General features: G+C 55.6%; 47 protein-coding genes (1 of these 47 running past the window's edge). 21 read left to right on the top strand and 26 right to left on the bottom strand.

Features of this window, described 5'->3' with window-relative positions; all coding sequences use genetic code 11:
- From AC1MDE_RS23720 to ydgT, 8 genes are all read right to left on the bottom strand, one after another.
- Positions 1-621: the 5' portion of an electron transport complex subunit E gene (locus tag AC1MDE_RS23720; RefSeq protein ID WP_097119808.1), read on the bottom strand. 81 nt of this gene lie to the left of the window's left edge; 621 of the gene's 702 nt are visible here — the first part of the coding sequence; it begins with the start codon at positions 619-621; its stop codon lies beyond the left edge, outside the window.
- Positions 618-1,250, bottom strand: coding sequence for an electron transport complex subunit RsxG (gene rsxG, locus AC1MDE_RS23715; RefSeq protein WP_166931562.1), 633 nt, complete (start codon positions 1,248-1,250; stop codon positions 618-620). The genes AC1MDE_RS23720 and rsxG overlap by 4 nt, the downstream gene beginning before the upstream one ends.
- A 2-nt stretch (positions 1,251-1,252) precedes the next feature.
- Positions 1,253-2,311, bottom strand: coding sequence for an electron transport complex subunit RsxD (gene rsxD / locus AC1MDE_RS23710; protein ID WP_479414568.1), 1,059 nt, complete (start codon positions 2,309-2,311; stop codon positions 1,253-1,255).
- Positions 2,312-4,885, bottom strand: a complete 2,574-nt coding sequence (gene rsxC / locus AC1MDE_RS23705; protein WP_480345141.1) for an electron transport complex subunit RsxC — start codon at positions 4,883-4,885, stop codon at positions 2,312-2,314.
- Complete coding sequence (gene rsxB, locus AC1MDE_RS23700) at positions 4,878-5,456, bottom strand: electron transport complex subunit RsxB (protein ID WP_034827415.1); 579 nt, start codon at positions 5,454-5,456, stop codon at positions 4,878-4,880. The genes rsxC and rsxB overlap by 8 nt, the downstream gene beginning before the upstream one ends.
- Positions 5,456-6,037, bottom strand: coding sequence for an electron transport complex subunit RsxA (gene rsxA / locus AC1MDE_RS23695; protein ID WP_084938429.1), 582 nt, complete (start codon positions 6,035-6,037; stop codon positions 5,456-5,458). The genes rsxB and rsxA overlap by 1 nt, the downstream gene beginning before the upstream one ends.
- A 123-nt stretch (positions 6,038-6,160) precedes the next feature.
- Positions 6,161-6,604, bottom strand: coding sequence for a DUF2569 domain-containing protein (locus AC1MDE_RS23690; RefSeq protein ID WP_480345140.1), 444 nt, complete (start codon positions 6,602-6,604; stop codon positions 6,161-6,163).
- A 101-nt stretch (positions 6,605-6,705) separates the two neighbouring features.
- Positions 6,706-6,921, bottom strand: coding sequence for a transcription modulator YdgT (gene ydgT, locus AC1MDE_RS23685; RefSeq protein WP_034827409.1), 216 nt, complete (start codon positions 6,919-6,921; stop codon positions 6,706-6,708).
- A 675-nt stretch (positions 6,922-7,596) separates the two neighbouring features.
- Here ydgT and ytfQ point away from each other — a divergent pair.
- The 4 genes from ytfQ to yjfF are packed head-to-tail and all read left to right on the top strand — an operon-like array spanning position 7,597 to position 12,122.
- A complete protein-coding gene (gene ytfQ, locus AC1MDE_RS23680; RefSeq protein ID WP_058962431.1) occupies positions 7,597-8,553 on the top strand; it encodes a galactofuranose ABC transporter, galactofuranose-binding protein YtfQ in 957 nt (318 codons plus the stop codon).
- Between the two features lie 56 nt (positions 8,554-8,609).
- Complete coding sequence (ytfR, locus tag AC1MDE_RS23675; RefSeq protein WP_058962432.1) at positions 8,610-10,130, top strand: galactofuranose ABC transporter, ATP-binding protein YtfR; 1,521 nt, start codon at positions 8,610-8,612, stop codon at positions 10,128-10,130.
- A complete protein-coding gene (gene ytfT, locus AC1MDE_RS23670; RefSeq protein WP_058962433.1) occupies positions 10,123-11,139 on the top strand; it encodes a galactofuranose ABC transporter, ATP-binding protein YtfT in 1,017 nt (338 codons plus the stop codon). Before ytfR ends, ytfT begins: the two co-directional genes overlap by 8 nt.
- Complete coding sequence (gene yjfF / locus AC1MDE_RS23665; RefSeq protein ID WP_038647220.1) at positions 11,136-12,122, top strand: galactofuranose ABC transporter, permease protein YjfF; 987 nt, start codon at positions 11,136-11,138, stop codon at positions 12,120-12,122. Before ytfT ends, yjfF begins: the two co-directional genes overlap by 4 nt.
- A 1,568-nt stretch (positions 12,123-13,690) precedes the next feature.
- Here yjfF and araA read toward each other — a convergent pair.
- Both araA and AC1MDE_RS23655 read right to left on the bottom strand, forming a co-directional pair.
- A complete protein-coding gene (gene araA / locus AC1MDE_RS23660) occupies positions 13,691-15,181 on the bottom strand; it encodes an L-arabinose isomerase (RefSeq protein ID WP_479400943.1) in 1,491 nt (496 codons plus the stop codon).
- A gap of 11 nt (positions 15,182-15,192) precedes the next feature.
- A complete protein-coding gene (locus AC1MDE_RS23655) occupies positions 15,193-16,878 on the bottom strand; it encodes a ribulokinase (protein WP_479400942.1) in 1,686 nt (561 codons plus the stop codon).
- Positions 16,879-17,244: 366 nt separating this feature from the next.
- Between AC1MDE_RS23655 and AC1MDE_RS23650 the strand changes: the two genes are divergently transcribed.
- From AC1MDE_RS23650 to AC1MDE_RS23630, 5 genes are all read left to right on the top strand, one after another.
- Positions 17,245-18,228, top strand: a complete 984-nt coding sequence (locus AC1MDE_RS23650) for an arabinose ABC transporter substrate-binding protein (RefSeq protein WP_038647214.1) — start codon at positions 17,245-17,247, stop codon at positions 18,226-18,228.
- Positions 18,229-18,372: 144 nt separating this feature from the next.
- Entirely contained in the window at positions 18,373-19,893 is a 1,521-nt protein-coding gene (gene araG, locus AC1MDE_RS23645; RefSeq protein ID WP_479400941.1) for an L-arabinose ABC transporter ATP-binding protein AraG, read from the top strand.
- A 17-nt stretch (positions 19,894-19,910) separates the two neighbouring features.
- Entirely contained in the window at positions 19,911-20,897 is a 987-nt protein-coding gene (gene araH / locus AC1MDE_RS23640; RefSeq protein WP_058960017.1) for an L-arabinose ABC transporter permease AraH, read from the top strand.
- Between the two features lie 89 nt (positions 20,898-20,986).
- The gene (gene araC, locus AC1MDE_RS23635; RefSeq protein ID WP_058960016.1) at positions 20,987-21,904 is read left to right on the top strand and encodes an arabinose operon transcriptional regulator AraC; all 918 of its coding nucleotides are present in this window, start codon (positions 20,987-20,989) and stop codon (positions 21,902-21,904) included.
- A 77-nt stretch (positions 21,905-21,981) separates the two neighbouring features.
- A complete protein-coding gene (locus AC1MDE_RS23630; RefSeq protein ID WP_337022713.1) occupies positions 21,982-23,022 on the top strand; it encodes an oxidoreductase in 1,041 nt (346 codons plus the stop codon).
- Positions 23,023-23,134: 112 nt separating this feature from the next.
- Here AC1MDE_RS23630 and add read toward each other — a convergent pair whose 3' ends face one another.
- From add to malX, 3 genes are all read right to left on the bottom strand, one after another.
- A complete protein-coding gene (gene add, locus AC1MDE_RS23625; protein WP_479402678.1) occupies positions 23,135-24,133 on the bottom strand; it encodes an adenosine deaminase in 999 nt (332 codons plus the stop codon).
- 118 nt (positions 24,134-24,251) lie between these two features.
- The gene (locus tag AC1MDE_RS23620; protein ID WP_479402677.1) at positions 24,252-25,430 is read right to left on the bottom strand and encodes a MalY/PatB family protein; all 1,179 of its coding nucleotides are present in this window, start codon (positions 25,428-25,430) and stop codon (positions 24,252-24,254) included.
- A complete protein-coding gene (malX, locus tag AC1MDE_RS23615; protein WP_058960013.1) occupies positions 25,427-27,016 on the bottom strand; it encodes a maltose/glucose-specific PTS transporter subunit IIBC in 1,590 nt (529 codons plus the stop codon). The genes AC1MDE_RS23620 and malX overlap by 4 nt, the downstream gene beginning before the upstream one ends.
- A 179-nt stretch (positions 27,017-27,195) precedes the next feature.
- Between malX and malI the strand changes: the two genes are divergently transcribed.
- A complete protein-coding gene (gene malI, locus AC1MDE_RS23610; RefSeq protein WP_034827374.1) occupies positions 27,196-28,221 on the top strand; it encodes a Mal regulon transcriptional regulator MalI in 1,026 nt (341 codons plus the stop codon).
- A 34-nt stretch (positions 28,222-28,255) separates the two neighbouring features.
- Here malI and AC1MDE_RS23605 read toward each other — a convergent pair whose 3' ends face one another.
- Together AC1MDE_RS23605 and manA are read right to left on the bottom strand one after the other, a co-directional pair.
- Positions 28,256-29,755 carry a YdgA family protein gene (locus AC1MDE_RS23605; protein WP_480345139.1) on the bottom strand — a complete coding sequence of 500 codons (1,500 nt, stop codon included), beginning with the start codon at positions 29,753-29,755 and terminating at the stop codon, positions 28,256-28,258.
- Positions 29,756-29,883: 128 nt separating this feature from the next.
- Entirely contained in the window at positions 29,884-31,059 is a 1,176-nt protein-coding gene (gene manA / locus AC1MDE_RS23600) for a mannose-6-phosphate isomerase (RefSeq protein ID WP_058960011.1), read from the bottom strand.
- A gap of 196 nt (positions 31,060-31,255) precedes the next feature.
- Between manA and fumC the strand changes: the two genes are divergently transcribed.
- The gene (fumC, locus tag AC1MDE_RS23595) at positions 31,256-32,653 is read left to right on the top strand and encodes a class II fumarate hydratase (RefSeq protein ID WP_479398446.1); all 1,398 of its coding nucleotides are present in this window, start codon (positions 31,256-31,258) and stop codon (positions 32,651-32,653) included.
- 82 nt (positions 32,654-32,735) lie between these two features.
- Here the strand turns inward: fumC and tus are convergent, their stop codons facing one another.
- A complete protein-coding gene (gene tus / locus AC1MDE_RS23590) occupies positions 32,736-33,662 on the bottom strand; it encodes a DNA replication terminus site-binding protein (RefSeq protein WP_479398447.1) in 927 nt (308 codons plus the stop codon).
- Positions 33,663-33,817: 155 nt separating this feature from the next.
- On the opposite strand from tus, the gene AC1MDE_RS23585 reads away from it, so the two are divergent.
- A complete protein-coding gene (locus tag AC1MDE_RS23585; RefSeq protein WP_160867221.1) occupies positions 33,818-35,017 on the top strand; it encodes an MFS transporter in 1,200 nt (399 codons plus the stop codon).
- A 159-nt stretch (positions 35,018-35,176) separates the two neighbouring features.
- Positions 35,177-35,662, top strand: coding sequence for an RrF2 family transcriptional regulator (locus AC1MDE_RS23580; protein WP_058960008.1), 486 nt, complete (start codon positions 35,177-35,179; stop codon positions 35,660-35,662).
- Positions 35,663-35,707: 45 nt separating this feature from the next.
- On the opposite strand, the gene AC1MDE_RS23575 is transcribed toward AC1MDE_RS23580, so the two are convergent.
- Genes AC1MDE_RS23575 through AC1MDE_RS23565 form a run of 3 tightly spaced genes read right to left on the bottom strand, consistent with a single transcriptional unit; the run spans position 35,708 to position 37,295 of the window.
- Entirely contained in the window at positions 35,708-35,947 is a 240-nt protein-coding gene (locus tag AC1MDE_RS23575) for a pentapeptide MXKDX repeat protein (RefSeq protein WP_480345138.1), read from the bottom strand.
- A 29-nt stretch (positions 35,948-35,976) separates the two neighbouring features.
- The gene (locus AC1MDE_RS23570; protein ID WP_167347105.1) at positions 35,977-36,759 is read right to left on the bottom strand and encodes a molybdopterin-dependent oxidoreductase; all 783 of its coding nucleotides are present in this window, start codon (positions 36,757-36,759) and stop codon (positions 35,977-35,979) included.
- A gap of 8 nt (positions 36,760-36,767) precedes the next feature.
- A complete protein-coding gene (locus AC1MDE_RS23565; RefSeq protein WP_480345144.1) occupies positions 36,768-37,295 on the bottom strand; it encodes a cytochrome b/b6 domain-containing protein in 528 nt (175 codons plus the stop codon).
- A gap of 224 nt (positions 37,296-37,519) precedes the next feature.
- Here AC1MDE_RS23565 and AC1MDE_RS23560 point away from each other — a divergent pair, with 224 nt between their 5' ends.
- Positions 37,520-38,239, top strand: coding sequence for a response regulator transcription factor (locus tag AC1MDE_RS23560; RefSeq protein WP_064511335.1), 720 nt, complete (start codon positions 37,520-37,522; stop codon positions 38,237-38,239).
- Entirely contained in the window at positions 38,236-39,678 is a 1,443-nt protein-coding gene (locus AC1MDE_RS23555) for a sensor histidine kinase (RefSeq protein WP_058960003.1), read from the top strand. The genes AC1MDE_RS23560 and AC1MDE_RS23555 overlap by 4 nt, the downstream gene beginning before the upstream one ends.
- A gap of 45 nt (positions 39,679-39,723) precedes the next feature.
- On the opposite strand, the gene oqxB is transcribed toward AC1MDE_RS23555, so the two are convergent.
- Entirely contained in the window at positions 39,724-42,876 is a 3,153-nt protein-coding gene (oqxB, locus tag AC1MDE_RS23550; protein WP_058960002.1) for a multidrug efflux RND transporter permease subunit OqxB, read from the bottom strand.
- 18 nt (positions 42,877-42,894) lie between these two features.
- Positions 42,895-44,049 (bottom strand): efflux RND transporter periplasmic adaptor subunit, encoded by a 1,155-nt coding sequence (locus AC1MDE_RS23545; RefSeq protein WP_058960001.1) that lies wholly within the window; start codon positions 44,047-44,049, stop codon positions 42,895-42,897.
- 295 nt (positions 44,050-44,344) lie between these two features.
- Between AC1MDE_RS23545 and AC1MDE_RS23540 the strand changes: the two genes are divergently transcribed.
- The 3 genes from AC1MDE_RS23540 (at position 44,345) to AC1MDE_RS23530 (ending at position 45,484) form a co-directional block, all read left to right on the top strand.
- Positions 44,345-44,692, top strand: a complete 348-nt coding sequence (locus AC1MDE_RS23540; protein ID WP_034827340.1) for a helix-turn-helix domain-containing protein — start codon at positions 44,345-44,347, stop codon at positions 44,690-44,692.
- An 88-nt stretch (positions 44,693-44,780) separates the two neighbouring features.
- Positions 44,781-45,215, top strand: coding sequence for a ribonuclease domain-containing protein (locus AC1MDE_RS23535; RefSeq protein WP_160867226.1), 435 nt, complete (start codon positions 44,781-44,783; stop codon positions 45,213-45,215).
- Between the two features lie 2 nt (positions 45,216-45,217).
- Entirely contained in the window at positions 45,218-45,484 is a 267-nt protein-coding gene (locus AC1MDE_RS23530) for a barstar family protein (protein WP_479402672.1), read from the top strand.
- Here the strand turns inward: AC1MDE_RS23530 and AC1MDE_RS23525 are convergent, their stop codons facing one another.
- The 4 genes from AC1MDE_RS23525 to AC1MDE_RS23510 all read right to left on the bottom strand — a co-directional run bounded on the left by AC1MDE_RS23525 (position 45,485) and on the right by AC1MDE_RS23510 (position 53,503).
- Positions 45,485-47,857 carry a virulence factor SrfC family protein gene (locus AC1MDE_RS23525; RefSeq protein WP_480345137.1) on the bottom strand — a complete coding sequence of 791 codons (2,373 nt, stop codon included), beginning with the start codon at positions 47,855-47,857 and terminating at the stop codon, positions 45,485-45,487.
- Positions 47,854-50,826, bottom strand: coding sequence for a virulence factor SrfB (locus AC1MDE_RS23520; protein ID WP_480345136.1), 2,973 nt, complete (start codon positions 50,824-50,826; stop codon positions 47,854-47,856). Before AC1MDE_RS23520 ends, AC1MDE_RS23525 begins: the two co-directional genes overlap by 4 nt.
- 2 nt (positions 50,827-50,828) lie before the next feature.
- Complete coding sequence (locus tag AC1MDE_RS23515; RefSeq protein ID WP_058959996.1) at positions 50,829-52,172, bottom strand: SrfA family protein; 1,344 nt, start codon at positions 52,170-52,172, stop codon at positions 50,829-50,831.
- Between the two features lie 152 nt (positions 52,173-52,324).
- Entirely contained in the window at positions 52,325-53,503 is a 1,179-nt protein-coding gene (locus AC1MDE_RS23510) for a benzoate/H(+) symporter BenE family transporter (protein WP_058959995.1), read from the bottom strand.
- A 97-nt stretch (positions 53,504-53,600) separates the two neighbouring features.
- Here AC1MDE_RS23510 and AC1MDE_RS23505 point away from each other — a divergent pair, with 97 nt between their 5' ends.
- From AC1MDE_RS23505 to AC1MDE_RS23495, 3 genes are all read left to right on the top strand, one after another.
- Complete coding sequence (locus tag AC1MDE_RS23505) at positions 53,601-54,146, top strand: helix-turn-helix domain-containing protein (RefSeq protein WP_034827330.1); 546 nt, start codon at positions 53,601-53,603, stop codon at positions 54,144-54,146.
- Between the two features lie 88 nt (positions 54,147-54,234).
- On the top strand, positions 54,235-54,660 hold the full coding sequence (locus AC1MDE_RS23500; RefSeq protein WP_058959994.1) for a MarR family winged helix-turn-helix transcriptional regulator: 426 nt from the start codon (positions 54,235-54,237) through the stop codon (positions 54,658-54,660).
- A gap of 17 nt (positions 54,661-54,677) precedes the next feature.
- Complete coding sequence (locus AC1MDE_RS23495) at positions 54,678-55,232, top strand: isochorismatase family protein (protein WP_058959993.1); 555 nt, start codon at positions 54,678-54,680, stop codon at positions 55,230-55,232.
- A gap of 109 nt (positions 55,233-55,341) precedes the next feature.
- Here the strand turns inward: AC1MDE_RS23495 and pqqU are convergent, their stop codons facing one another.
- Positions 55,342-57,468, bottom strand: a complete 2,127-nt coding sequence (gene pqqU, locus AC1MDE_RS23490) for a TonB-dependent receptor PqqU (protein WP_480345135.1) — start codon at positions 57,466-57,468, stop codon at positions 55,342-55,344.
- Between the last annotated feature and the right edge of the window lie 203 nt (positions 57,469-57,671).

Below are 57,671 nucleotides of genomic sequence, written 5' to 3'. Positions count from 1 at the left end.
ATCGATCAGATATTTACCGGCCAGCAGCATGCCTAAGCCAATAAAAGCTCCAGGCGGCAACATAGCCAGCAGCATCGGTGAATCAAAATGAAATACTTCAATGCGCAGCGCTTTGGCCCAGGGGCCCAGCAGTTGGTCAGCACCGTTAAACAGGGTGCCGCTACCGATCAATTCACGAATCGAACCTAGCGTCACCATCGCGCAGGTCGCGCCCATACCAATGGCAAATCCATCCAGCGCCGAGAGCGGGATGCTGCTTTTCGACGCCACCGCTTCCGCGCGGCCCACCACAATACAGTTGGTCACGATCAGGGGAATAAAGATTCCCAATGACTGATACAGCCCGTAAGCGTAAGCATTGATCAGCATCTGCACGCAGCTCACTACCGAAGCGATGATCATTACGTAAATAGGGATACGGATTTCCGCCGGCACCCAACGACGCGAGGCGGAGATAGCGCTGTTGGTGATGGTTAACACCAGCGTGGTGGCCAGGCCAAGGCCGAGGGCGTTAGTGGCGGTTGAGGTCACGGCCAGCAGCGGACACAAGCCGAGCAGTTGCACCAAGGCGGAGTTGTTCTTCCACAGGCCGCCAACCAGCAGGGATTTTGCTTCACTCATGGTGCATCTCCACATTCGGGCAGCGAAGAGAGCTTCGCTGGCAACGTTTCAATCAGTAATGCGGTACGTTTAGTGGCATTCACCACTGCACGCGGGGTAATGGTCGCGCCGGTAAATTGATCAAATTCACCGCCGTCTTTTTTCACCGCAAAGTTCTTGTCGTCGGCACCGTGCACCACTTTGCCGTTAAAGCTGTTGATCCAGTCGGAAATGCGCAGTTCAATCTTGTCGCCCAGTCCAGGCGTTTCATGGTGTTCCACTACGCGGACACCTAATACTTTGCCGTGAAAATCGGCACCGACCAGCATCTGAATCGCACCAGAATAGCCGTCTGGCGCGGTAGTCTCAAGCGCCGCCGCGACGGGTTTATCACCTTTACGCGCCAGATAGAGATGATGCGGCTGGTTATTGCCTAATGCCGCTGCATCCGTCACCAGGAAACACTCTTGCTGAATGTGGTTGTCATACATCTCGGTAGGCACTACCTGATCGAGCAGGTTTTTTTGCTGCAGTGCCGTTTGATGTTCCACCGTCGGCTTGGTGACATAGTTCACTACCGCAGTGACGCCGGTGGTGATCACCGCAAACGCCGCCAGCGTCACGGCATTTTTACGAATAGCATCGAACATCATTAATCCTTGCGATGGCCGTAAACGCGCGGCTGGGTGTAGTAATCAATCAGCGGCACGCAAATGTTTGCCAGCAAAACGGCGAACGCCACGCCGTCCGGATAGCCGCCAAAGCTGCGAATCAACCACACCAGCAAACCAATCAGTGCACCATACACCAGGCGACCACGGTTGGTAGTCGAGGCGGTGACCGGATCGGTGGCGATAAAGAACGCGCCGAGCATGGTCGCGCCGGAGAACAAATGAATCAGGGGCGAGTTCAGCGATTCCGACGAGAACAACCAGCCAAGGGTGGCGCAGAAGGCCAGCGACACCAGGAAACTGACGGGGATGTGCCAGCGAATGGCATTTTTTGCCAGCAGCAGCATACCGCCCAGCAGGTAACCGAGGTTGATCCACTGCCAGCCCAATCCCGCCAGCACACCGGTATAGATCGGTTCCGCCAGCAACTGTTCTGCGCTATGTCCAGCGCGCAAGCCGGTTTTAAAGGTATCCAGCGGCGTGGCCTGGCTGACGCCATCCACCCCGAGCTGCAACTGCTGCATGGTTTGACCGGCCAGCGTGTGATTGGTGAAGATCATGCTGAGAGAATCCAGCAGGCCGGGTTTGATTGCCTGCAATGACTCAGGCGGCAACCAGCTGGTCATCTGTACCGGGAAGGAGATCAGTAAGACCACATAACCGACCATCGCTGGGTTGAAGGGGTTTTGACCCAGGCCGCCATACAGTTGTTTCGCGATAACAATGGCAAACACGGTACCAATGACCACCAGCCACCAGGGCGCCAGCGGCGGCAGACTGATGCCGAGCAGCAGCGCGGTGAGCAGGGCGGAGTTATCCGAGAGAGTCGGAACCACTGGTGTTTTGCGCAGACGCAAAATGGCGCCTTCGGTGATCCATGCGGTGGCGGTGGCGAGCAATACCTGAATCAGAAAACCCACGCCAAAGAAATACCACTGCGCGGCCATACCCGGCAGCGCAGCCAGTACCACCAGCAGCATGATGTTGCCGGTGCTGCGGCGGTTGTGGGTATAAGGGGAACTTGCGATACGAAAAGCCATTTAATCCTCAGTCGTCGAAGGCTGCTGCTGCGCTTTACGCGCTTTGGCACGGGCGACCGCGGCGGCAATGGCCGCTTTTCGTGGGTCGGCGGAGTCAGGAGAGGCAGCAGCCTCTACTTCAGAAGATGATTCAGGTGCGGCTTCAACAGACGCAGAAGCTTGCTCGGCAGCTGCCGCAGCTTTCTTCGCTTTAGCGCGCGCAATGGCCGCTTCCACCGCGGCTTTACGCGGATCGATTTCAGCGGCAGGTGCTGCATCAGAAGGCTCAGGTGCGTGTGGTTCGTCAGCAGGTTCAGATATCTGCTCAGCCGCCGCAGCCGCTTTCTTCGCCTTAGCACGGGCAATAGCGGCTTCAACTGCGGCTTTGCGAGGATCAACCTCAGCGGTCGGTGCTGTATCAGCAGGTTCAGATGCTTGTTCGCCAGCAGCAGCGGCTTTCTTCGCTTTAGCACGCGCAATGGCGGCTTCAACCGCCGCTTTACGCGGATCAACTTCAGCGGCCGGGACTGCATCAGCAGATGCAGGCGCTTGTTCGCCAGCAGCAGCGGCTTTCTTCGCTTTAGCACGCGCAATAGCGGCTTCAACCGCGGCTTTACGAGGATCAACTTCAGCGACCGGGGCTGTATCAGCAGATGCAGGCGCTTGTTCGCCAGCCGCAGCGGCTTTCTTCGCTTTAGCGCGCGCAATGGCGGCTTCAACCGCCGCTTTACGCGGATCAACTTCAGCGACCGGGGCTGCATCAGCAGTTTCAGGATTTTGTTCGCTAGCCGCCGCAGCGTCTTTCTTCGCTTTGGCGCGCGCAATGGCGGCTTCAACCGCAGCTTTACGTGGATCAGCCTCAGCGGAGGGTGCAACACCAGCAGTTTCAGACGGTTGTTCGCCAGCCGCCACACCAGACTTCTTCGCCTTAGCACGCGCAATGGCCGCTTCAACAGCGGCTTTACGCGGATCGCCAGACTGCTTGCTCAGCGCCTGCGTTTCAGACTGTTTTTCCGCCTGCTGAGCCAACGCCTGCGCATGGCGCGCCTCGCGCTCGGCGGTTTCCTGTTCCGGTGTTTTGGCGGCACGCGCCTTCACGCGAGCAATCGCCACGTCACGTTCACCCTGATCGCTAAGTGCCACACGCTGTTTAGCTTCTTCATGACGCGCTTCACGCGCCAGTTTTTCCCGCTCTAAACGCGCCTGACGCGCTTCAAAGCGCGCTTTAGCTTCAGCGGTGCGCTTCGCTTCGAGATCGATAGCGCGCAGCTCGGCCTTCTCCTGGCGATAATATTGCACCAGCGGAATATTACTTGGGCAGACGTACGCACAGGCACCGCACTCAATGCAGTCATCGATATTGTGAGCGCGCGCCTTCTCATGATCGCCGCCCTGGCTGTACCAGAACAGCTGCTGAGGCAGCAGTTTCGCCGGGCAGGCGTCCGCACAGGCGCTGCAACGAATACAAGACTGTTCTTCTTCGTTATTGCCCATCTCACTGGCAGAAGGCGCCAGGATACAGTTGGAAATTTTAACCAGCGGGACGTTGAGTGATGGCAGCGTAAAGCCCATCAATGGGCCGCCCATGATCACCATCTGACGTGAACCCGGCGCGAAACCCACATGATGCAACAGATGGCTAACCGGCGTGCCCAGACGTCCCCACACGTTGCGCGGCTGCGCAATGGCTTCGCCGGTCAGCGTGACGACGCGTTCGGTAATCGGCTCGCCATCGATAATGGCGCGCTTAACCGCCCAGGCCGTACCAACGTTTTGCATCAGTACGCCAATATCAGTGGATCGACCGCCGTGCGGTACTTCAACGCCAGTAAGAATCTGGGTCAATTGTTTGGCGCCACCCGATGGGTACTTGGTGGGGATGACGCGCAGTTGCAACTCGCAATCACCGCCCAAAGCCTGCGTCAGCGCCGCAATCGCTTCGGGTTTGTTATCTTCGATGCCAATCAGCACGCGCTCAGCCTGCAACACCCAGGCGAGGATACGACAACCTTCCAGCACTTCAGCCGCGCAGTCCTGCATCAGGCGATCGTCGGCGGTGATGTAAGGCTCGCACTCCGCAGCGTTGATAATCAGGGTTTTGACGCCGCGCAATCCGCCACGTAGCTTGGTGGCGGTCGGGAAGCCAGCGCCACCTAAACCGGCGACACCTGCCTCATGGATGCGCTTGACGACATCTTCACGCGGAAGCGCACGATAGTCAGGTTGCGGATCGAGTGCAGTCCAGCGATCTTCACCATCGGCGCGCAGGAAAATGCACAGTTCGGAAAGACCCGAAGGGTGCGCGGTCATATGTGGCGCAATCGCTTCGATGGTGCCGGAGGTCGGTGCGTGCACCGGCAGCATGCGTCCGCTGCCAAACGTCAGCGCCTGACCGCGCAAGACGTGATCGCCCGGTGAGACACAAATCTCGCCTTCATGGCCGATATGCTGTTTTAACGGAATGATGAATTGTTCAGGCAGCGGCAACTGCCTCAACGGCGTGCCGTTAGACTGGGTTTTCATTTCCGGCGGATGAATGCCGCCCTGGAAATCCCACAGCTTCTCTTTGCGGAACAGGTTTAACAAATTAAGCATGAGTTTCTACCGGGATCACCCGTACAGGAATGGTTTCGAGATCCCATTTCCAGTTGGCCGTGGTCGTGGCAACGGGACGCATCTCAATGCAATCGGTCGGACAAGGTGCTACGCACAGATCGCAACCAGTGCAGACATCGCTCAACACGGTGTGCATGGCGCGGGTGGCACCGACAATCGCATCCACCGGGCAAGCCTGAATACATTTGGTGCAGCCGATGCAGTTGGCTTCATCGATCCAGGCTACCGTGCGGATCGGCTCCTGCACTTCCTCACCGCCATCCAGCGGTTGCGGTTCAACGTTCAGCAGTGCGGCCAGCTTGAGCATGGTCTGCTCGCCGCCGGGGGCGCATTTATTAATGGCTTCACCGTTATTGCCAACGGCATCCGCATAAGGACGGCAACCCGGATATCCGCACTGGCCACACTGACTCTGCGGCAGAATGCTGTCGATCTGTTCAACGATCGGATCTTCTTCCACCTCGAATCGGCGCGAGGCATAGCCGAGCAGGGCGCCAAATACCAGGCCCAGCGCAGCAATAGCCACAATAGCAATCCAAATCGCGGTCATTAGAATTTCACCAACCCGGTAAAGCCCATAAAGGCCAGCGCCATCAAACCTGCGGTGACCAATGCAATCGAGTTGCCTTTGAACGGGGCAGGGACGTTGGCTAATACCAGGCGTTCACGCATGCCGGCGAACAGCACCATCACCAGCGAGAAGCCAAGCGAGGCACTGAAGCCATAAACTGCGGCCTGCAAAAAGGTGTGGTTAAGATTGACACTCAGCAAAGGAACACCCAGCACCGCACAGTTAGTGGTAATCAGCGGCAGGAAGATACCCAGTAAGCGATAGAGTGACGGGCTGGTTTTGCGCACCACCATCTCGGTGAATTGCACCACCACGGCGATCACCAGGATATACGCCAGAGTACGCAAGTACACCAGATCGAGCGGCACCAGAATCAGATGGTTCACCAGCCAGGCGCAGATCGCTGCCAGAGTGATCACGAAAGTGGTGGCGAGTCCCATGCCAATGGCCGTTTCCAGTTTTTTTGACACGCCCATAAAGGGGCATAGGCCGAGGAATTTGACCAACACGAAGTTGTTCACCAGCACGGTGCCAATAAAGAGAAGTAAGTAATCGGTCATTTTTTAACCTGGGAAGCCGAAAGGCGTCTATTATCCGGAATTGAGAGGTGCATCTCAACCTCTTCACAAAATGTGTGGGTGTTGAGAGCACTCAGAATTAAATTCCTGACGAAACTCGCGCCATTACGGTTGGATAAACGTCTGTTTCACACGCTTGGAACGTTTGAAGTAAGGCACAAATACTGCGGCAGCCAACAGCGACAACAGCAACGTTTGAATCGCTTTACTATCCGCCACCGGGGTGAACGCAAAGGTTTTCAACGCCAGTAATACTGTCATCAGCAGCCACAGGATGTAATGGCGCGGTAAACGGCGCGAACGTTTACAGAACATCCAGCAAACCCAGATACTGTAGACCCAAACCACGCCTGCGGTGAGCAGGGAAATCGCCCATTGCGTGAACAATTGGCTGGCATGAGTAAACAACGTGGTACGCAATTCTGCATCAAACAACGGACTCAGATACATGGCCACCACCAGCGCACTGGTCAGCATCGTCATAATCAACCAGGCCAGCGGCAACAACAGCCAGCCAGCAATACGCGGCGGGTTTACCGATTCGGTCATCTTGTGGATCCTGTAGCGAAATTAAGAAGGCGTTGTATGTCCAAACGGGGCACGCCCGACATGGACAACGCAATAGTGCAGAAAAAGGCGGGGAAAACCCATTACATTACGTAGCGCCAGACTGATTTCGGCACGCGGCCCATATCATAAAGGCGGCCGCCGGAAACAAGTTCAGCACGACGATGATCGGCAGCGCGATACATATTGATGATGTCATTGTCATCGGTCAGCGAATAATTAAGATGGTCGTAGAGTTTTTCCAGACTATCGAGATTATTCACTTTGCGGAATTTCAGCAGGTAATCTAGCGCAGTCATGATTGCCATCTAAAAATAAAGTGCTCGGAAGTGCCCAAGTATAGGGAGCGCACTGACAGAGTCCATACGCCAGCATTAAAAAAATTCAAAAATCAGACCACATGAGCTAATTCGCTCATCAAAAGACATTTTTTCTTCATTTTGCCGTTATAAACGCGCATTTCCGGACGGGATTAAGACAAATTCAACCCCGACGGACAGCATGATGTGAAAAAAGCTCACACCTTTATCGTAAATGAAAGTTTTCATTCTTTATCAGGCTTAGTGCCCTGACTTTCATTCATATAAGACGTTTATTAGGCCGATTTATGTCGAACAGTTCAGCAATGGCATCTACACGCTTTGAAACTCTAAATCATGGAGTGTGCGAGTAATCACAAAACTGATCATTGCTTGTGCCCGTAGTCGATAACCATTCTTTACGCAGCGTCTGTAATCGCTTCCAGTAGCCACCATCCTAACCGATTCTGTTTATTACATTTATTTAACCGTCACTGAAATAAATATCAGGCAAATTGTCCATATAGCTGGTATGACTTCTTACATGGATAATTTCGTAACTCCTTTAATTCATTCTATTTTGTGAGGCATGTCGCGCTTGTTTTCTCGCTTTTGCGCCAGGCTTAATCTGCGTTTTGTACCCCTACAGCACACTCCCTTCAGAGGAATGAAATTATGTGGAAACGTTTACTCTTAACCGCCATGGTCAGTTCAGCACTCAGTGCTTCGGTACTTGCCGCTGACATGACGGTGGGCTTCTCACAGGTTGGCTCGGAGTCTGGCTGGCGTTCAGCAGAAACCAACGTGGCGAAAAGCGAAGCGCAAAAGCGCGGTATCACGTTGAAAATCGCCGATGGTCAGCAGAAGCAGGAAAACCAAATCAAAGCGGTGCGCTCGTTTATCGCACAGGGCGTTGACGCCATCTTCATCGCTCCGGTAGTACAAACCGGTTGGGAACCGGTGCTGGAAGAAGCCAAAGACGCCAAAATCCCGGTGTTCCTGTTAGATCGCGCCATCGTGGTGAAAGATAAGTCGCTGTACATGGCGGTGGTGACCGCAGACAACGTGCTGGAAGGCAAGTTGATCGGTGACTGGCTGGTGAAAACGGTCGGCGATAAGAAGTGTAACGTGGTTGAGTTACAAGGCACCGTAGGTGCCAGCGTAGCCATCGACCGCAAAAAAGGCTTCGCCGAAGCCATCGCGGGTCACAAAAACATCAAAGTGATCCGTTCGCAGTCCGGCGACTTTACCCGTAGTAAAGGTAAAGAGGTGATGGAGAGCTTTATCAAAGCGGAAAACAACGGCAAGAACATCTGCATGGTGTATGCGCACAACGATGATATGGCGATCGGCGCCATTCAGGCCATTAAAGAAGCGGGTCTGAAGCCAGGCAAAGATATTTTGACCGGTTCTATCGACGGCGTACCGGATATCTATAAAGCGATGCTGGCGGGTGAGGCCAATGCCAACGTCGAGCTGACGCCAAACATGGCGGGTCCTGCATTCGATGCGCTGGAGAAATTCAAAAAAGACGGCACGATGCCACCAAAAATCATCAAAACCGAATCGAAACTGTTTCTGCCAGACTCAGCGCAGGCACAGCTCGACACCAAAAAAGGCATGGGTTACTGATCCCCGCAACCGCCCTTCGGGGCGGTTATTCATGACGTAAGGCGAGGTAGAACCTGATGAGCACCGCAGATGCATCCGCACTCCTGACTCTCAACGGTATCAGCAAAGGTTTCCCCGGCGTGAAAGCGCTGGATAATGTCTCATTCAGCATTCGCAAAGGCGAGATCATGGCGCTGCTGGGCGAAAACGGCGCCGGGAAATCCACGCTGATTAAAGTGCTGACCGGCGTGTACACCCGTGATGCAGGCACCATCACCCTGAATGGCACTGCCATTTCACCGCACAATACCGCCGATGCACAGCAAATGGGCATCGGCACGGTTTATCAGGAGGTGAATCTCCTGCCGAATATGTCGGTGGCAGACAATCTCTACATCGGCCGCGAGCCGCGCCGCTTTGGCATGATCGACCGTAAACGTATGGTGCGCGATGCCGATGCGCTGATGCGCAACTACGGTTTTGCGCTCGACGTGGCGCGTCCCCTGGGCCATTACTCGGTGGCGATGCAGCAAATCATTGCGATTTGCCGCGCCGTGGATCTCTCCGCACAGGTGTTAATCCTCGATGAACCCACCGCCAGCCTCGATGCCAGCGAAGTGGAAATGCTATTCACCCTGATGGCGCAACTGAAAGCCAAAGGGATGAGCCTGATTTTTGTGACTCATTTTCTCGACCAGGTATATCGCATCACCGATCGTATTACCGTTTTGCGCAATGGCCAGTTTATAGCCACGCGTGATACGGCATCGCTGCCGCAAATCGAATTGATCAAACTGATGCTGGGGCGCGAGTTACTGGAAACTGCCTTGCAGCGTCAGGGCAGCACGCTGAAAAGCAACCAACCGGTGGTGTCATTCAAAGACTACGGCAAGAAGGGCACCATTGAGCCTTTCGACCTGGAGGTGCGTCCGGGAGAAGTGGTGGGCTTAGCGGGATTACTGGGATCGGGGCGCACGGAAACCGCCGAAGTGCTGTTTGGTATCCGTCGTGCGGATCGGGGTACTGCCACCATCAAAGGCAAAGTGCAGCACATCCGGACACCGGCCAAAGCCTCCCATCTGGGCATGGGGTTCTGCCCGGAAGATCGTAAAACCGACGGTATTATCGGCGCTGCATCGGTGCGCGAGAATATTATTCTGGCGCTACAGGCCCAACGCGGCTGGCTGCGACCGATTAAACGGCGTGAGCAGCAGGCCATCGCCGATCGCTTTATCAAAAGCCTGGGAATTCGCACGCCACATGCCGATCAGCCGGTGGAATTACTCTCCGGCGGTAATCAGCAGAAGGTGCTGCTGTCACGCTGGCTGGTGACGAAGCCGCAATTCTTAATTCTCGACGAACCGACGCGCGGCATTGACGTCGGTGCACATGCCGAGATCATTCGTTTGATTGAAACCCTGTGCGCCGATGGACTGGCGTTACTGGTTATCTCCTCTGAACTCGAAGAGCTGGTGGGCTATGCCGACCGCGTGTTGATCATGCGTGATTTGAAGCAGGTGGCTGAAATCCCGCTGGAGCAGCTGTCGGTGGCATCGATCGTCAATGCCATCGCCGATGGAGGAGCACAACATGCTTGAATCCCCTATGACACATCCAAAACCTGAACGGCGTAAGCCGAAGTTACCGCCAGGCATGCCGCAAATCGTCGCGCTGATTCTGGTGCTGTTGGTGGATAGCCTGGTCGCCAACAATTTTTTTGCCGTGCATATTCAGGACGGCCGCCTGTTCGGCAGCCCGATTGATATCCTCAACCGCGCTGCACCCGTCGCCTTACTGGCGGTCGGTATGACGCTGGTGATTGCCACTGGCGGGATTGATTTGTCGGTCGGCGCAGTGATGGCGATTGCGGGGGCGACAGCGGCCACGCTGACGGTTGCGGGACACAGCCTGAGTTTTATTATTCTCGCCACACTCGGCACCGGCCTGGCCTGCGGCTTATGGAACGGTGTGCTGGTGGCGCTGCTGAAGATTCAGCCGTTTGTGGCCACGTTGATTTTGATGGTGGCCGGGCGCGGTATCGCTCAGCTGATTACCCAGGGTCAGATTGTGACCTTTAACAGCGACAGCCTCGGCTGGTTTGGCAGCGGCTCGCTGTGGATGCTGCCGGTTCCGGTGTGGATAACGCTACTGGTGGCACTGTTAGTGTGGCTGCTGACGCGCAAAACCGCGCTGGGCCTGTTTATCGAAGCGGTGGGGATTAACCTGCGCGCCGCACGTAATGCTGGTGTTAATGGCTGGTTAGTAGTGATGTCCACTTATGCCATTAGCGGCGTGTGTGCGGCAGTCGCGGGCCTGATCGTGGCAGCCGATATACGTGGCGCCGATGCTAACAACGCCGGTCTATGGCTGGAGTTGGATGCCATTCTCGCCGTGGTGATTGGCGGTGCATCGTTGATGGGCGGGCGTTTTAATCTGGTGTTGTCGCTGGTTGGCGCGCTGATTATTCAGTCGATGAACACCGGTATTTTGCTGTCTGGCTTCCCGCCGGAGCTGAATCAGGTGGTGAAAGCGGTGGTGGTGATGTGTGTGCTGTTGCTGCAATCGCCGCGCTTTATCGCCATGCTGAAAGGGAGACGTCCAAAATGATTAAACGCCATCTGCCATTGATGATTACGCTGCTGGTGTTTGTCGCCGGTTATCTGTTCTGCCTGAGTCAGTTCCCTGGCTTTGCCTCGACACGCGTGATCTGTAATATCCTGACCGATAACGCGTTTCTCGGCATTATCGCCGTGGGCATGACATTTGTGATTTTGTCAGGCGGTATCGATCTGTCAGTGGGGGCCGTTATCGCCTTTAGCGGTGTATTTTTGGCGAAAATTATCGGTGATTATCACGTCGATCCGATTCTTGCCTTCGCGATTGTGCTGGCGATGGGAGCACTGTTTGGCGCCATGATGGGCTGGCTTATCGATGCGCTGAAGATCCCGGCCTTTATTATTACCCTGGCGGGGATGTTTTTCCTGCGCGGCTGTAGCTATCTGGTGTCGGAGAATTCGATTCCCATTGATCATCCGTTGTATTCCACACTGTCTAGCCTGGCGTGGAAGATCCCCGGCGGCGGGCGCCTTAGTTTGCTGGCAGTGATTATGCTGGTGGTGGTGATTGGCGGGATCATCCTCGCGCATCGCACGCGTTTTGGTAATCAGGTGTATGCGATTGGCGGCAATCTGACATCAGCGCAGTTGATGGGCGTTTCGACGCGCGCCACCACCATCAAGATTTATATGCTTTCCACCACCCTGGCGACACTGGCGGGGATTGTGTTCTCGATCTATACCTCAGCAGGCTACGCCCTGGCAGGTTTGGGCGTGGAACTGGACGCGATTGCCTCTGTGGTGATCGGCGGCACCTTGCTGTCCGGTGGCGTGGGCACGGTGCTCGGCACGTTGTTTGGGGTGTTGATCCAGGGGCTGATTCAGACATGGATTAACTTCGATGGCACGCTGAGTTCGTGGTGGACGAAGATCGCCATCGGTATTCTGTTGTTCGCGTTTATCGCACTGCAGCGCCTGCTGACCGTGATGTGGGATCGTCAGAAGAATGCGCCGGTTAAGCGTTTAACTTCGTAGTCGTGAGTGGGATGTTCAAGAGGTGCGCAAATTGGCGCACCTTTTTTGTTTTGGGTCGCCGATTCGAGGATGTTGGAGGCTTGGTGCTCAGAATTGTGGATATTGGGAGGGATTGCAGGGGTTGGTGCTCATATTTTGAATGCAACGAACCTGCATAAAGGAGACAAAGGTGGGCAGTGGAGTAAAGCGTACGCCGCAGGGATGCGGCGTCCGAGGCTACAGGGATGTATTCACGCCGACTTTACGCAACGCCCACCTTTGTCGACTGGACCGCGCGTTTTTAGCCACAGCACCCATCTTTGTAAGTTAGGTGGAGTTGCGGATGGTTCGGTGCGAAGCCCCCTAAAGGCCAGCCCGATCGCAAAGGAACCCCGCATCCATGCAGATCGACCGCGCCATCCCTGGCGCGAACGCTTTGCTCTTCGGGCTGGCCTTTATGGGGCAATTGAGACTGTCATTGCTGTAGTCCCTGCAAACTTGAAAGTTCTGTTCAGTACTGGACTAATAAAACATCGCATCAAGCCTCCGTATAGAGACAACGGTGGTCAGGGCTGTTATTGCTGTAGTCAGTGTGAACCTGAGCGTTCAATTCAAATTCAGCGCCAAAAAACCGCAACGAACCTGCATAAAGGAGACAAAGGTGGGCAGTGGAGTAAAGCGTACGCCGCAGGGATGCGGCGTCCGAGGCTACAGGGATGTATTCACGCCGACTTTACGCAACGTCCACCTTTGTCGACTGAACCGCGCGTTTTTAGCCACAGCACCCATCTTTGTAAGTTAGGTGGAGTTGCTGATGGTTCGGTGCGAAGCCCCCTAAAGGCCAGCCCGATCGCAAAGGAACCCCGCATCCATGCAGATCGACCGCGCCATCCCTGGCGCGAACGCTTTGCTCTTCGGGCTGGCCTTTATGGGGCAATTGAGACTGTCATTGCTGTAGTCCCTGCAAACTTGAAAGTTCTGTTCAGTACTGAACTAATAAAACATCGCATCAAGCCTCCGTATAGAGACAACGGTGGTCAGGGCTGTTATTGCTGTAGTCAGTGTGAACCTGAGCGTTCGATTCAAATTCAGCGCCAAAAAACCGCAACGAACCTGCATAAAGGAGACAAAGGTGGGCAGTGGAGTAAAGCGTACGCCGCAGGGATGCGGCGTCCGAGGCTACAGGGATGTATTCACGCCGACTTTACGCAACGCCCACCTTTGTCGACTGAACCGCGCGTTTTTAGCCACAGCACCCATCTTTGTAAGTTAGGTGGAGTTGCTGATGGTTCGGTGCGAAGCCCCCTAAAGGCCAGCCCGATCGCAAAGGAACCCCGCATCCATGCAGATCGGCCGCGCCATCCCTGGCGCGAACGCTTTGCTCTTCGGGCTGGCCTTTAGGGTGCAATTGAGACTGTCATTGCTGTAGTCAGTGCAAACCTGAAAATTCGATTCAAATTCAGCGCCAAAAAAACCGCAACGAACCTGCATAAAGGAGACAAAGGTGGGCGTTGCTATGCTGCCTGGATCGCAGGTTTTAGCCACAAAAAAGCCGCGACTCAACGCGGCTTCAACAGGTCATAACACGATCAGCGCGCTAACCGGTAATACGCCTCATTCCAGCGCAATGCATCTTTAAACGCCGGCAAACGCGTATTCTCATCGATCACCAGCACCTCGATGCCGTTCAGCTCGCCGTACAGATACATATCATCCAAATCCAGTGCCTGACTAAACACCGTATGGTGCGCCCCACCTGCTAAAATCCATGCCTCGGAAGCGGTAGCCAGTGAGGGCTGGGCACGCCACAAGGCACGCGCGACCGGCAATTTCGGCAGCGGTTTCGGCTGCTCAATCGCATCCACCACATTCACCAGCAAACGGAAACGATCGCCCATATCAATCACACTGGCATTCACCGCGCGACCAGCCGGCGTGGAGAAAATCATGCGCGCCGGATCCGCTTTGCCACCAATGCCAAGGAACTGCACGTCAATTAACGGCTTCGCCTCTTTAGCAATCGAAGGGCACACTTCCAGCATATGTGAACCCAGCACCAAATCATTGCCCGGGGAAAAGTGATAGGTGTAATCCTCCATAAATGAAGTACCGCCCGCACGATTCCCGGCTTGCACCTTCAAAATATGCAGCAGCGCAGCGGTCTTCCAGTCACCTTCACCGGCAAAACCATAACCCTGGCCCATCAAACGTTGAACGGCCAAGCCTGGCAACTGCGTCATGCCGTGCAGAGTCTGGAAATTGGTGGTAAAGGCTTTGCAGCCCTCATCATCGAGGAAACGCTTCAAACCTAATTCAATGCGCGCCGCATCCAGCACGTTCTGACGCTTCTCGCCATTCACGGCGGCAGCCTCGCCGAACAAATACTGGCTCTCGTATTCATCGATCAGCGCATGCACATCGCCATCGCTGACGCTGTTCACCACCTCGACTAAATCACCCACGCCCCAACCGTTGACCGAATAACCAAACTGAATCTGCGCCGCCACCTTATCGCCTTCGGTCACCGCCACTTCGCGCATATTGTCGCCAAAGCGCGCCACTTTCAGCTGCTGGCTGGCCTGCTTCGCAAGTGCCGCATTGATCCAGCGTCCGATGCGTTGCTGGCTGGTCTTATCCTGCCAGTGGCCAGTCACCACGCTGTGCTGTAAGCCCATGCGCGCGCCGATAAAGCCGAACTCTCGGCCGCCATGTGCGGTCTGGTTCAGGTTCATAAAGTCCATATCCATACTGTCCCACGGAATTTCTGCGTTGAACTGGGTATGGAATTGCAACAGCGGCTTATTCAGGATACTCAGCCCACCAATCCACATCTTGGCCGGTGAGAAGGTATGTAACCAGGTAATGATACCGACACAACTATTGTCGTGATTAGCCTCGCGGCACAGCGCCAGCGCTTCATCCGGTGATTTCACCAGCGGCTTCAACACCAGCGGTACCGGCAGTGTGCCTGCCTGATTCAATCCGTCCATCACCTGGCGCGCGTGATGTTCAACCTGGCGCAAGGTTTCCGCTCCGTAGAGATGCTGCGTTCCAATCACAAACCAAACGTTCTGTTCCATTTCTCGCTCCTTTACTTAGCGGATGTGGCGCGGGCGGCATACTGAGGTTCAGCGGCCTGGCACCAGTTTTGATAGCGTTGATAAAGCTGTTGATAGCCCGCCACGCGCAGACTGTTGGGTTGCAAGGTCACAGCGATCGGACTTGCCATCACCTGCTGTGCGGCAGGCACATCGGCATACACGTTTGCGGCGACGGCGGCAAAAATGGCAGCACCCAGCGCGCAGCACTCGTCAGAAGCCACGATATCCAGCGGACGGTTCATCACGTCGCAACAGGCTTGCATAATGGCGGGGGACTTCCGTGCGATACCGCCGAGCGTCAGAATGCTCTCCACCGGAATCTGCTGCTTCTCGAAACACTCCATAATGGCGCGGGCACCAAAGGCCGTGGCAGCCACCAGACCACCAAACAACGCAGGCGCGTCGGTGCCAAGATTCAAATCGGTGATTACGCCTTTCAGGCGCTGATTTGCATCCGGTGTTCGACGCCCGTTGAACCAATCGAGAACCACGGGCAGATGATCAAGCTGGGGATCGGCAGCCCAGGCTTCGGTAAGGGAACGGATTAAATCCTGCTGCATCTCGGCGAGTTGCGGCTGCAACTCAGGATGGCGCGTCACGGCCTGCTGCAACGGCCAGCCCAGCAAGCGGCTAAACCAGGCGTAGATATCACCAAACGCCGATTGACCCGCTTCGCAGCCGATGGCGCCCGGTACCACGCTGCCATCGACCTGGCCGCAAATGCCTTTAATGGCGCGATCGCCGACTTTCTCGCTGTCGGCAATTAAAATGTCGCAGGTTGAGGTGCCAATCACTTTCACCAGCGTATAAGGCTGCGCGCCCGCACCGACCGCACCCATATGACAGTCGAAGGCCCCACCGGACAAAATCACCTGCTCAGACAATCCCAAACGCTGCGCCCATTCGCTGGAAAGCGTGCCCACCGGTACATCAGCAGTGAAGGTGTCGGTAAACAATGGAGAATCCAGCTGCTCAACCAACATCGGATCGAGTGCACGGAAAAAATCTGCGGGCGGTAAACCCTGCCATTCAGGATGCCACAGCGATTTATGCCCGGCGGCGCAGCGTCCGCGTTGCAGCTGTGCTGGGGCAGTGCGACCGCTCAACAGTGCCGGTACCCAATCGCAGAGTTCCACCCAAGACACTGCCGCATCACGCACTGCTGCATCCTGGCGTGACACGTGCAGAATCTTGGCCCAGAACCACTCCGACGAATACACGCCGCCGATATAGCGGGTGTAATCGGTGAAATGACCATTGCGGCACAGCTGATTAATCTCTTCCGCTTCTTCAATCGCGGTGTGATCTTTCCACAACACAAACATAGCGTTGGGGTTGGTGGAGAATTCCGGGCGCAAGGCTAACACGTTGCCGTCACGGTCAATCGGTGCAGGGGTTGAACCCGTTGAATCCACGCCTATCCCCACCACGGCAGCGCGTTGTTCGGGAGTTAACGCTTGCACCACCGCGACCACCGCCTGCTCCAGCGCGTCGATATAGTCTTGTGGATGATGGCGAAAACGGTTGGCGTGCGCGTCACAGAATTCACCCTTCGCCCAGCGTGGATAGTTCACCACCGCCTTTTCCAGCTCTTTACCACTGTGGCAGTCCACGGCGAGGGCACGCACCGAGTCACTGCCAAAATCCAGCCCAATTGTTATGGCGCCAGCACCCATTGGGATTCTCCTGTGTGAGTTATCTGGCTCTATCCTGGAATGCGGGTGCATAAGCGGTTAGTCATCGCTGGCTGAGAATATGCACTTTTCTGTCATCGGAACCGTTCTGTGATCGGCAGCAAAAGTTAATGACTGGTTAATTTCGCTGAATATATGGAGGAATTGGTCATCGTTTTGGGATGTGATACCGCTCTACATTTTTCTTCGCCATTACCGCTACAACTAGCCCAGCGTTTGCACAGCCTTTGTACAACCTTTGAGCTAACGCGCTGATTTTGCGCTGTACCCAAACGTGAAATCCAATTGGTAGCGTTTACACCGATTCGTTATTAACAGCGATAAAACATCATTGTGCCGGAGAGCATCATGCATAAATTCACTAAAGCGCTGGCGGCGGTAGGTCTCGCCGCGGTTATGTCACAATCCGCTATCGCCGAGACCATGAAACTCGGTTTCCTCGTCAAACAACCGGAGGAACCCTGGTTCCAGACCGAATGGAAGTTCGCTGATAAGGCTGGCAAAGATCTCGGCTTTGACGTGATCAAAATTGCCGTGCCCGACGGCGAGAAAACCCTGAATGCCATTGATAGCCTGGCGGCGAGCGGGGCCAAAGGCTTCGTGATTTGCACCCCGGACCCGAAGCTGGGTTCAGCCATCGTGGCGAAGGCGCGTAGCTATGGCCTGAAAGTGATTGCGGTTGATGACCAGTTTGTTACCGCCAAAGGCAAGCCAATGGACACCGTGCCGTTGGTGATGATGGCCGCAACCAAAATCGGTGAGCGCCAGGGACAGGAACTCTACAAAGAGATGCAGAAGCGCGGCTGGGATGCGAAAGAGACCGGCGTCATGGCGATTACCGCCAATGAGCTGGACACTGCGCGTCGTCGCACCGGCGGTTCGATGGAAGCGCTGAAAGCGGCTGGATTCCCGGAGAAGCAAATCTATCAGGTGCCGACCAAATCCAACGATATTCCGGGGGCATTTGATGCCGGTAACTCGCTGCTGGTGCAGCATCCAGAAGTGAAACACTGGCTGATTGTCGGCATGAATGACAACACCGTGCTGGGTGGCGTGCGCGCGACCGAAGGCCAGGGCTTTAAAGCGCCCGACGTGATTGGCATTGGCATCAACGGCGTGGATGCGGTGAGCGAGCTGTCTAAAGGCGCACCAACCGGCTTCTACGGTTCGCTGCTGCCAAGCCCGGATGTGCACGGTTATAAGAGCAGCCAGATGCTTTACAACTGGGTGACCAAAGGCGAAGAGCCCGCGAAGTTCACCGAAGTCACCGATGTGGTGCTGATTACCCGCGACAACTTCAAAACTGAGTTGGCGAAGAAAGGGCTGATGTAAGTCGCCTGATTGATAAACGCAGCCTCCATCCCGGGTGTTGCAGCAGGTTGGCAATCGCGTTTGCTCCAGTTTCATTAATGGCTGGGGCAAAGCGCGAAGACAACGCGGCAACGGCGCGAAGGATGGAGGCGAAGAGGAGTTTCCATGGAAACTGATAAAGCCTTTCTGTCCTTTCATGGCATCAGTAAAACCTTTCCGGGCGTCAAGGCGCTGCAGGATATCTCATTCCAGTGCCGCGCCGGGGAAGTGCACGCGCTGATGGGCGAAAACGGCGCAGGGAAATCCACGCTGTTAAAGATTCTCAGCGGCAGTTATCAGCCGACTGAAGGTGAAATTCGCATCAAAGGCGAAACCAAAAGCTTCAACAACACCGTGGATGCGCTGGATGCGGGTGTGGCGATCATCTATCAGGAACTGCATCTGGTGCCTGAGATGAGCGTGGCGGAAAACATCTATCTCGGCCAATTACCCCATAAACGCGGGTTGGTGAATCGCAAACTGCTGCGCTACGAAGCGGATTTGCAGCTAAAAAATCTTGGCATGGATATCGATCCTGATATGCCGCTGAAATATCTGTCGCTCGGCCAGTGGCAAATGGTGGAGATTGCCAAAGCGCTGGCGCGCAATGCGCGCATCATCGCTTTTGATGAGCCGACCAGTTCACTTTCGGCGCGTGAAATCGAGCATCTGTTCCGCGTCATCCGACAGCTGCGCGATCAGGGCCGTACCGTGCTGTATGTGTCGCATCGCATGGAGGAAATTTTTGCCCTAAGTGATGCGATCACCGTGTTCAAAGATGGTCGCTACGTGCGCACTTTCACTGATATGCCGAATACGCATCATGACGACCTGGTGCAGGCGATGGTGGGGCGTAACCTCGGCGATATCTACGGTTATGCGCCGCGTGCCTTAGGCAAAGTGCGTTTGCAGCTTGACCAGGTCGAAGCCAAAGGCGTGCGCATGCCGATTTCGCTCACGGTGCGAGCCGGTGAAATCGTCGGCCTGTTTGGGCTGGTGGGGGCGGGGCGCAGCGAATTGATGAAAGGGCTGTTTGGTGCCACCAAACTGCGCGGCGGCAGCGTGTCGCTGGATGGCAAAAAGCTCAACATCCGTCAGCCGATCGATGCGATCCGCGCGGGCATCATGCTGTGCCCGGAGGATCGTAAATCCGAAGGGATTATTCCGGTGCACTCGGTGCGCGACAACATCAATATCAGCGCACGCCGCCATAACCTCACGGCGGGTTGTCTGATTAAACCCGGCTGGGAGGCGAAAAACGCCGATCTCCACATCCGCTCACTGAATATCAAAACGCCAGGGCCGCAGCAGCTGATCATGAACCTTTCAGGGGGCAATCAGCAGAAGGCGATTCTGGGCCGCTGGCTGTCCGAAGAGATGAACGTGATTCTGCTGGATGAGCCGACGCGCGGTATTGATGTCGGTGCCAAACATGAGATTTATAACCTGATTTACCAACTGGCAAATAAAGGGATCGCGGTGCTGTTTGCTTCCAGCGATCTGCCCGAAGTCATGGGGCTGGCTGACCGCATCGTGGTGATGCGCGAAGGTGAAATTGCCGGAGAACTGCCACACGACGCGGCCACGGAGCAGCTGACGCTGAGCCTGGCGATGCCGAAAACCCCTCAAGCGGCCGCCGTGGCCTGATGTAAAGGAGAGCAACAATGGCTTCATCTACCACTTCCAACACGCCACCGGTGCAGCGTAACGGCCTGCAACTGGGGCGTATCTGGGATAACTTCGGCATGCTGGTGGTCTTCGCACTGCTGTTTATCGTTTGCACTATCTTCGTACCCAACTTTGGCACGTTCATCAACATGAAAGGGCTGGGGCTTGCCATGTCGATGTCCGGCATGGTGGCCTGCGGCATGTTGTTCTGCCTCGCGTCAGGCGATTTTGACCTTTCCGTAGCGTCGGTGATTGCCTGCGCCGGCGTAGTGACCGCTGTAGTGATTAACATGACAGAGAGCCTGTGGCTGGGTGTTGCGGCCGGTTTAGTGCTCGGTATGGCCACCGGATTCATTAATGGCTTCGTGATTGCCCGGCTGAAGATCAATGCGCTGATCACCACGCTGGCGACGATGCAGATTGTGCGTGGTCTGGCCTATATCTTCTCTGACGGTAAAGCGGTGGGCATCGAGGATGAACGCTTCTTCACCCTCGGTTATGCCAACTGGCTGGGCTTGCCAGCGCCGATCTGGCTGACCATCGCCACCATGATTGTGTTTGGCTTCGTGCTGAATAAAACCACCTTTGGCCGCAACACGCTGGCGATTGGCGGTAATGAAGAAGCGGCACGTCTGGCTGGAGTGCCGGTGGTGCGTACCCGCATCATCATCTTCATTCTTTCGGGACTGGTTTCGGCGGCGGCGGGCATTATTCTGGCCTCGCGCATGACCAGTGGTCAGCCGATGACTTCACTCGGTTATGAATTGATCGTGATTTCAGCCTGTGTGCTGGGCGGCGTTTCGCTGAAAGGTGGCATCGGTAAGATCTCTTATGTGGTGGCGGGCGTGCTGATTCTGGGTACGGTTGAGAATGCGATGAATTTATTGAATATCTCGCCGTTCTCACAGTATGTGGTGCGCGGTTTGATACTGTTAGCGGCGGTGATTTTTGACCGCTACAAACAGAAAAACAAAGCGGCCTGATTCCAGCCGTGAAAGATGAGGCAGGGCGGCCAAATGGTCGCCCTTCTGGCGCGCGGCACTGCGCATTTACAGGTTACCGTGAGGGCACTATGTACCATCGTGAACCCCCCAGTGAGCAGCAGAACCCACTGCTACCCGGCTATCCGTTTAATGCCTGGCTGGTGGCGGGCTTAACACCGATCAATGCCAACGATCAGCTGGACTTCTTTATCGACAGACCGCTCGGCATGAAGGGTTACATCCTTAATCTGACCATCAAAGGTCAGGGCCGCATTTTTGATGGCGAATCTGCGTTTGACTGCGAACCCGGTGACTTGCTGCTGTTCCAGCCTAAAACCCCGCACTACTATGGCCGTTCACCAGACAGCCCATGCTGGTTCCACCGCTGGGTCTATTTCCGTCCACGGGCTTACTGGACGGACTGGTTGCAGTGGCAGGATGAGAGTCAGGGCGTGGGGCGGTTAAGCTTGCCGGAAGCGCAACGTGCCGAGTTTGATCGTCTGTTTGCCAGCATTGAGCAAACCCACAACTCAGGCCGTCGCTTTGCCGAGGAACTGGCGATGAATCTGCTGGAGCGCTTGCTGTTGCGTGCGGTGGAAGAAGATCCGCGCAGTCATCAGCAAATCCGCGATCCGCGCGTGATTGAAGCCTGCCAATACGTCACTAACCATCTGGCAAGCGAGGTAAAAATCGAGGAAGTGGCGCGCCATGTGTGTCTTTCCCCATCACGACTGGCGCATCTGTTTCGCGAACAGATGGGGATCAATTTGCTGCGCTGGCGCGAAGATCAGCGGGTGATCCGCGCCAAACTGTTACTGCAAACCACTCAGGAGCCCATTGCCTCGGTCGGGCGCGAAGTGGGTTATGACGATCAGCTCTATTTCTCTCGCGTGTTCCGTAAACGGGTTGGTGTCAGTCCCAGTGATTTCCGGCGTCGCAGTCAGGATGCGCACGATGCCCTGGTGGCGCAGGAAAGCTGGCAACCGGCACGGAGTGCGATCTCCTGAGTTTTCAGGTGATTCCGCCTTGTTGTTACCGGCTGATTCGTCTTAAATCAGTCTGGTAACGAACAAGAGGAATGAGAATGAGCGATAAATTACGTGTCGGCCTGATTGGCTACGGTTTTGCCAGCAAAACCTTTCATGCTCCTTTGATCGTCGGTACGCCAGGCGTTGAACTGGCAGCCGTCTCCAGCAGCGATGCCAGCAAGGTGCATGCAGATTGGCCCTCGGTGCAGGTGGTCTCTGATCCACAAGCTCTGCTGGATGACCCGACACTGCAACTGATTGTGATACCCACGCCAAATGATACTCACTTCCCGTTAGCCAAAGCGGCGCTGAATGCCGGTAAACATGTGGTGGTGGATAAACCGTTCACCGTGACACTGTCACAAGCGCGTGAGCTGGATGCACTGGCTAAGGCTAAAGGGCTGCTGCTCTCCGTTTTCCATAATCGTCGTTGGGACAGTGACTTCCTGACGCTGAAAACCTTGCTGGCTGATGGCGCCTTAGGTGATGTGCGTTATCTCGAATCGCATTTTGATCGCTTCCGTCCAGAAGTTCGTCAGCGCTGGCGTGAGATGAAAGGCCCGGGCAGCGGTATCTGGTTTGATCTTGGACCGCATGTGCTGGACCAGGCGCTGCAATTATTTGGTCCGCCGGTGGCGATCAACGTGGATATGGCTGAACTGCGTCCGGGTGCGCAAACCACCGATTATTTCCACGCAGTGCTGACCTATCCTACCCGTCGTGTAGTGTTGCACGCCAGCATGCTGGTGGCGGCAGAATCGGCGCGCTTCGTGGTGCACGGCACGCGGGGCAGTTACGTCAAATACGGCCTGGATCCGCAGGAAGATCGTCTGAAAGCGGGTGAACGTCCACCGCAGGAAGACTGGGGCTACGACATGCGCAACGGTACCCTGACGCTGGCAGAAGGCGATGTGATGGTGGAGAAAGAGCTGCTGACGCTGCCGGGTAACTATCCGGCTTACTATGCAGCAATTCGTGATGCGATTGCGGGCACCGGTGAAAACCCGGTACAGGCTGAAGAGGCGATTCAGGTGATGGAGTTGATCGAACTCGGCTTACAGTCCGCTGAGAAGCGCCAGACGATGTCGCTGAAGTGATAAAACGAAAGCGCACCCTGCGGGAACCGATGCCATCAAAAGCTCAGTTCACCCAGGTGCGGCTTGATTAAAAGGTGCGCAGCGATGCGCACCTTTTTTACTTTAAGGCGCGTTATCCCGCCACGCGCTGACGCAGTGCCGCTTTCTCTGCATCGCTGAGGAAGGCAATCGTCACACCATTTTCCTGCGCCTGGCGCATCTCTTCGGCAGTGAGTCCTGCCTGCGGCGCAGCGTTCTCATACTCATGCGCCAGCTCAATTCCCTGAACCGCCGGATCATCGGTGTTGATGGTGGCGAGAATGCCATGCTGCAGGAAGGCTTTGAGCGGATGAGTGGCCAGCGATGCCACGGTGCTGGTCTGAATGTTCGAAGTCATGCAGGATTCAATGCCAATACGCTGCTCAGCCAGGAAGTCCATCAGCGCACGGTCTTCAATCGCTTTCACACCATGGCCAATACGCTCCGCACCGAGCTCGCGAATCGCCTGCCAGATGCTTTCCGGGCCAGCGGCTTCACCGGCGTGCACGGTAATGCGGAAACCAGCATCACGCGCGCGATTGAAGTGGCTGAGGAACTCACTGCCCGGGAAGCCGAGCTCATCACCAGCCAGATCCACAGCAGTAATCCCATCGCGGTGTGCCAGCAGACCTTCCAGTTCGCGCAGGCAGGCTTCATCACCAAAGGTACGGCTCATAATGCCGATCAGGTTCACATCCACGCCGTACTGTTTTACGCCAGCGCGCACGCCATCAATCACGGCTTCCACTACACCGGCAATCGGCAGGTTATGCGTCATCGCCATATAGCCCGGCGAGAAACGCAGTTCTGCATAATGAATCCCTGCGCGAGCGGCATCTTCCACGTTTTCCAGCGCAATGCGGCGGCAGGCATCTAAATCGCCCAACACTTTCACGCCCCAATCCAGCTTCTGCAGGAAGCTCACCAGGTCGGGTTCATTGGCCGTCACTTGCACATGCGGACGCAGATCGTCGAGCGAATTGGCTGGCAGTGCGAGATTAAACTGGCGACCTAAATCAAGAATGGTTTGTGCGCGGATGTTGCCATCAAGGTGGCGGTGGATGTCGGTCAGGGGGAGTTTCAGGTCAATCATGTCGCACTCGCTAAAGTTTCATAAAGTGCAGAGCATTATAAAAACATCTTGCGCAACAGCGCCAGTGATTTGCGCAAGTCATGAAATGGATGCTGAATTAATCAGCATCCGAGCGCATTTAATACGATTTTAAAGCCGCAATCAGGCGATCCAGCCCGTCATTCAGTTTGCTACGTGGACAACCCGCGTTGAGGCGCAGATAACCGCGGCTGGCATCACCGTAAGTCGAACCCGGCATGATCGCCACCTTGTACTGATGAATCAGCTGCTGTTGCAGTGCCTGCTCATCAATACCGAGCGGAGTAAGATCAATCCATGCCAGATAGGTGGCGGCAGGGGGCTGGCAGTTTAGAGCGGGAAACGCGGCATTAAGCCGTTGCGCGATGTGCTGCATATTCGCCTGCAAATAATCGCGCAGTGCATCCAGCCAGGCTGAACCTTCACGATACGCGGCAATGGTCGCCGCGACGGCCATCACCGCCGGTGACGATAGGCCGTCCTGCTGCTTCAGTGCGTGGAACCAGGCCTGGCGATCGGCTTCATGCGGAATGATGCCCCACGCGCCGGTCAGCGCCGGAATGTTGAAACTCTTTGATGCCGATGTAAACAACGCCCAGGGAGATTGCGCCACCTGGCTCCACGGGATGTGCTGTGCGTCGCCCAACACCATATCCATATGGATCTCATCGCTGATCACTTTCACATCGTGACGCGCACAGAGCGCGGCCATTTGCTGCAACTCCTCACGCCGCCACACTTTGCCGGTAGGATTGTGCGGGCTGCACAGCAGCATCACTTTGCAATCGGGTCGTGCCAGCAGCGGTTCCAGCTGCGTCATATCACACTGCCAGTCATTACCCTGGCGCTTTAGCGGCAGTTCCAGCACGCGGCGCTGATTACCGTTGATGGTGTTATGAAATGCATCGTAGGCAGGCGTATGAATCAGCACTTCATCGCCGGGTTTGGTCCAGTGGCGCAGCATCTGCGCCACCATGTAGATCACCGACGGGCCGTAAACCAGCGATTGCGCCTCAACCTCTGTGGCAAAACGGCGCTGCATCCAGTGTTGAATCGCCGAGGTAAAGTCCTCATGCTGCCAGCGGCTGTAGCCCAATACGGCATGGTTTAACCGCTGTTGCAGGGCCTCAATGATGCAGGGTGCCGTCGCGAAATCCATATCGGAGATGGTGAAGGGCAATAAGCCCTCCACACCAAAGCGGTCCGCCACGAAATCCCACTGCGTACACCAGCTGCCGTGGCGATCCACGGCCTGGTCGAAATCAAACCTCTGCATCATGACACCGTCGCGCTCATCAGGTGCGCCATTTCATCTTTCACCGACTGCACCTGCGGACCGATCACCACTTGCAGGCTGGTTTGGTTGAGATGCACCACACCAATTGCACCGTTGGCTTTTAACGCGGCATCGTCTACCTTACTCATGTCAGCAATGGTGAGGCGCAGACGCGTCAGGCAGTTATCCAGCGAGGTGATGTTGTCCACGCCGCCCAACGCCGTCAGAATCGCCGGGGTGTTGTAACCTGATTTCCCCACGCCCGCGCGGCTGACCTGCTGTTCCACGCTGCTGGCTTCTGCTTCACGACCCGGAGTCTTGATGTTGAAGCGGGTGATAGCAAACCGGAAGATGGCGTAGTAACCCACGAACCACACCGCCGCAATCACCGGCACCCAATACCATTTGGTGGAGAGGCCGTGCAGCACGCCGAACACGAAGAAGTCGATAACGTTGCCGTCGGTGTTACCGATGGTCACGCCGAGAATCGCCATCACAGTGAAGCCCAGGCCCGTCAACAGGGCGTGGATCAAATACAGTACCGGTGCGACGAACAGGAACAGGAATTCGATCGGTTCGGTAGTCCCGCCGACCACGCAAGCCACCACACCCGAAATCAGCAGCCCTTTAATTTTGTGACGATTTTCAGGACGTGCGCAGTGATAAATCGCCAGTGCGGCACCCGGCAAACCACCGAGGAAGGCTGGCATTTTGCCTTGCGACAGGAAACGCGTGGCGCTTTCCGCAAAGCCGTGGGTATCCGGGCAAGCCAGCTGCGCCTGGAAGATGGTGAGGGCACCGCTGACGCTCTTTCCACAGACGTCGAGCGTGCCGCCCGCATCGGTGAAGCGAATAATTGCCACCAGAATATGTTGCAGACCAAACGGCAGCAGCAGACGTTCGCCGGTGCCGAAGATCATCGGGCCGAATTGACCCGCACTGTTGATCATCCAGCCGAGGCCGGTGATGGCGCGCGCAAAGAAGGGCCAAATCAGAGGCACCACTAAGCCGAGTAAGCCCATCACCACGGTGGTGACAATCGGCACAAAGCGCGTACCGCCGAAGAAGGCCAGCGCATCCGGCAGACGGATATTGTGGAAGCGTTCATGCAGCCAGAACACCACCACACCAACAATCACCGCGCCGAGAATACCGGTGTCGATCGACTGAATGCCAAGGATGTTTTGTACGTTGTTGGCTTTCAGCACCGCCGCATCGGTGGTCGGCAAGATGCCATTGATATTGAGCCAGAAGTTCACGCTCAGGTTCAGCACTGCGTAGCCGACAAAACCGGCAAAGGCAGCGACGCCTTTGTTCTCCCGCGCCATGCCCAGAGGAATCGCAATCGCGAACATCACCGGCAGATAACTGAAGGCAAATGAACCCAGCTTCGCCATCCAGATAAACAGGTATTGCAGGAACGGCTGATCGAGCATCGGAATCAGCGTCAGCACATCGTGGCTGCTCAGTGAACTACCGATCCCGAGCAAAATGCCGCAGAACGACAGCAGGGCAACGGGCAACATAAAGGTTTTACCCAGACTCTGGAAAAATTCCCAAAGTGACATTTTGGGTCGGCTGGCGGACATAGTCTCTCCTGGTTAAAAAGCGGCAAATTTTCAAAATGGTAAAGAATGATAAAACGTTTTACCAAGCAGTTTTGTGGCTATAGTCACAAAGCGTGACTAATCCCAGGCTTTATTTTTGCGTGAATCAGTGTAACGTTTTACCTCTTTGTTTCTTCATCAGTTGTTGGAAACGGAACCGGATGTCTCAGCCTAAAACCACTATTCACGATGTCGCGCAGGCGGCTGGCGTATCGGTATCGACAGTCTCTCTGGTGCTGTCCGGTAAAGGACGTATCTCTTCCGCCACGGCCGAGCGGGTTAATCAGGCGATTGAACAGTTGGGTTACGTACGTAACCGTTCAGCTTCCATCCTGCGTGGCGGTGAGAGTGGTGTCATAGGTTTGATTGTGCGCGATCTCAGCCAGCCGTTTTATGCGGCGATGACGGCGGGGCTGAGTGAAGTGCTGGAGCAGCAGGGAAAAGTGCTGGTGCTGACGCAAAGCGGACAACACGGGCAGCATCTGCAACGCTGCTTCGATTCTCTGGCCGCTCAGGGCGCGGATGGCATTGTGTTGGGTGGTGCCGTTGCGCAGGCGGAAACGCTGGTCGCGCAGGCGCATGAGCAACAGATTGCGCTCATTTGCGCCGCGCGGGCCAGTAGCCTCGACAAGGTCGATTCCTTGCGTCCGGATAACAGCCAGGCGGCGCGCATCGCCACCGAATATCTGATCCGTCAGGGGCATCAGCGTATCGCGTGGGTCGGCGGATTGGGTTCTTCTCTAACGCGCGCGGAACGTATTGGCGGCTATTGTGCGACCCTGTTGCAATACGGTTTACCGTTTCGTCCAGACTGGATCATTGAGTGCGACGATCGGCAGCAGAGCGTATCGGCATTGACGCAGGACCTGCTGCACCACCATCCGCGCATCACCGCTATCATTGCCCATAACGCCAGTACCACGCTCGGCTGCTATTTTGGTGCGATTCATAGCGGACGTTCGCTGGGCGAAGATGCGGTGGACAGCTACTTCACGCAAAAGCTGGCGCTGGTCGGCTTTAATGACGATCCGCTACGCGAGTCGTATGATTCTTCTCTGACGTTTGTCAGCAGTGAAGCGCGTGATGTGGGAAGGCGAGCGGGGGAAAGGATGCTGCAACGACTGGCGAAACCGGATGCGGAAGTGCAAACGCTGATTGTGCCGCCGCAGTTGGTGCGGGGCGTTTAGCGGCGCGATAGCTCGCGCCGCGGGTATATCGCTGTTACTCAGGCATCCCTTCGCTGGTCTGCGCGCCCAGCATATAGCGTGACAGGAACTGCTCCAGTGACATCTTGTCGCCGTTCATTGTCACCTGACCGTTGCCGTACTGCAGGCTGGTGGTGATGTTGTCATCCTGCTGCTGCGTCAGACGGAACATCTGCCCCATTGCCGCCAGACCTTTCACCTGCTGATCCGCCAGCTTCTGCGCATCGTCGCTCTGATAACCTTCAGCCAGCCCCACATGACGCATCGCTTCGGTAGCCATTGGCATGTTGATGTTCAGCTTGCCATCGAGCGTTTTCAGCACGCGATCCACTGCTGCGCCCAACGTCTGCGCTTCACCGGTGACGGTAGCGGGATCGTTAAAGCCGATGCTGAGGTTAAAGGTACTTTCCCCTTTATCGTTTTTCCAGCTCAGCGGCGCGATGCTGACGGTCGGTGAACCCTTCAGCAGCGTCGGCAGGTTATTCTTCAGGATGGTCTGCACGCTAGCCTGATAGCGGACGGGATCCTCGACTAAACCTGGCTGGTTCAGCAGTGCCTGCATCTGCGCGTTGTAGCTGTCCGAGAAGGTTTTCACCGCTTGCGCATCAAACTGTGCAAACTTCATCGCCAGCTTAGCTTCGCCGAACGGTTGCTTCTGCAGGCTGATGTTGCCGACGTTCATATTCAGATCGCCGCCGATTTTGCCATCTTTATTATCGAAGGAGGATTGGGTGTCCAGCTTCTGCAATGACAAACCTTCCTGACCGTTAATGCTGGCGTCGAGTTTATCCAGACTGATGGACTGATCGCCCACGCGCACACCTTCCGGGCTGAGATGGGTATCACCCTTCAGCTTCAGGCCGTTAAGGGTAAACAGCACCGGCTGCTCAACCTGGTTTTTGCTGGTAACAGCGATGCTAGAGAAATCGCCATTCAGACTGACTTTATCGCCCTTACTGTCGGCGCTGATTTCCAGGGTGCCGCCGTTGGTGGCGAGACGATCGCCGGTCTGCGCGTTGTTATAATCCACCGCCAGCAGATCCAGTGCCGTGTCAGTGGCACCGCTGTACCCGACGCGAGTATCAGCGGTCACCAGTGATTTACCGTTGGTGAGTTCAAACAGTTTCTTTACCGCATCGGTGTTTTCCAGCTCGGTATGCACCGAAGCCATGCTCGGAATCAGACTGCCGCGCTTCAACTGCGCAAAGGGAAAGGGACCATGGTCGATGGTTTCGTTCAGCACGATGCTTTGACCCGGTTTCAGCAGCGGGTTGTCTTCCGTCTGTGAACTGGCCTGAATCACCAGTTTGGTTTTGCTGCTGAAGATGCCGCGCTGGTAATCCTGATAGCTGAGCGTCAGGCGAGCGTTTGGCGCATAGGCATTAAGCTGAGTGTTGGCGTTCTGCAACATCTGATCCATATGGCTTTCCAGCTGCTTGCCGGTAAACCAGGCCGCGCCTGTCCAGATCACGCCGATCGCTACAATGATACCTACGGCAACCTTGGTCTTTTTCATCGCTGAGTCGTCCTTATCCTTGGGTCCGCACGCCGCTGCTTGGGGGCGGCGGTGAAGAAAAACGCCCGCAGGCGTTTTAAAGTAATAGTTTGAAAGAATAGCAGTTAATGCTGGTATCGTCAGCCGGATCAGCTGAGCGCGTTATAAACCCGCGCCAGGCGTCCTGTACCTGCGGCATTAACCGGGGATTCATTGGCAGCAACGAAGCATGATTCACCGGGCTTCAACAGCAGTTGCTCACCTGACTTCTCAATCACCGCCTGACCTTCGATACAGAACAGCAGCGCCGCACTCTGTTGCGCTAACGGCTGCGGTGTGGCGGAAAGAGCGTGGATGGCAAAGGCAAAATCGTCTACCGGAATTGGGAAGTTCAGCGTGTCGCCCACTTGCTGAGGCTGCGTCAACAGCGTGGCAGCCGGTTTGGCCTCAAACTTCAGGTTCGCCATCAACTCTGGAATATCGATGAATTTCGGTGTCAGACCCGCGCGCAGAACGTTATCGGAATTCGCCATGACTTCGAGTGCCACCCCTTTTAAATAGGCATGCGGCGTCTCGGCAAACAGGAACATGGCTTCGCCAGGCTGCAGGGTGATGACGTTCAGCAACAACGGCGAGAACAAGCCGGTATCGTCCGGATAATCAGCCGCAATGCTTTTGATGGTCTGCCAGGGTTCGCCACTACGCGAGTTAAGTGCAGATTTCAGCACCGCCAACGCCAGTGATTTAGGCTCGTCTTTTAACGACAGCAGGGTGGAGAACAGTTTGGCGAGGCTTGCCTCATCAGGTTTTTCGAGGAAGTGAGCGATCTGCGGATGAGCACCGGCCACCGGCTCAAGCAGTGAGACGATTTCGTGCATCTCGCGGAAGCCGTTCATCGCCTGGAATGGTGTCAGGGCATACACCAGTTCCGGCTTGTGATTCGCGTCTTTATAGTTGCGCTCAGCAGCGCCAATCGGAATACCGGCGGCATTCTCGCGCGCAAATCCCTCTTCGGCTGCGGCTTTGCTTGGGTGAACCTGAATCGATAAGGCCTGATCGGCACACAGCACCTTAAACAAAAACGGCAACTCACCAAAACGCTGTGCGACGGCCGCGCCTAAGGCTGCGGTTTGGTCATCATTGATGACATCGCGCAGGGAACGCGTTTCACCTTTGATCTCAACGGTTGACGGACTCTTCGGATGAGCGCCCATCCACAGCTCCGCCATCGGTAATCCTTGTGGGTTCTCAATGTCGTAAAGTTCGGTCAGCGCAGTTTTGCTGCCCCAAGCGTAATTTTGCAGCGAATTGTTCATTTTTTGCATCGTTTACCCTTAATAACCGTAAGTAAATAGGCTTATTAAAGCAGAAAGTGCCATACAAAATACATCAACAAGTGCAATAAACGCGATGGGCTCGCATAATGTTAATTTCTTGTGTGTGACAATCTTGCTCGCTCAACGGCGTCGCGGGAAGACGACCTGAGCGGAAACCTCAAATCTGAGCTAAGGAGACGTAGTCATGGCAGCGAATCGCATTGAAAAAGATTCAATGGGACCGATCGAAGTACCGGCAGATAAGTTGTGGGGGGCACAAACCCAGCGTTCGCTGGAGCATTTCCGTATCTCAACCGAGAAGATGCCCGTTGCACTGGTGCATGCTTTGGCGTTGACCAAACGCGCTGCAGCACAGGTGAACCGCGATCTCGGCCTGCTTCCGGCTGAGCGTGCAGAAGCGATTCTGAAAGCGGCTGACGAAGTGCTGGCTGATAAACACAGTGAAGAGTTTCCGCTGGCCATCTGGCAGACCGGTTCCGGTACCCAGACCAACATGAACATGAACGAAGTGCTGGCCAACCGCGCCAGTGAAATTCTCGGCGGCGAGCGTGGCATGTCGCGTTTGGTGCACCCAAACGACGACGTCAATAAGAGCCAAAGCTCCAACGATGTGTTCCCCACCGCCATGCACGTGGCCGCGGTCATCGCCGTGCGGGAGCAGCTGATTCCGCAGATTCATGTGCTGAAAAAGACCCTGAGCGAGAAGTCTGAAGCCTTTAAAGACATCGTGAAGATTGGTCGTACCCACCTGCAGGATGCCACGCCATTGACGCTGGGCCAGGAAATTTCTGGTTGGGTGGCAATGCTGGAACATAACCTCAAGCACATCGAACACAGCATTCCACACGTGGCCGAACTGGCACTGGGTGGCACCGCCGTAGGCACCGGTTTAAACACCCATCCCGAGTATGCGGTGCGCGTGGCGAAAGCGCTGGCCGATCTGACACAGCAACCGTTTGTGACTGCGCCGAATAAATTTGAAGCGCTGGCAACCTGTGATGCGCTGGTGCATGCACATGGCGCATTGAAAGGTCTGGCGGCTTCACTGATGAAGATCGCTAACGACGTGCGCTGGCTGGCATCGGGTCCGCGTTGTGGTATTGGCGAACTTTCCATTCCAGAGAACGAACCGGGCAGCTCCATCATGCCAGGTAAAGTGAACCCAACCCAGTGCGAAGCATTGACCATGCTGTGCTGCCAGGTGATGGGTAACGATGTTGCGGTGAATATTGGTGGTGCTTCAGGCAACTTTGAGTTGAACGTGTTCCGTCCAATGGTGATCCACAACTTCCTGCAGTCCATTCGCTTGCTGGCCGACGGGATGGACAGCTTCAACCATCACTGTGCAGTGGGCATCGAACCGGTGCGCGAGCGTATCGATCAGTTGCTGAACGAGTCGCTGATGCTGGTGACGGCGCTGAATACCCATATCGGTTATGACAAAGCGGCGGAAATCGCCAAGAAAGCCCATAAAGAAGGGCTGACGCTGAAAGGCTCGGCGCTGAAACTCGGTTATCTGACTGAAGAGCAGTTTGACGAGTGGGTACGTCCTGAAGAGATGGTTGGCAGCATGAAGCAATAATTATTGCGATAACTGAGGGGGAATGCCGCTCAGTTCAGCGATGATTGGCGATAACAGAGGCGGCCTGAGGGCCGCTTCTTCATTAAAGCTTGTCACTCCACAAGTGCAGCCGTGGGATCACCAGATGCAGCGGCTGCGCTAGCGGCTTATGACGATGCGTGACGTTATCGGCATCGTAGTCCAGCAATTCCCCTAGAATCGGTACCTGAGTTTTATCCCGACACAGCACCAGCAGCGGTGAAGGGCAGGCGAGTTGCACCTGCTTCTTATTACTGGCGCGCCAGACGCGGGCAATCGGTTGGACCTTAACCGGACGCTTGATTTTCAGTTTGGCATCGACAGGCAGTGACAAAATCATCTCCAGTTCTTGCTGCACCTTCTCGGCCCACTGTTCGCGCGTCCAGGGCGCTTGCGCACGGTTTGCCTTTAGGCTGCGTTCCAGCTGCTCGACCACGGCTTCACGGGTCAGGTTTTTAATGATGTTCTTGTTGGCCCAGCCAAAGCGCAGGCTATCCGGCGCGTGCAGCAGGGTCACACTGCGATAGGCGTTCAGGGTGATTAAACCGCGCAAATGCTGGTGAACAAATTCAAAGCGCGCCTCACTCGGCAGCCCCGACTCCACGGTAATCAGGTGTTCCAGGCGCAGCTTAAGCGCATTGATATCGGCCACCTGCTGACTGATGTGCTCGCTGACGGCTTCATCCGCTTGTATACAGATGGCGCCAGGCAAACGCACCGCAGCCTTGGTGCTGAGTTTTTCCGACTGATGCTGCATAAACAGACGACAGTAGTGAGCCAGCGCCATGTCTCGCGCTTTCTGCCCGAGATGTTGAGTCACGGCGATACGCTCAATTTCATCATTCTCGTGGCCTTTCTCGATTTCGGGCAAGCTGAATGCGCGCGCGATCAGCAACGGCTGCTGTTCGACTTGCTGGCGCAGGCTACTTAAACCGCGTTCCAGTGCGTTGACGCACTCGTGCAAATCAGCCACTAAATCATAGCGAGACATGTTACGCTCCATAGTTACAACATACCATTTAACTTATCGTATTTGGTGCCAATCTTCCACTCTGAAACGTGATTTCGCGAAGCAGGGCACACAAACATTTTTCCAGCAGGATGAACATGTTATAACAATGCTTTGCCTGCTAACGGAAACCTGTCGTGGAGCATCACCCTAAACCTGCGGTTCCTGCCATTGTGACACTGGGAGGCGTTCAAATCCTTTCGTGGGGCGGTTCGTTTTATCTTATGGCCGTGATGGCGAATCCGATCGTCGCGGAAACCGGCTGGTCACAGCAGTGGGTGTATGGCGCATTATCCTTAGGTATTTTGGTTTCTGGCCTGCTAGCCCCCTTAAGTGGCCGCCTGATTGCGGGCAGCTATGGGCGCGTGCTGCTGGCGTCGAGCGGGGCGGTGATGGCGCTGGGCCTGGTGATTATGGGATTCAGTCACCATTTGCTGCTGTTTCTGTTTGCCTGGCTGATTATCGGCATCGGAATGGCGATGGGTTTATATGACGCCCTGTTTGCCACCCTCGGAACGCTTTATGGTGGACAGGCTCGTGGCGCGATTACCGGCATTACCTTAATCTCCGGCTTTTGCACCACGCTGGTGTGGCCGGGGACTGCGCTGCTGATTCACTGGCTTGACTGGCGCGGCGCCTGTTTCGCCATTGCCGCGCTGTTATGCCTCACCGTGTTGCCAGCCTACTGGTATGCACTGCCTGCGCCGATTAAACCCATCGTGAAAACGGCGAAAAAGCAGCATAACGCCAGTGGTGAGTTGGCACCGGCGCTATTTTGGCTGCTATGCAGCATTTTTACCCTTGCTTCAGTGATCATGACCGCTATTTCGGTGCAGTTAATTAGTCTATTACAAGCCAGCGGTCACTCATTGACTGCCGCCTTAGCCATCAGCGCGATTCTGGGTCCTTGCCAGGTCGGTTCGCGGATTGTGGATATCGCGTTCAAACGGGGACATCCGATCTGGACGACATTTTTCTCGGTTGGATTAGTGGCGATCGGGCTGCTGTTGCTGACCCTGTATCCGCAGTTCGCGCTGGTCAGTATGGTGCTGTACGGCGCCGGAAATGGTTTGCGTGCGATAGTACGGGGAACTTTACCGCTGGTGATGGTCAAACCAGAGGCCTACGCCATTGTGGTAGGGCGCATGGCGCGTCCGGCTCTGATTGGCCAGGCATTAACGCCGCTGGTAGGGGGATATGTTTTTCAGCAGCTCGGGGCGAATGCCACATTGTGGCTGTTGTGCCTGTTGGCGTTCGTGAATGTGGTGCTGGTGGGCGTGCTAAAGCAGAAATTGCCCGCGCCCAATCCGCAACCGCAAAAGGGAGCCGTAAACTAAGCAGCCTGTGCGCTTCTGCCTGATCAAATGATGAATACGTGCCTTGATCACAGCAGCTCGCTTCTAAAAAGCAACAGTGTTTGTTATATTTATTGCTCATTGATTACTCACTGCCGCGGCAAAAAAACAATAAGATAAACCGCAACTCAGGATACAGAAATGCTTGATTACCGCTTCCCGACAGCTTTGCAGATGGTTTTGAGCGTAGCGATGGCGGAGCAACTGGGCAAACGCTCGACCAGTGCTATTTTGGCGTATGGTCTTGAAGCGAACCCCAGTTTCATTCGGAAACTGATGGTTCCGTTAACTCGCGATGGCATCATTGTCTCTACGCTTGGCCGTACTGGTTCGATTCACCTCGGGCGTCCGGCCGCAGAGATCACGCTGCGCGATATTTATACCTCTGTGATTGAAGACAAAAAGCTCTGGGCTTCACGCCCTGATGTCGCACCGCGTTGTCTGGTGAGTGCCAACCTGTGCTGGTACTTCAAATCGATTGCAGAAGAGGCGGAAGAAGCCTCGTTGAAAGTGCTGGAGACGCGCACGGTTGCAGATGCGCTGGCTGAGCTGAAGAAACACGATACCAGCGCCTGCGATGAACTGCCTGACCTGGAAATCGACGATCTCTGCAAAAAATCTCGCTGAAATCAGTAAAACGGTTACCGGACATCAGCCCGGTAACCCGCACCCTTACTTAGACATCCCATCCTTAGCCATACCATCTTTCGCCATGCCATCTTTAGACATGCCATCTTTCTTCATGCTGTCATGTTTCTTCATCGGTTTTTTCATGTGGTCTTTTTTCATGCCGTCGTGCGACATACCGCTTTCATTCTGCATACCATCTTTAGCCATATTGTCAGCAGCATAAGCGCCAGAGAAAGCCATCAACAGTGCGCCAGCGAATACAGTTGCAATAATCTTTTTCATCTTCATTTCCTTACAGGGTTTTGGGGAGATTAACTGCCGCCAAACCAGTTATAGCCCTGGTCTTCCCAGTAGCCACCGGTGAAGCGGTTGGTGATTTCAATTGAAATAATATGCTTGGGGTTTTTGTAGCCCAGTTTGGTCGGAATCCGTAATTTCATGGGATAACCGTATTCCGGCGGTAATATCCGACCATCCCAACTCAGTGCTAATAAGGTTTGCGGGTGCAATGCCGTCGCCATATCAATGCTGGTGTAATAATCATCGGCACAGCGAAAGCTGACATATTTCGCTTTGGTGTCAGCCCCAATCAGTTGCAGGAAGTCGCTGAATCGAACGCCGCCCCAGCGGCCAATGGCACTCCATCCTTCTACACAAATATGGCGGGTGATTTGTTCATGCTGAGATAATTTATATAACTCAGGCATTCGCCAGCTGCGTTTATCACGTATCAGTCCGCTCAGTTGCAACTGGTAATCATCACCGTTTACCTGCGGAATATCCTCTTCACCGTAAAAGGCATTAAACGGGAAGGGCCGCGTAATATCTTTTAGGGTATATTCTGGCGCCATTTGATAACCGCTGAATAACCATCCCTGAATACGGTCATTAAAACGTGACATGCGGCTTAAAATGTTTTCGATGTCAGGATTATTGTCGATGTCGCACCCGGTCAGCAACGCCACACCGCCCGCAGTCAAGCCCATGCGCAGAAATTGACGTCGTGAATGGCCAGACATTTTTTTCGCCAGAATCGTGGTGGCGTCTTTTAACAGGGCGTCAGTTTCACTGCTGGGACGTTCAATCTTTTTCATCGTCATTTTTAGCGTCCGCGTGTCATCAATAATAACGTTTTAGGTACCAGTGCCACCATGATCAGATGGATAACAACAAAGGCACATAAAAAGGCCATGGCAAAAAAGTGAATGAAGCGAGCCGTGTCATAGCCGCCCAATACTTCTCGCAAAAATGGAAATTGCACCGACTTCCACAAGACTAACCCTGAAAAGGCTAATAACATGCCATCAATGACCACCAGCAAATACGCAAATTTTTGCACCATATTATATTGGCGTAAATCGTGATGGCTAAGATGTCCTTTTAATGCAGATAGGCCATCTTTTACTAATTGAGTCATGCTTAAGGGCAGAAAACGTTGGCGAAAACGTCCGCTCAGAAGATTCAGCGTCAGATAGAGCACGCCATTACCGGCAAAAAGCCACATTGCCGCAAAATGCCATTGCAGTGCACCACCCAGCCATCCTCCCAGGGTATAGCTATTGGGAAAATCAAATGGAAATAAAGGAGACGCGTTATAAATCCGCCAGCCACTGAGAATCATTAATGTCATCGCAACGGCATTGATCCAGTGAGTCAATCTCAACCACAACGGATGAACCTTTTTATCGGGAGCACATTTCACTCTGCACCTCTGCATATTGCTATGCCGTCTGGAATGAAGAGACTTTGCGCCGATATTGATCACAGAGTCCTCACGCAGAGTTAAACAAAATGTGATAACTCCGGGGGGCAATTCTGTATAAGATTTAAAAGATGTTCATTGAGGCGGTCAACATGGCGAAGAAGATCTTAATCGTTGAAGACGATGGCAATATTGCCGAGCTGTTGCACATTCATCTGCGTGACGAGGGCTTTGATATTACGCATGCTGCGGATGGTGATAGTGGCAGTCAGCTGCTGGAAAGCCAGCGTTGGGATGCCTTGATTTTTGACATTATGTTGCCTGGCGTTGATGGGCTAGAACTGTGCCGTCGTGCACGCAATATGCCGCACTACACGCCGATTGTGATGATCAGCGCTCGCGCCAGTGAAGTGCATCGTGTACTGGGGTTGGAACTGGGCGCTGATGACTATTTAACCAAACCCTTCTCGATGCTGGAACTGGTGGCGCGCGTTAAAGCACTTTTCCGCCGCCAGGAAGCGATGAGCCAAAATTTACGTCAGGATGCGGGAAACCTGCGTCTTGGCAGCCTGAGTATTGATCCGGTTGCCCGAGAGGTTCGGCTGGCTCAGACGCTAATTGAGCTGACGCCTCGTGAATTCGAGTTGCTCTACTATTTTGCCCGTCATCCAGGAAAGGTCTTTTCGCGACTTAGCTTGCTGAATCTGGTGTGGGGCTACCAGCACGAAGGTTATGAGCACACGGTTAATACCCATATCAACCGATTACGCCTCAAAATTGAAGCGACGCCAGCTGAGCCACGTTGGATTCTTACGGTGTGGGGACAGGGCTACAAATTCGTGGTGCCGGGTGAGGGAGATCAGGTTACATGAAACGTCTGTCACTCACTCAGCGTTTGACGCTGGTCTTTGCCCTGATGCTACTAATCAGTAGTGCGCTGATCCTGTTGATTCAGGACAACAACCGCCAGCAATACAGCGATGCCATGATGCAGAATTTATCGCGAAATCTGGCCGCTTCTATTGCCAAAAGTAGCGCATTGATGAGTGCCGGTAACACCGATGCTCCAGCACTCAAGCAGCTGTTCGGCCAGATGATGTCCTACAACCCGAGCGTTGAAGTTTACCTGCTGGATGCGCAAGGACAGATTCTGGCCAATGATGCGCCAGCCGGCCATGTCCATCGCGATCGGGTCGACGTGCGTCCACTGCAAAAGTGGCTGAATGGGGCGCCACTGCCGGTGTATGGTGAGGATCCTCGTTCACCTTCCGCGCTCAAAGTGTTCAGCGCTGCGCCTATTCTGGATGGCAACAGAACGGTGGGTTATCTCTATGTGATTTTGCAGGGGGAGAATTATCAACATCTGCAGCAGGGCGTTAAAATGTCCGTGCTGCGCAGCGCCATGCTTTGGTCGGTGGTGGTTATCGTCCTGCTTGGATTGATGGCGGGTGGTGCGGCCTATTATTGGGTCACAAGACCGGTGCGACAGCTGACACAAAAGGTGACAGCGGGTGCGGATGCGCTACAACGCCTTGCCGCGCTACCTCATTCCCCGCAACAGGATGAAGTGGCGCAGTTGCAAAACGCCTTTATCGATATGGCGCAGCGTATTGATGCTCAGGTACAGACGCTGGAGCTGAAAGATCAGCAGCGTCGTGAGTTTGTCGCCAACATTTCGCATGACTTGCGCACGCCGCTGATGTCGATTCAGGGTTATCTGGAGACGCTGGCAGTGAAAGCTGCCAGCTTGACCGAAGCGGAGCGCAGCCGATATTTGCAGATTGCCCTGACGCAAAGTGAAAAGGTCGGCATGCTCGCGCAGCAACTCTTTGAATTAGCGCGGTTGGAACATGGTGTCGTCACGCCACAGTACGAACGGTTTTCGCTGCCGGATTTGGTTCAGGACGTCATCCAGAAATTTGAACTTGCGTTGGAAAAATTCCGCCTGAATTTGTCGGTTGATATCGCGTCGGGTTTGCCCATGATCGACGCGGATATGTCGATGATAGAGCGTGTTCTGACCAACCTGGTGGATAATGCCATCCGTCATACGCCGTCGGGTGGAAACATTACCCTGCGTCTGTGGCTGGAAGGGGAAAAAGTGATGATGGAATTGGAAGACAACGGTCCGGGTATCTCACCGGAAGTCAGTCAGACCCTGTTTGAACGTCCCTCAATCATCGATCCGGATCGTCGCGATAATGGAGGATTGGGGCTGGTCATCGTTCGTCGCATGCTGCAATTGCATCGCGGCGACATTGCCCTGAAACCCGCGCCGGGTGCCTGCTTCCAGCTTTTCGTTCCCCTATAAAAAAGGCGGCCATCTCTGGCCGCCCCAATTTACCCTAAAACAGATTTACACCGTCTGAACTTCCGCATCCGGCTGCTTTCGCGTTACCAGTTTACGTAACGTCACATAGAACACCGGCGTCAGGAACAGACCAAACAGCGTCACGCCCAGCATGCCCGAGAACACGGTAATCCCGGTGACACCGCGCACTTCAGCACCGGCACCTTCACCCAGGATTAGCGGAATGGTACCGGCGATAAAGGCAATCGAGGTCATCACGATAGGGCGCAGACGCAGGCGACAGGCTTCCAGCGCGGACTCGACAATCCCTTTGCCTTGCATCTCCAGTTCACGGGCGAACTCGACAATAAGAATCGCGTTCTTACATGCCAGCCCCATCAGTACGACCAGACCAACCTGCACAAACACGTTGTTATCACCGCCGGTGAGCCACACGCCAACCAGCGCGGACAGCATGGTGACCGGCACAATCAGGATTACCGCCAGCGGCAGCGTCCAGCTCTCATACAATGCCGCCAGCACCAGGAACGCCAGCAGTACCGCAACCGGGAAGACGATGAACGCCGTGTTGCCCTGAGTGGCTTGCTGATAGCTCAGGTCGGTCCATTCGATGTTCATGCCATTCGGCAGCACCTGGCCCGACATCGCTTCCAGCTTCTCCATTGCCTGCGCTGAAGAGAGCACGCGTGGATCGGCATCACCAATCAAATCCGCCGCCGGATAGCCGTTATAACGAATCACCGGATCGGGGCCATAGGTGGTGGTGATGTTGACCATACTGCCGATTGGCACCATCTCGCCCTGATTGTTACGGGTACGCAGATTGGCAATATCCTGTACGCTGCTACGGAAATCACCGTCCGCCTGCGCCATCACACGCCAGGTACGACCAAACTTGTTGAAGTCGTTGACGTAAGAGGAGCCAAGATACACCTGCAACGTACTAAACAGGTCAGTCAAAGAAACACCTTGCGCTTTGGCCTTGTCACGATCCACCTGCACATCCAGTTGCGGCACGTTGGCCTGATACGAGGAGATCGGGAACATCATGCCGGGCGTCTGCATCACCGCACCGGAAAGGGTATTGATGGCGGTTTGCAACGCACCGTAACCTAAGCCCGCACGATCCTGCACATACAGCGAGTAACCCGAACCCTGACCCAGCCCCAGAATCGGCGGTGGCATAATCGAGAAACCAAAGCCTTGCTGGATTTTGGAGATTTTCGCGTTGATTTCAGCGTTAATTTCCGCAGCCGTACGGGTACGTTCATTAAACGGCTTCAGGCCGAAGAATACGGTGCCGGTATTCGGCGTATTGGTGAACTGCAAGGCATTCAGGCCAGGGAAGGCGACCGAATAGGCCACGCCTTCGGTGTTCATGCCGATTTCGCTCATCTTGCGAATCACTTCATCGGTACGCGCCAGTGACGAACCTTCTGGCATTTTCACGCCGCCAATCAGATACAGCTTATCCTGCGTCGGAATAAAGCCGCCCGGCACGGTGTGGAACATAAAGCCCGCGCCCGCCAGCAGTATGACGTAAACGCCAAATACCGCACCGCGCCGACGCAGGGTTTTGCCGACCATTGACTCGTAGCCATCAGAACTGCGCTGGAAGAAGCGGTTAAACGGACGGAAAATCCAGCCGAGCAAGCGATCAATCAGACGCGTCGGCATATCTTTCGGTGCATCATGCGACTTCAGTAGCTTGGCCGCCAGCGCCGGAGAGAGCGTCAATGAGTTAATGGCGGAGATCACCGTGGAGATGGCAATCGTCACCGCAAACTGCTTGTAGAACTGACCGGTTACACCAGACAGGAACGCCATCGGCACGAATACCGCACACAGCACTAACGCAATCGCGATAATCGGCCCCGACACTTCGCGCATCGCCTGATGCGCAGCCGCCGTCGGTGAGAGTCCCATCGCGATATTACGTTCGACGTTCTCTACCACCACAATGGCGTCATCCACCACGATACCTATCGCCAACACCAGCCCGAACAAACTGAGGGTGTTGAGCGAGAAGCCCAGCAGGTAAAGCACGCTGAACGTTCCCACCACCGAAACCGGCACGGCCAGCAACGGAATGATCGATGCACGCCAGGTTTGCAGGAACAGGATCACCACCAGTACCACCAGCACAATCGCTTCAAACAGCGTTTGCACCACGGCACGGATCGAATCACGCACGAACACGGTTGGATCGTACGGTGCCGCCCACTGCACATCGTCCGGGAAGCGGGTGGCCAGTTCGGCCATCTTGTCACGCACGGCGTTAGACAGGTCGATGGCGTTGGCACCCGGTGCCTGGAAGATACCGATACCGACCGCATCCTTGTTATTCAGCTGCGAGCGCAGGGCGTAGCTACCGGAACCCATCTCAATGCGCGCCACGTCACGCAGGCGCACCAGCGAGCCGTCATCGGCAGTTTTCAGGATGATATTGCCGAACTGTTCTTCGCTCTCCAGACGACCCTGGGTGTTGATCGACAGCAGGAAGTCACTGGCCTTTTTGGTCGGCTCTGCGCCCAACTGACCGGCAGACACCTGCACGTTCTGCTCCTGCATAGCGCTGACCACATCAGAAGCGGTCATGCCACGTGCGGCCACCTTATTCGGATCGAGCCAGACGCGCATCGCATACTCGCCCGCCCCGAAGATCTGAATTTGGCCGACACCCGGCAGGCGTGCCAGCTCATCTTTCACCTTCAGGGTGGCGTAGTTACGCAGATAGAGTGAGTCATACTTGCCCTTCGGCGAGAACATGTGCACCACCAGCGTTAGCGTCGGTGACATCTTCTGCGTGGTCAAACCGAGTTGACGCACCTCTTCCGGCAAGCGAGCTTCTGCCTGCGCCACACGGTTTTGCACCTGAACCTGCGCCTGGTCTGGATCGGTACCTGGACGGAAGGTGACGGTGGTGACCAGCACGCCATCAGAACCGGCCACTGACTTCATGTACATCATGTTTTCCACCCCGTTGATCGCCTCTTCCAGCGGCGTCGCCACCGAATCAGCAATCACTTTGGGGTTGGCACCAGGGTATTCCGCGCGCACCTGCACGCTGGGTGGCACCACGTTGGGGTATTCACTGATCGGCAGCAGCGGTATGGCGATCAGACCGGTGGTAAATATCAAGATCGACAGCACCGCCGCGAAAATCGGTCGGTCGATAAAAAAGCGGGAGAAATCCATAACAGGCAGTCTCGATTATTATTGAGCGGAGCGCATTGCCACCGGCTGAGCTTTCACCGGCATGCCAGGCATGAAGACTTTCTGCAGGCCATTGACGATAACCTTGTCACCCGGCTTCAAACCGGATTGCACAATGCGCAGGCCATCAGCCAGCTCGCCAGCCTGAATATCGCGACGCTCGGCTTTACCCTGCGCATCGACCACATACACGTATTTACGATCCTGATCGGTCAGCACCGCTTTATCGTCGATCAACAGCGCGTTAAACGCGGCGCTGCCGGGTAAACGCACGCGGGCAAACAGACCTGGGGTGAACTGACGTTCATGATTATCCAGCGTGGCACGCATGCGAATGGTGCCAGTGCTGGCGGTGAGTTGGTTGTCGAGGAAGTCAACGGTGCCACGATGCGGGTAACCTTGCTCGCCGGTCAGCGCGATTTCCACCGGCAGCGAACCGCGATTTTGTCCCTGCCGTGCCATTGCCTGATACTGCAGATAGGTGGCTTCATCGACGTCGAAATAGACATACATACGATCCTGCGACACCAGCGTGGTCAACACGCTGGCACTGTCACCGGCGGTCACCAGGTTACCGGTGGTGATCATCGCGCGGCTGGCACGGCCATCAATCGGGGCAGTGACGCGGGTAAAATCGAGATTCAGCTGCGCCATATCTACGGCGGCCTGCGCGGAGAGCACATTGGCCTGCGCCTGACTCGCTGCAGAACGACGCTGTTCCCACTCTTCACGGGATACCACATTGGTGCCAATCAGTTTATCAGTGCGTGCCGACTCACTGCGCGCCAGCGATGCCTGACTGCGCGCGGTCGCGAGTTCAGCTTGTGCCTGCTCTAACGTGGCGCGATAGGTGCGGTCATCAATGGTAAACAGCACCTGACCCTTTTTCACGTCATCGCCTTCGCGATAGTTAACCTGATCGATATAGCCGGAAACGCGGGGGCGCAGCTGCACACTCTGCACCGCTTCAAAGCGACCATTGAAGCTATCCCATTGGCTGACTTTTTGTTCGACCACCTGCGCGACACTCACTTCGGGCGGCGGTGGCGGGGCGTTTTGCGCCACACCCCGATCGCAAGCGGCCAGCAGGCTTCCCAGCAACATCACTCCTGACAGGCTTACCGCCCGACGAACCCCATATGTTTGCAGATGCATTGTTGTTATTCCGCGTTGGTGTGAAAAAAGAAAGGACATGTACGAAAAATCTGCAACTTTTAAGATTGCATTAAAACGCGATGAGTGTAGGCTGCTGCAAACTGCATCTGCAAGAATATCTGATACACTTTATGTGCTGTTTTGATCGATTCGTTTCAGTGGGGAAAAGCCCCTACGGCGAGTGCGGCATTTAATGCAATAATAAAACTTGCATTAAATGTCATAGTCAGCCACCCTTAAAGTGTAATTGCAACTGATACTGATACTGTTCGTTAAGGCGACGGGAGAAAATGGGATGATGAGCGACGCATTTATTCACGATCTGATCGACTGGATTGATAACAACATTGAAGCACGTCTGGATCTGGACACCGTAGCAGGGCGCGCCGGTTATTCGAAATGGCACCTGCAGCGTATGTTCAAAGAGCACACCGGCTATCCGCTGGGCGAGTACATTCGTAATAAGAAACTGAAAAAATCGGCGGACCGTTTAACGACCACCAACGAACCGATCCTCAATGTGGCGATTTCACTGGGGTTTGATTCGCAGCAGTCGTTTAATCGCAGCTTCAAACGTCAGTATGGCGTGGCGCCTGGCGCATGGCGTCGACATGCCGTGCCAGCCGCGAGTGCGATGCAGTAATACCTCCGCCAGGGCCAGCCATGCTGGCCCGCGTTCTTCTTCACGATAATCCTGCTATTATCGGCGTCCTGCACTTCGGGATGTCACTATGTCAAAGAAACTCTGGATTGGACTCATTCTCGCGCTGGCCGCCACCTGGGCCGGACTCAAGCCGCATTTAACCGGTAAAACCGCCGCACAGGGCACAGATATTGCCAAACTCACCGATGCCCACACGGTGGCGCAGTGGTTACAGCAAAATCATCAGTTGCCGGATCTTTATCTCACCAAAAGTGAAGCACGCCGTCAGGGCTGGAACCCCAGCAAAGGCGACTTGTGCACGGTGTTGCCGGGACGCGCCATTGGTGGCGATCGTTTTAGCAATCGTGAACAGCGCCTGCCAATGCAAGCGGGGCGGCAATGGTATGAGGCCGATGTGAATTACGATTGCGGCCACCGCGACGCTGATCGTCTGCTTTACTCTTCAGATGGACTGATCTTTCTGACCACCGATCACTATCGCAGCTTCAAACAGGTGAACTAACCATGTTGATGCTCTCTTTTGATTTCCAGCAATTGGCCAGCCGGCAGGCGTTCTACCGTGAGTTTGTGGCGCAAAGCGGCTGCAGCGGGGAGTTTGGCTGCAATCTGGATGCACTGTGGGATTGGCTGACGGGCGGGATTGCGCTGCCGGCTGAACTGCATTTGCATCATATTGCACAGGCGAGCGAGGCGGAGTTTGCACCGGTGTTGGCGCTGATGGAAGAAGCGGCGCAGCAGCTGCGAGGCGAGCTGCGCCTGATTCATGACTGATTACGCGTGCAGCGGCAGCAGGAGAATCGCCAGCATCTGACGGGCATTGGCGGGCAGGTCGCTCCCGCCGGTATAGCCGTTGTTTTCCACGATGACCGAATTTAATCCCACCAGCCAGTCATAGATATAATAGGCGGTATGATTGGCGGGTGCGGCTGACAAACGAGTTAAACGTTGACCTGGCGAGAAGCTCACGCTCGGCGCAGGTGGTCGGGCGAAGATGGTTTGTCCGCGATTAACTCGACTCTCAGGCCGCTCGCTCTCCGGACGCTGCAGGAAGCCGAGCCAGGCGACAAAATCACCCAACACCGTCATCGCGCGCGAGACCTGACGATCGGTACGCGCTTCATGCGCGCTGGCCTGCGCATCCGGTTCGTTAAGCGCGCTTTGCAGCTTACTTAATACCTTCAGGCGGAAGCTGGCGGTAATCAGCTCTTCTACCAGCAATTCCATGGTCGGCTTATCCACGTTCAGCAGCGTAAGCAAACTCCGGCTTTCCGGCAGCTGTCGCAGATGTTCAAGCCACAGCGCAAATACCTGCTGCGGGAATTGCTGATCGCGCTGGCCGCTGCTGTTACGCGGTTCCGCAGGGGCGACCGGTTCATCTTTAAACAGGTCAAACTCAAAGCCAATACCAAAATAGCTCTGCTCAGCCGCAGCGGTTTTCGCGCTGTGCTGCACGACAGTGCCGCTGCTCTGGCTCAGCCACAGCTGACGCACCGCTTCGCGCGAAGGTTGCAAGCGCTCCAGCAGTTCGCCGTGCAGGCCAGTGCGATGTTGCAAGCACTTCAGCAAGGTATCGGAAATCGCCTGCTTGCGTGCCGCCTGCTCTGGCGTAGCGGTAGATTCAGTCCACGGCTGCAAACGTTCTACCAGCTTCTGCTGCAAGGTGCTCAACTGCTGGGCCAGACGATCACGACGCGCCTCCGGCTGCATTTCATCCTGCAACCAGCTGCCCATGCGATCGACGCCAGCGCGATCCAGCGCCAGCATCGAGCCCCAGCTTTGCCCTGGTTGTCCAATCTGACGCTGCACGGCTTCATCAACATTAATCTGCTGCTGCTGATAGCGCGCATCGTGCGGGGTGATCGCCCAAATCAGGCGTGGCTTTTCACCGCTGGCCGCTACGGTTTGATGAATATGCCATTCACGCAGTGCGTTAACCGCAATGTCGGTATCCTGACGCTGGCTGGCGGCGGTACAGATCAGCATAAGGTCGATGCCCTGACGCGCGGCATACAGTCCCGGCAGCAGTGCGCGTTTCTGCTCCAGCAGCGCCGCCCGCAGAGGATCGCGTTTGCGCAACTGGGCTAAATCTTCTTGCTGACCCACGTCAGCGGGCTGGCCGGGCGCTGGCAGCTCCAGCATATCGGCTTCATCATACAGCGCCTGACGTGGCGTTGAATTCAGCGGAACGGTGATTTCCAGCGTCAGCAACGCCAGCAGGCCCAACGGCACCTGCTGTGGTTTAGCGACACGATTGGCGACAATCGGGCAGACTTCAATCATTTCCTGCCAGTCGGCATCGTTGCTAATCAGTTTTTCCGCAGGCAGCGAGGCGTCATCGGTTAACAGGCTCAGAGGTGCCAGCAGGCGCGGTGCCTGGCGCAGCTGATGACGCAGGTGCATCAGATTACGCAGCTGTTCGTTAAGCGCCGCCTGATTAGGCCACAGCAGCGCAAACAGCTGAATGCGGTCATCGACATTTAACCACGGAGCAAGTTCCACCGCCTGTGGCCAGAAGTGACGATCGAGTACCTCGGCGTGACGATGCTGGCGGCGGCTCCACGCCCACAATGTAATCAACGCATCGCTGTCGAGGCCCGGCTGCGGCTCGTCCTGACGATGGCGCTGTAAACGCTGCAGCGCGGCATCGATCACCGGGCTGTCTGGCTGTGCTTCAGTTTTGGCACAGGCCAGCACCAGACGAATCAGCTCCACGTCATTGAGCAGCGTCATCTCCAGTGGCCAGGCGCTGGACTGGGTTTCACGCTGGTGGCTGAAGCGAGTGGCAATGGCAAAATCGAGATTGCCGGGATTGATGTTCTGGAAATGGTTCACAATTCTATCGCCCAGACGCGCCATCAGTTGGCCCTGCGCATCGCCCACCATTTCACTCAACAGCCAGGCTTTGCCCGCCTGTGACTGGCCAAACATCGCCAGCGTCACCGGACGTGCCAGTTGACGCGCCAGCGCATGACTTTCCACGCGCGCGCGGCGCAGTTGCAGCCGCAGCGTATCCGCTTCCAGTGCCAGACGCGGTGCCTGCGCCTGATGGGTTTCAATCCAGTTCAGTGCGCCGTCCAGCGTCTCCTGCATCAGGCTCAGACGTTTGGCAGGCGTAACAGAGGTGGCTCTCTTGGCAGTTCTCATCGTTTGCAGACGCTCCCGCTGTCAATCCAATACTGCGCGTTGGCATTGCCGGTCGCAGACAGCGTATTCAGTTTCAGACTCAGTTGTTCAAGCGGCACGCGAGTGCCGTCATCCATGCGGGCATCGCTCAGCACCAGACGCTCCGGACCAAAGTTGTCCGGCCCCGGCTGTACCGCCAGCTTGATACGCAGGATGCTTTCGCCGGCGACTTTACGTGCCAGATGCGGATCGGTGATGCTCAGACTGTACAGCGGTGAAGCTGGCCAGCGGTCATTATCCAGCTGACGGAAACCGAGGCAGACGTTGCCGCGAATGCGGAAGCTGCTTTTACGATCCAGTGCAAAATCCCCTTTGTCGAGGTCGATCTCGCTGTAACACAGGTTGTCATCGCTCAGCGTGGCCGTTTCATCCAGCACGCCGAGATAGCGAATGGTGGAGTAAGGCTCGAAATCACCCGCACGGAACCAGAAGCTGCTGAGACGCAGATCGAGCGCCAGCAGGCACAGCATCGCGCCGACGGCAGCAGTGGATTTCGGGTTATCAATGCGGCCTTGTTTGTTGAACGGATACCAGTCGCTGGTGTGATAGCCTTCCAGCGACAAAATACGGCTGCCCGGCAGCGGCTGCAGATGGCGTACCAGTGCCTGAATGCCGGGGAAGCGCGAAGGACGGCCGGTTAACAGCAGTACATCGCACTGATACAGCGACACCACTTCGCACATGGCACGCAGGGCCGGGATGATCGCCATACGATGCTGCAGGAACTCACCGTGCAGCTGCGCCATGCTGACCACCAAAGGCACATCCAGCAGATCGAAGCGGTTGTCGCCGCCCAGCGTGCGCTGAATCTCACCGTTAACAAACGCCAGCACGCTGCTGGCCGGTTTTTGTGGCACCAGCTCACCGAACAGCGCATTGATTTCGCTGTGGCTGTCGAGCGGATCCCAATTTTCGTAGCGTTCCAGCACGGCCTGCGCCAGCGGGATGAACAGCTGCAGGGTGACTTGCTGACGCAGCGTGGCTTGCCCATCCATGCGGCTGTCGTGACCAAACAGCTTGTTCATCAGCGGTTCAGCCAGCGTCAGCCCAGCCTTCTGCAGACTTTGTTGCAGTGCAGGCAGAATCCAAAGCTGAATCACATCCAGCAGAATATCGTCGCCTGCGACTTTAAAGCCTTCACGGAACAGCAGGCGCGGGGTGATTTTAACGTTATTACCCTGGCCGTCATCGAGACGATATTGGGTGATGGCCAGATCGGTGGTGCCGCCGCCAATATCGATAGAAGCGATGCGCAGGCTTTTGCCCGGTACTTCGTCGACTTCACGTGGACGATCCGGACGCGCCATGCTGCTGAAGAAATCTTCCGCACGCCCGGCAAAGTTCACCTGGGTTTCATTGAACAGCCACACCATTTGTCCGCAGGTGGCTTCATCCCATTCCATCTGCACATCCGGCACCGGGCGCAGGCTTTTCGCCTGACTCTGCACGCTGAAATCTTCCTCAGCCGGATGCCAGCCTTCGGCTTTCCACACCAGCGCGATGGCTTCCTGCATGCGACGACGGAAAATCTCGCGCTCCGGTTTCGGCATCGCAGAGGGCAGCGTGAGGATCACATGACGCAGCTGGCGCGGAGCCTGGCTCTGCGGCATGCGCTGACGCTGTGCCACGCTGTTCATCTGCATCATCGCCTGAGCCAGCAGCTCACACAGCATAAAGGTCATCAGCGAACTGCGGCTGTAGCTGGCCGAGAACACCGGCAGGCGATCGTCTTCCGCCAGCGCATGCAGCGGCTGGCCTTCGTCATTCAGCAACAGGGTGAAAGGCAGCGCAGTTGCCTGTGGCTCATCACTGCTGCCATGGGCGTTAAAGCGCCAGCCTGGCTGATAACGTGCTTCATCCCACAGATAACGGCGCGGGCTGGAGAGACCGGTGCTGCCTTCTGTGCCCGCGCGCAGCAGGGCAAGGCGGCTGGCTTCACGGCCAACGCGCGTCAGCGATGGCCACATAAAAGCGTTTTCGCGGCCGCTTTCCAGCGAGAAGTTTGCTTTACCAAAGCGGGTTTCTGCGAATTCGAGACGGCTGTCAAACAGCTCGTTGTAGACCTGATGTGGCTCAGAAAGGTCGCGCAGTTGCAGTTCGTAAGTCTGGCGCAGTCCGTTGCTCTCTTCAGCGTGGTCTTCCACCAGAATGCCGCAGGTGTGCGAGTTACCGACGTCGAGGATGATATCGACATTCACCGCTGGGGTTTGCAGCGAGGTGGCCTGAATGTAGATCTCGGCCAGGTCCAACTGCTCACCCAGCAGCTCCAGCAGGTTGAGATAGTGTGCCTGATACTCAAACTCACGCAGCGCCTGATTCAGCTCCTGCTCGCGGCGAGATTCCAGCGCGTTGACCTGCTGAGTAAAGGTTTCACGCAGCCAGCCATCCACCCAGGTGTGGTCCAGAAACTCACCCAGTTCATAGTTGTGCCAGGCAAGGGCGAAACTCACGCCGTTTTGTGCATCGGCTTTGCTCAGACCGTGCTGTTCGCCGCCGTCCTGTTCCGGCACGATACGGGTATCAAACGCCAGCGTAATGCGATGGGTGTTACCTACGGCATCGGGCTGTGCCAGCGGTGCCAGGTGCAGGCGTGCCCAGTTATCCGGGCCGCCAATAAAACGGCGACCGCTGGTGCAGCGCAGCACCGGCAGCGGCAGCCATTGATGCGCCAGCAGCGTTAACGAATCTGCCAGTGCAATGTCCGACTCGGGACGTACCACCTCTGCTGCACCACCGTCTTCGGGATAGAGCAAAAATTTGCCGCTGTTACCGTCCACGTTCAGTCGCAGCAGCGGACCGTTAGCGGTTTGACGAACGAACTGGCGGCGCGCCTGCAAGGCAGGCAGACGTAAGCCAAAATCGAGAAACTGCACACCGCTATCTTCAATCAGCGTGATTTTTTGTTTGTCATCGATGAGGGGAGCCAACATGTTTACTTACTCTCACGCTTAATCGTCAACGGGAAGACCTGATCTGCGCCGTACTGCGCAGTGCAACTGGCAATGCCATCACCGGCTTTACACACCAGTTCCGGCATGCGGTAGCGCGATTTGTCGCTGCAGGTCGCAGTATAGCGGCTGCGAACCACCATGGTGCCGTCCACCGTCATTGCGGCAGTCACATCGGCTTTACAGCGGATGTTATCGCCTTGTGTAATGGTAGCGATGCCTTTGCCGTTGCGCAGCTGATAGCGCAGGCTCGGTGGCTTACCGGTTGGCAGGTTAGTCTGTCGTAATATCACGCGCCAGGTCCCGTTGATAAACTTCACGGAACCGATACGCGCATCTTCGGTGGTCATCACCAGGTCATCGGCCTTGGCCGGTTCAGTATGTTCAGCAATCACCTCAGGCGGCGCAGGAGGCGCGGCAGGCACAGGCGCAGCGGTGACCGTGGCGGTTTTTTGTGGCAGCGTGGCGGCCAGTTTCTCAGCTTTCGCGACCACTGGCGGTGGCGTGAAAACGGGAGCCGGTGCATCGGCAACCTGGGCAGGCGGTGTGGCTTCAGGCGCTGTGCTGTGCAGCCAGAACGCTACGCCAGCCGCAGCCACGGCGGCAACCGGCAGCAGCAATGCCAATGGACGCAATGCGGAAGGGCGGCGAACAGGCGGCTGTTCAACTTTAGGCTCAGGCTCAGGTGCGGGTTGTGGCGCTTCAGGTTCAGGCTGGGCGATCTCAACGGGCTCTTCCACCACGGGTGCAGCCACAACGGCAGGCACTTCAATCAAAGGCGCAATAACCGGTGCCACGATAACCGCAGCCGGTGGTTCTGGCAGCAACGGCGGTAAATCTTCTTCCAGACTGTCGCGCAGGCAGGCCAGTGCGTCATCGCGAGAGCGCGCCTGCGGATCGACAAAGCCCCAGAAGGTGATGACGGGTTTGCCGTCGACCAGATAAACGTACTGCTGATCCGGGAACTGCAGCGTCTTGCTCAGTAGGGCGCCAAACAGGCGCATCGCCGGATTCTCAGCGTCACGCGCGCGTAGACTTGCAGCCAGTAAATCCTGCTGATTGAGCGTCAGGAGTTCCAGCGCTTTTTGCCGTTCATGATCGCTGGCACTGCGCCAGGATTTTACTTTGCCGTTAAAGGGCGCATACCAGTCGAGGCGGTCCCCGCGCTCGTTGGCCTGGGGAATGGCGAGGCAATTAGCCAGCGCCGTCTGGCGACGTAAACGCAGTGTTTCACGGATTTGCAGGGCAGAGGCCCAGACCGGCTGGCCGTTTTCACCCAGTGCCAGTACCGAATCCAGATTGCCGCTGCGCAGAAAAGTTTTTGCCACTCGTAGGGCCCTTATCGGTGGTTGCCTAAAGCAAAACAGTGTGTGTAATTGGCGATGCTGGTGATCTTAAGCCAAATGCAGGGAATCAAACGGCTGATAAAGGGGGAAAAACAGGGTGTTTTTCCCGCGTGTAAGGGTCGGTTGCTGAAATTTTAAGCGCGTGCGCGGTGGCTCAGCACCAGATGGGTGATCATGCCGCCGATTAATCCCCAGAAGGCAGAACCAATCCCCAGCAGAGAGATACCACTGGCGGTGATTAAAAAGGCGACGATGGCGCTGTCACGGTGATCGGGCTCGGCGAGAGCGCGTTGCAGGCTGCCGGAGAGGGTGGCCAGCAGCGCCAGCCCGGCCAGCGTGGCGATCAGCACCTGCGGCAAGGCACTTAACAGAATGGCAATCAGCGCGCCGGTAAAGCCGGTCAGCAGATAGAAAATGCCGGCAATGGCTGAGGCCATCCAGCGTCGTTTCGGATCGGCATCCACATCCTCTCCCATGCAAATGGCAGCGGTAATGGCCGCTATACACACCGAAAAGCCGCCGAAAGGAGACAAGATCAGCGCAATAAAACCGGTCCAGCCGGTGAGGGCAGAGACAGGAGGCTGGTAACCATGCGCCTGTAAGGTCGCAATCCCAGGCGCATTTTGTGAGGCCATGGTGACCAGGAAATAGGGCAATCCCACACCAATCAATGATGCCAGCGTGAACTGCGGCATGATAAATTCCGGCACGCTCAGCGTCAGGGCATGCGGCGGGAAATGAATCGCCTGCTGACCCACCGCCACCAGCACGCCAGCGATCAGCGCCAGAATGATGGCATAACGCGGCAGCCAGCGTCGGCTTAACAGCCACACCAGACACATACTACCGCACAACGCAAAGTTGCCTTGTAAACCGGTGAAGGTGCCGATCCCGAAGCGCAGTAAAATCCCCGCCAGCATCGCCGCGGCCAAAGATTGCGGAATGTGGTTCATCAAGCGGGCAAACAGTCCGGTCACGCCACTCAGTACGATCAGCGCATTGGTCGCTACAAACACGCCGACCACTTCATTTAAGGTCAGGCCCTGCACGCTGGTGGCCAACAGGGCCGCCCCCGGCGTCGACCAGGCGGCCAGAATCGGCATGCGTGTCCACACCGAAAGACCAAAAGAGGCTAAACCCATGCCAATGCCGAGCATCGACAGCCATCCGCCGATCTGTTCCGGCGAGGCGCCTGCAGCCTGGGCGGCCTGGAAAATCAATGCGGCAGTGCTGCTGTATCCCACCAGCACCGCAATAAAGCCGGAAACCAGCATAGGGAAAGAGAAAGCGTTGCGCGAAGTGGCGGTGATCATCGATTTGCATCCTGCTGTGCGTTATAACGCACACTATTGCACGAGTGTGTTATAACGCACAAGTGCTACACTGCGCGCGAATTTGCCAGGAGATAGCATGGAAAATCTGCATCAACATTTGAGCCAGGCGTTAAAACAATTGCGCCAGGCGAACGGCTGGAGCCTGACACTGGCAGCGGATCGCACCGGTGTCAGCAAAGCGATGTTGGGCCAAATCGAACGCGGTGAATCCAGCCCGACGGTGGCGACATTGTGGAAAATCGCTACCGGTTTCAATGTGCCTTTCTCGTTTTTTGTTCAGGGTAGCGATCAACCGCCGGGTATCGCCGCGACGTTTAGCCAACCCAATGCGCAAATGCAGGTGAAGCCGCTGCTGCCATATGATGCCGCGTTGCGTTTTGATCTGCTGGAAGTCACGCTTGCTGGCGGTGCACAAAGCGACTCTTCCGCGCACGAAAGTGGCGTGATTGAGCAGGTGGTGGTGCTGGAAGGTGAGCTGCTGCTGTGCGTGGAGGGAACCTGGCGTCGCCTGCTCAACGGCGAAGCGCACCAGTTTGCGGCGGATGTCGCGCACAGTTATCGCAATCCCCTCAGCACGCCGCTGCGTTTTCACAGTCTGATTCATTACATCAAGCGGCCGTGAGTGCCAATTACAAATTGATACGAAGGTAAACTACACAGTTTGCCTTCGTATTTATATACTCGCGCTTCATCAGTAAGGAGAAGGTGCCATGAGCGACCTGAATAGCGCGGCTGCGACTCTACGCAGCGTGAATGGCAAACTGGCGCGACGTCTGCGCGAATCGGCCCCACCGGGCGATCTCACCTGGCCACAGGTTTCTGTGTTGGGTTATCTGGTGCGCGATGGCGCGATGACGGTAACCGAACTGGCCGGGTTAGAAGGCGTGCGCAGTCAGTCGATGGGTGCAACCGTTGCCAGCTTGCAGGCGCAGGGACTCGTGAAAGGCGAAGCCGATCCGCTGGACGGCCGTAAAACCCGCTATCTGCCGACCGAAAGCTGCCTGACGCTGATCGCCGCCAATCGTGCACAACGTGATGACTGGCTACTCCAGAGCATGGCAACCACGCTTAATAGTGCGGAACAGAAAATTTTAATGGCCGCTATTCCCTTACTGCAACGTATTGCCGACCAATAATCCTGAGAGGAATTCCCATGGCTTTAACGACCTTAGACGCAAAAACCGCCCTGATTGTGATTGACCTGCAGTACGGGATTGTCCGTCTTCCTGTTGCGCCTTTGTCAGCCGATGTCGTGGTTGAGCGTTGTGCACAGCTGGTTAAGGCGTTTCATGACAAAAACCTGCCGGTGGTGAAAGTGAATGTCGCCGGTGGCGCACCAGGCCGTAACGAGCAGGCTCGTCATAGTGGCGAACTGCCAGCCGACTGGGCTGTGCTGGTGCCGGAAATGGCGCTGAAAGCCGATGAAATTGCCGTGACGAAAAAGACCTGGGGTGGTTTCCACAACACGGATCTGCACGATCAGTTGCAGCAGCGTGGCATCACTCAGGTGGTGGTGTGCGGTATCGCCACCAGCATTGGCGTGGAATCCACGGCGCGTCAGGCTTACGAGTTAGGTTACAACGTCACGCTGGCAACAGATGCGATGACTTGCCTGAACGCCGATACTCATCAAAACAGCGTTGAGCGTATCTTCCCGCGTCTGGGCGAAACCGGCTCAACCACCGACGTGCTGGCTCTGCTGAAGTAAACGACTGGTCAGGCATGCTCATGCACTGCATGCGCACTGTCGAAACGGCATAAAAAAAGCCCTGCAATCCGAATAAGGTTGCAGGGCTTTTTGTCAGACGCGATGTCAGTTACTGAAACGCATAACTTACCGTCAGACCTACACTGTAGTTGCGTCCTGGTGCCGGCTCGTAATAGCGACCGTTGCTCTCATTGACGATCACTGAACCCACATAGGTGCGGTCAAACAGGTTATCCACGCGACCAAACAAGTCCAGCGTCCAGTTCTGCACCAGCCACTTATAACCCGAGTTCAGGCCAAATACGGTATAAGAGGGTGCTTTGACATCATTTTCATCGTCCGCTGCAATGTCGCTCATGTAGCGCACATCACCGCCGGCATACCAGCCTTGATCCGGCGCATAGGCTAACCCGGCATAGGCCATATTACGTGCGATGCCTGGAATACGGTTGCCGTCACAGCTTTCAGTGCCACAGGCGTTAAGGCGATAGCGCGCATCCAGCAAGGTCCACGCCGCTTTCAGGTGCCAGTCATAGCCAAACTCCTGATCCAGACCCAACTCCAGTCCGCGACGACGGGTTTCACCGGCATTTTTGTATATTGAACGCCCATTAGAACTTCCCGCTGAAACAATCTCGTTAGAGGTATCTGTCTGGAATATTGCAGCAGTGATAAGGCCGTTGCCTATTCTTTTTTTAGTGCCTAATTCCACCGTTTCACTCGTTGCAGGTTTGAGATCTAAATTTAGCCCAGACTGACTCAGAGAACGATAAGACAACTCATTTAGCGTAGGCGTTTCAAAGCCACGGCCCGCAGACACATAGGCATTCCAGCTATTATCAATCGCATATTTCAGTGAGGCGGCTGGCAGCCAGCGGTGATAACGGCGATTACCGCTGTCATCGGGATCGCTGGAAGTGACGTAATAATCGTTAGAGTCGAAATTCACCGTGCTCAAACGCACACCAGCATCCAGTGACCACTTATCGGTAAATTGCCACGCCGTTTGCAGATAAGGATCGAGGTTCCACATCAGGTTGCGTTCATTGCGGCGCATGTCGCCTTGAGCGCCGTAATCCGTCACGCCATTGCTGGTGGTGAAGTTCTGATAACCCTTACGCTTTTCGGTCATGGTTTCATAGTCGAGACCGGCGGTTAGCGTCACGGGAAGGGTGAACACGGTATCGCGATGCGTCCAACGCGTATCAATCCCCTGATAATGGCGAGCCAGCGAAATCACGCCTCCAGGATGTCCTTTAGTATTAATCTGCGCACTAGCCGGGATCGATTGATACTGTGTGGTCTCACGCTCACCGGCGTACATCATCACGCTGAGATCGTCATTCTCGCTCATCTGGCGCTGATAGTGCAGCCCAGCCTGGGTTTGGTCGACGGTTTTGCGCGCGTTATACAGCGTCACGTTGCTGGCAACCTGACGCGGGTTATCTTTCCACTGCGCTTCGGTTAAACCACCGGGATCCTGTGCATCCACATGAACACTGTTAAACAGCAGCGTCAGGGTGCTGACATCATCAATGCGCACGCCGAGTTTGGCGTTACCGAGGTTTTTCTGTGCCGAGCTGTGGTCGCGATAGCCATGTGTGGTAAAGCGCGAGGCCGATACGGTGTAATTCACGTCACCGGCGTGGGTGCCATCACCGGTGGTGCCGCTGGCTTTGACGCTGTTGCGCCAACTGCCGTAGCTGCCGTACCAGGTGCTGGCTTCCAGCGTGGTAGGCTGCTGGCCGGTTTGGGTTTCAACGTTAATCACGCCGCCTGAAGAATTACCGTACAGCGCGGAAAACGGGCCGCGCAGCACCTCAACGTGGTCAATCGAGCCAATGTCGATATTTGAGGTTTGTCCCTGGCCATCCGGCATCGTGGCGGGGATACCGTCAACATACAGGCGGATACCGCGCAGACCGAAAGTCGAACGCGAACCAAATCCACGCACGGAAATTTGCAAATCCTGCGCATAGTTCTGGCGATTCTGAATCTGCATGCCTGGCACGCTGGCGAGGTTTTCCGAGAGGTTGACGCGTGGTGCTGCATGACGCATATCGTCACCGGACACCACACTCACCGCCGCGGGCGTGTCCAGCTCGGACAAACCGCTGCCGGCTGGCGCGGCACTGACCACCATGGTATTGCTGGCACTATCCGCCGCCATCAGTTGCAGGGGGAATAATGCAGGCAGCATCAGCAACGGTGCCTGTCGCAGTAAAGCTATTTTCATTATGAAAGACCGTATAAAAGACGAGGAATGAACCAGGCGGAACATTAATCGCGCATAGAATAATTCTTTTTTGGTGATACAGGGTATTACATTTTCAGCGAATTTATTCAATAAATGCGGCCATTGGGCCTAATGCCGATCAGTTAAGGATCAGTTGAACGATCCAGTGGCTGTGTAAGAATCCGGAAACGCTTCGTTTCCGG

Source organism: Pantoea folii (assembly GCF_056678875.1).
This window is presented reverse-complemented; position numbering and strand designations above follow the sequence as displayed.

What these genes read in the sequence shown, in the direction of transcription:
- rsxG (WP_166931562.1), bottom strand. Translation starts at nt 1,250, where the DNA reads ATGTTCGATGCTATTCGTAAAAATGCCGTGACGCTGGCGGCGTTTGCG.
- rsxD (WP_479414568.1), bottom strand. Translation starts at nt 2,311, where the DNA reads ATGGCTTTTCGTATCGCAAGTTCCCCTTATACCCACAACCGCCGCAGC.
- rsxC (WP_480345141.1), bottom strand. Translation starts at nt 4,885, where the DNA reads ATGCTTAATTTGTTAAACCTGTTCCGCAAAGAGAAGCTGTGGGATTTC.
- rsxB (WP_034827415.1), bottom strand. Translation starts at nt 5,456, where the DNA reads ATGACCGCGATTTGGATTGCTATTGTGGCTATTGCTGCGCTGGGCCTG.
- rsxA (WP_084938429.1), bottom strand. Translation starts at nt 6,037, where the DNA reads ATGACCGATTACTTACTTCTCTTTATTGGCACCGTGCTGGTGAACAAC.
- AC1MDE_RS23690 (WP_480345140.1), bottom strand. Translation starts at nt 6,604, where the DNA reads ATGACCGAATCGGTAAACCCGCCGCGTATTGCTGGCTGGCTGTTGTTG.
- ydgT (WP_034827409.1), bottom strand. Translation starts at nt 6,921, where the DNA reads ATGACTGCGCTAGATTACCTGCTGAAATTCCGCAAAGTGAATAATCTC.
- ytfQ (WP_058962431.1), top strand. Translation starts at nt 7,597, where the DNA reads ATGTGGAAACGTTTACTCTTAACCGCCATGGTCAGTTCAGCACTCAGT.
- ytfR (WP_058962432.1), top strand. Translation starts at nt 8,610, where the DNA reads ATGAGCACCGCAGATGCATCCGCACTCCTGACTCTCAACGGTATCAGC.
- ytfT (WP_058962433.1), top strand. Translation starts at nt 10,123, where the DNA reads ATGCTTGAATCCCCTATGACACATCCAAAACCTGAACGGCGTAAGCCG.
- yjfF (WP_038647220.1), top strand. Translation starts at nt 11,136, where the DNA reads ATGATTAAACGCCATCTGCCATTGATGATTACGCTGCTGGTGTTTGTC.
- araA (WP_479400943.1), bottom strand. Translation starts at nt 15,181, where the DNA reads ATGGAACAGAACGTTTGGTTTGTGATTGGAACGCAGCATCTCTACGGA.
- AC1MDE_RS23655 (WP_479400942.1), bottom strand. Translation starts at nt 16,878, where the DNA reads ATGGGTGCTGGCGCCATAACAATTGGGCTGGATTTTGGCAGTGACTCG.
- AC1MDE_RS23650 (WP_038647214.1), top strand. Translation starts at nt 17,245, where the DNA reads ATGCATAAATTCACTAAAGCGCTGGCGGCGGTAGGTCTCGCCGCGGTT.
- araG (WP_479400941.1), top strand. Translation starts at nt 18,373, where the DNA reads ATGGAAACTGATAAAGCCTTTCTGTCCTTTCATGGCATCAGTAAAACC.
- araH (WP_058960017.1), top strand. Translation starts at nt 19,911, where the DNA reads ATGGCTTCATCTACCACTTCCAACACGCCACCGGTGCAGCGTAACGGC.
- araC (WP_058960016.1), top strand. Translation starts at nt 20,987, where the DNA reads ATGTACCATCGTGAACCCCCCAGTGAGCAGCAGAACCCACTGCTACCC.
- AC1MDE_RS23630 (WP_337022713.1), top strand. Translation starts at nt 21,982, where the DNA reads ATGAGCGATAAATTACGTGTCGGCCTGATTGGCTACGGTTTTGCCAGC.
- add (WP_479402678.1), bottom strand. Translation starts at nt 24,133, where the DNA reads ATGATTGACCTGAAACTCCCCCTGACCGACATCCACCGCCACCTTGAT.
- AC1MDE_RS23620 (WP_479402677.1), bottom strand. Translation starts at nt 25,430, where the DNA reads ATGATGCAGAGGTTTGATTTCGACCAGGCCGTGGATCGCCACGGCAGC.
- malX (WP_058960013.1), bottom strand. Translation starts at nt 27,016, where the DNA reads ATGTCCGCCAGCCGACCCAAAATGTCACTTTGGGAATTTTTCCAGAGT.
- malI (WP_034827374.1), top strand. Translation starts at nt 27,196, where the DNA reads ATGTCTCAGCCTAAAACCACTATTCACGATGTCGCGCAGGCGGCTGGC.
- AC1MDE_RS23605 (WP_480345139.1), bottom strand. Translation starts at nt 29,755, where the DNA reads ATGAAAAAGACCAAGGTTGCCGTAGGTATCATTGTAGCGATCGGCGTG.
- manA (WP_058960011.1), bottom strand. Translation starts at nt 31,059, where the DNA reads ATGCAAAAAATGAACAATTCGCTGCAAAATTACGCTTGGGGCAGCAAA.
- fumC (WP_479398446.1), top strand. Translation starts at nt 31,256, where the DNA reads ATGGCAGCGAATCGCATTGAAAAAGATTCAATGGGACCGATCGAAGTA.
- tus (WP_479398447.1), bottom strand. Translation starts at nt 33,662, where the DNA reads ATGTCTCGCTATGATTTAGTGGCTGATTTGCACGAGTGCGTCAACGCA.
- AC1MDE_RS23580 (WP_058960008.1), top strand. Translation starts at nt 35,177, where the DNA reads ATGCTTGATTACCGCTTCCCGACAGCTTTGCAGATGGTTTTGAGCGTA.
- AC1MDE_RS23575 (WP_480345138.1), bottom strand. Translation starts at nt 35,947, where the DNA reads ATGAAAAAGATTATTGCAACTGTATTCGCTGGCGCACTGTTGATGGCT.
- AC1MDE_RS23570 (WP_167347105.1), bottom strand. Translation starts at nt 36,759, where the DNA reads ATGAAAAAGATTGAACGTCCCAGCAGTGAAACTGACGCCCTGTTAAAA.
- AC1MDE_RS23565 (WP_480345144.1), bottom strand. Translation starts at nt 37,295, where the DNA reads ATGACATTAATGATTCTCAGTGGCTGGCGGATTTATAACGCGTCTCCT.
- AC1MDE_RS23560 (WP_064511335.1), top strand. Translation starts at nt 37,520, where the DNA reads ATGGCGAAGAAGATCTTAATCGTTGAAGACGATGGCAATATTGCCGAG.
- AC1MDE_RS23555 (WP_058960003.1), top strand. Translation starts at nt 38,236, where the DNA reads ATGAAACGTCTGTCACTCACTCAGCGTTTGACGCTGGTCTTTGCCCTG.
- oqxB (WP_058960002.1), bottom strand. Translation starts at nt 42,876, where the DNA reads ATGGATTTCTCCCGCTTTTTTATCGACCGACCGATTTTCGCGGCGGTG.
- AC1MDE_RS23545 (WP_058960001.1), bottom strand. Translation starts at nt 44,049, where the DNA reads ATGCATCTGCAAACATATGGGGTTCGTCGGGCGGTAAGCCTGTCAGGA.
- AC1MDE_RS23540 (WP_034827340.1), top strand. Translation starts at nt 44,345, where the DNA reads ATGATGAGCGACGCATTTATTCACGATCTGATCGACTGGATTGATAAC.
- AC1MDE_RS23535 (WP_160867226.1), top strand. Translation starts at nt 44,781, where the DNA reads ATGTCAAAGAAACTCTGGATTGGACTCATTCTCGCGCTGGCCGCCACC.
- AC1MDE_RS23530 (WP_479402672.1), top strand. Translation starts at nt 45,218, where the DNA reads ATGTTGATGCTCTCTTTTGATTTCCAGCAATTGGCCAGCCGGCAGGCG.
- AC1MDE_RS23525 (WP_480345137.1), bottom strand. Translation starts at nt 47,857, where the DNA reads ATGAGAACTGCCAAGAGAGCCACCTCTGTTACGCCTGCCAAACGTCTG.
- AC1MDE_RS23520 (WP_480345136.1), bottom strand. Translation starts at nt 50,826, where the DNA reads ATGTTGGCTCCCCTCATCGATGACAAACAAAAAATCACGCTGATTGAA.
- AC1MDE_RS23510 (WP_058959995.1), bottom strand. Translation starts at nt 53,503, where the DNA reads ATGATCACCGCCACTTCGCGCAACGCTTTCTCTTTCCCTATGCTGGTT.
- AC1MDE_RS23505 (WP_034827330.1), top strand. Translation starts at nt 53,601, where the DNA reads ATGGAAAATCTGCATCAACATTTGAGCCAGGCGTTAAAACAATTGCGC.
- AC1MDE_RS23500 (WP_058959994.1), top strand. Translation starts at nt 54,235, where the DNA reads ATGAGCGACCTGAATAGCGCGGCTGCGACTCTACGCAGCGTGAATGGC.
- AC1MDE_RS23495 (WP_058959993.1), top strand. Translation starts at nt 54,678, where the DNA reads ATGGCTTTAACGACCTTAGACGCAAAAACCGCCCTGATTGTGATTGAC.
- pqqU (WP_480345135.1), bottom strand. Translation starts at nt 57,468, where the DNA reads ATGAAAATAGCTTTACTGCGACAGGCACCGTTGCTGATGCTGCCTGCA.